Genomic DNA, 57,671 nt, shown 5'->3' with positions numbered 1-57,671 from the left:
TAAGTCAGGAACGATGATGATGCTGGGAATGGTTGAAGACATGGATCCAATTGGAATCCATGCGGGTGATTCAATTGCCTTTAATCCGGCTCAGACACTTCTCGATCGGCAAATTCAAGATATGCGAGATGTTGCGTTTGCAATTACCCGGAAACTCCGGATTGTTGGGATTAACCATATTCAGTTTGCTTTAGACCCCGTTAGTGATCACTTCTATGTCATTAAGAGTAGCCCGTACTTCGACCGGATGGTTTCCTTTGTTGCTCAGTCGACAGGTTACCCGATAGCAATGGTTAGTGCGCAGCTTTATTTAGGTAAGACCTTGCGAGAAATTGATCTTGGCCCTGGTTTTGCTAAACATGCCGCATTGGTCGAACCCGTAATGGATCATATTGCTGCCCGGGTACCAGTTTGGGGATTTAGTCCTGAACAATCACAAAAACAATTATTAGGAACAGAAAAGAAATCCATAGGGACAGTCTTTGGGATTGGGAGGAACCCAGCAGAAGCCCTATTTAAGGCGATTGAATCCCGTTACCATGAACCGACAGATTTCCATCTTAAAACACAGGCAAAACTTTCCGAAGACGAGTTAATTGATCGTTTAGTTCATCCACATGCCGGCCGGCTATTTTCCCTTCTAGAAGCAATGCGTCGGGGATACACTGCTTACGAGTTAGTCGAAATGACCAAGATTGACCCATTTTACTTTGACCAACTCTCAAAGATGAAGGAATTGATTGGAGAATTAATTGAGCATCCTGGAAAAGAACCGGTACTGGTTAAGGCCAAGCATAATGGCCTCAGTAACCAATTAATCGCGAAGCTCTGGGAAACAACACCTAAACAGGTTTATCAAATGATGCAGGATCATAACCTTACCGTAAAGTATAAAGAAGTTGAACCATCTGCTGGCGAGTTTGATCAACACACCCAGACTTTCTATTCAGCGTATGAGGATGAAAATGAGGCTTTGACCTTGCCACAGCCAAGTGCTTTATTTATTGGGACTGGAGGCTTACGGCTTGGCTTAAGTAATGCTGGGGATTTCTTCGTTGCGTCCATGATGATGCAACTTCACCGGCAAAATTACCACACGATTATCATGAATTGTAACCCAAGTTCGGTCACCCTCAATACTCTAATTGCTGATAAGCGGTATATTGAACCTGCTTCGGCAGAAAACGTGCTCTCAGTCGTGGAAATTGACCAACCACAGTTAATTTTTATTCCTGCTAGTTATACAAACCTGTTAGAGACATTGAAGAAGTATGATTTGCAAAGTAAAGTCATTACTTTACCCGATGATCGGTTGGGTAACCTTAAGCCAAAGTCAAACCAGTTATTAGCCCTTGACTATCTTTGGGACGGTAACACTGCTAAGTTCCTTACTTCAACAGCTGCTTTGCAGTCTGCTATTAACCTTGATTACGAGATGGTTAATTTACGGTTGCCAGCTGAAATATCAAATGCTGAATTAACGCAGCTGCAAAATAAGGCCCAGAATGTTATTGAGCAACAAGTTAATCCAGGATTTTACCAAGTTGTCTTTGAACAACAGGGGATGGAATATAAAGCACTCACTATCCAATCTGTTAGTCTTCCAGAAGTTGCTTTCCTGTCAAAGTCGCTTGGAATTAACTTGCCAGCATTGTTGGGTCAAGTTGTCAGTGATGAAACCTTTAATCTTGCTAGTGTGGAAATTCCACAACCACGTGGAACCGCAATCTATCGGGCATCTTTCCCATTTGAATCTCTTCATATGAAGACTGAGGAAACTCCTAGCCCAGATAAAGTAATTGGAGCAGAAATTCAGTTTATGGATTAAAAGATTATATAAAAGGATGAGGCCAAAAACATTTAGATTTTTTTGGCCTCATCCTTTTATATATAAGTAATTATTGTGGTAATGGCGAAAATTTATACCAGTCCTCAGGAAAACCATATAGTTGAATAATTGAGTTGGTACTAATAGTATGAATTTGTTTAGTTAAAATCTGACGCATTCTTTTCCTAATACTATTGTTTAACTCAGCAAATTCAGTTTTGCTTAAGAAACACTGCAAGCTAATAAAAGTAGTATAAATATCTCTTCGCTAGTTATTAGGACGGATATTATATTTAGTATCCAGAGGTGAAAAGAAAACTGAATCTTCACGACATTTAAAATAAATCAACCGTTTATTATGTGTACAAATATTTCGCACCTCATGAATATTTGCAATGAGGGACAACATTGTTTCTGGAGGAAATACACCTTCAAACCCTTGGATGTTATCCTTTATAAATTTTGTCAGAGCTTTAGCAATTTTATTTTGAATTGGCTTCTTTAATACATTTAAAAGTGTTTGCAGTTCACCAAAATCGATAAAATCAACAAGAACCCAAATTGGAACATTTTGATAGCGTTGAAGATAGTGATTAATGGAATTATTTTGATACCGTCTATTTTTCTTAATAATTTGATTCAGTTTATTAACAATATATGCAATGGAAATACTTTTGCTATGATCAACAGAATTGACATCCAAGTAAGCAAATTTTTTATGTGGATATGCTTCGGCAAAACGGTAAGCAAAGACTGATTTTACATGATGTTCGGCTAATAAAATTCCATGAAATAGTAATCGCTTAATTTCTTCATCAAAAAAGTATAGATATTTTATTTCACTAAATTGAGTATTAGGTAAGTACCTTTCTCTTTTCTTTAAAAACGGTTTACTGTAGCCATTAATGATATTGTAATAATTATTAGTAAGCAAATAATCTTGGGCCTTATAGTTATCAGAAATGTTAATACCACGCGTTTTTAGAATTTCTAATTGTTGATATAGCGATTTAAATTCTTTTTCCAAAAAGAAAAATCTCCATTCAACTAGTAGAATGAAGGTTTGTTCTCCGTAATAGGCCCCGTAGGGTATCTATCGCTCTTCCATACCATTATTCTACTAGCTAATTTTTTTTGTCAATGAAGATCCTAATAGTTATTTATCAAGCTTATGTGGTGTCACATATAATGTCTTCTGCCCCGTAAAGGTAACGAAACCAGGCTTGGCACCATTTGGTTTATGAAGTCGTTTTGCAGGAAGATAGTCTACAGGAACGTTATCTGAATCCCGCCCTTTTGAGAAGTAGGCAGCTAGCTGTGCTGCTTCAAGGAGGGTTTGGTCATCTGGATTACTATCTCGAATGATAACGTGAGAGCCAGGAATATCCTTAACGTGTAGCCAGATATCATTTTTGTTCGCAATCTTGAAACTCAGGCGATCATTTTGGAGGTTATTTTTTCCAACAAGGACCGTGGTTCCGTTGCTAGTATGGAATTCTTCGGGCTTACTTACCCGAACTTTCCGCCGTTTTTTACTCTTTTGTCGCTTTTGCTTCAAGTAACCTTGCTGCTGAAGCTCTAAACGAATTTCTTGGATATCAGCGGGTGAAGCAAGATCAATTTGGCTTTCGATATTAGTAAGGTAGTCAATTTCGTCGTTAGTTAACTTTAATTGCTCCTTAACATAACTAACCGAAGTCTTTAACTTGTCATACTTTGTAAAGTACTTCTGGGCATTTCTTGAAGGAGATAGTTCAGGATCAAGATTAATTTTTAGCGGCTTATTATCATCGTAGAAGTTTGGGAGGGTGATTTCAGTCATCCCGTGAGTTAGCTTTCCTAAATAGGTGGTTAAAATTTCACCACGAATCCGGTAATAATCAGCTTTAGCCGCATCTGCTAGTTGTTGGTTTAGTTTCTTAACCTTTCGCCGATCTTTTTTTAGTTCAGTATGAAGAACACGGAGAACTTGTCCTGCTAATTCTCTTGAGCGATCCCGTTCAGCTTTTTGGGCATAAAAAGCATCCAGCATTACTGAAAGGGTATCATAATGGGTAATTTGTTCTTCCTTAATATTGCTTGGTGCAAAGGCGGCAAATTGTTGCTTCCCGTTATTATCGTCATAGATTACGGGATCAGGATTTTCAAAATGCTTAAGGAAGGTATGGTAAGTAGTTGGTAAGTCTGAACTAGCTTGTAGTTCACGTGCTAGTTCTTGGGCAGACTGTTTCCCTAAACCTTGATAGCTGCGTTGTAACTGTTTAGCTAAATCATCTTCACTTAATTTCTCCCGCATTAAGTCTGTATAAATTTGGTTAGGGAGGTATGGATTAATCTTGTCCTGTTTTGGTGGCATAATAAAAGTAGCACCAGGAAGCAAGAGACGAACACGATTTTGGTCAGAGCCAACGTGTTTTATCGTATCGATAATCTTACCCGTTTTCTCATTAACTAGTGAAATATTACTATGACGAGCCATTATTTCTGTGATTAGGACAAGTCGTTGCCGATCACCAAGTTCATCTCGAGTATTAAAGCTCATTTTAATAATCCGGTCATTATCAACTTGTTCAATCGATTCGAGAATTGCTCCTTCTAAATATTTACGCATTGTCATGGCAAAATTACTTGGAACTGCAGGGTTTTGGTAGGCAATTTTAGTAATTTGCATTCTAGGATATGTTGGGTTAGTAGAAAGAAGCAGGGAATAATTATGACGGTGTGCCCGAATGGTCATAATTAATTCTGCAGGGTAGGGTTGATTAACTTTAGCAACTCGTCCAGTTGCAAGAGTTTCATTAAGTTCATGGACGATTGCGTGGGTAAAGAAACCATCAAATGCCATTATCTATTTCCTCCTCATTTTAACGTTTTGCATAGCGATTACTATTATACCGTTTGTTTCGGAAAATAGACAATTCAAAGAATCAGGATTGTTGGTTTCTGTACATTGATGTGGTATTCTATATCTATTACGATGTTGTTAAAATACCTTTACTATGCAATTGTTCTTTAATTATCAAATAACAACATTCTAATGGAGGTAGTATTAATGAAAATAGCTGTTGTGACTGACAGTACCTGCTATCTTACTCAAGAAGAGATCGCAGCCAATAATATTCATGTGGTACCAATTCCGTTTACCCTTAACGGTAAAACTTACCGTGAGGGTGTTAATATCACTACTGAGGAGTTCTATAAGCAGTTAAAGACTGCCAGTACCTTCCCCAGCACATCTCAACCTTCAATTGGTGAAATGATGGAACTTTATCAGAAGCTTGCGGATGAAGGCTATGATGCTGTAATTAGTATCCATCTTGCAAAGACAATTTCAGGATTTCTCAACAATATTACCCAACTTTCTGAACAAATGAAGGATACAATCAAGATTGTGCCATTTGATTCCGGAATTACAGTTAAATTGATGGGATATCTTGCAATTGAAGCTGCTAAGTTGGCTAAGCAGGGTGCGGATATTGATGAAATTGTTAAAAAATTGACGGAATTGCGGAGTACTTTTCGCGACGTCTTTGTCGTTGATGATTTACAAAACCTGGTACGTGGTGGAAGACTTTCTAACGCTTCAGCCTTTGTTGGTTCAATTTTAAGGATCAAGCCACTCCTTTCATTTGATAACCCTAATCATGATATTGAAGCCTTTGAGAAGGTCCGGTCGATGAAGAAGGCTAAGGCGCGTTGTGAACAACTCTTTAATGAATCAATTGAAAAGTTGGACTATCCGGTACGGGCGATCGTTCTGCACGCTAACGATAAAGAAGCAGGGGAAAAATGGATGAATAAACTCCAAGAGGAACATCCTGATATTAAGTTTGAATTATCATACTTTGGTCCTGTAATTGGAGTTCACTTAGGACAAGGAGCTTTAGCACTTGCCTGGTTACAAGATACAGAAAAGAAGCCTTTAGCATGATGAAAAAGATTCGCTTATTTCATATTGTTACATGGTTCGTGATTTTATTAGTGATTTGCCTGTTGTCACCACTTGACTTACGTGGTGTTTTGCCAAGTGGAACAATTATTGCTCCACTCACAGCTTTATTAGCGGTCACTGTCATTCCAATATTTGGGATGCTAAATTCGGCATTACTAGTAATAATTTCGCAGTTGATTTTATTAGCTTTTGGTCAAAGTTATTGGCTCACTGTTGTAGTTACCGCTCTGACAACCCTCTTTAGCGGTTGGGTAGTTAGGTGGCAACAAGCAAGGTCTCAAGAATTACGCCACCAGCAGATGATCACGATTGGTATTGGTAGTGGTTTAATTATTCTTATTTTACTGGAAATCGCCTATCTAATTGTAGGGTGGCGATTCACAGGAAGCAGTAACGGAATGTTTGAAATTGCTCGCTTAGCATTACCAACGTCATTATTAACGGGACTCTGTTATGCCTTACTGGTTCCACCAATTGGTATTTTTATGTTATATATTAATAAAAAGTGGTTACCAAAAGTAAGCAGCCCCGATGATAGTCATAATCCCTCAAATGATTCAGTGATTATCGACATGAATAAGCACCGGAAAAAGGATCATGACGATCAAAAATAAATTACGTATAAAAAGAGTCTGGAAAGTCATTCCCAGACTCTTTTTTGTACATATTTAATAATTAGGCTTCTGCATTCCATTCCTGATGGAACTCATCAAGGAAATCGAGCATTACTTGTTGGCGGTGTTCTGCAATCTCCTTTGCAGTTGGGGTAAAAAGTTTATCTTTCAACCCAAGAAGTTTTTCGTCAAAGTGATTGATGATCGTTTCATCATCTAGGTTTCGGTATTCTTGCTTATTCATTTTCTTCCGGGGTTTAATCTTGGGATCATAAATAACTTCACCATGGGCGCCTCCATAATAGATTGCCCGAGTAATTCCAATTGCACCAATTGCATCTAACCAGTCGGCGTCACGAACGATCTGGGCAGTTACACTAAGGGATATCTGTTGTTTTTCTAGAGTATGAGCAAAAGAAATATTTTTAATTGTTTCCATTACAGTACTAACCTGCTCATCGGTCAATTCAATTTGACGAAGAAATGACTGTACTTCATCTTGAGCCTTTTCTACGCTATTAACAATTTTTTCATCAACTGTGTCATGAAGGTATGCAGCTACTTGGGGTAAAAACGGATCATAGTCTTCACCATTTGCAATTCGGGCAGCATTTTTAACGACCCGGTTTATGTGATCCATTCCGTGACCAGTCCGATCTCTGGCAAGCTTTTTAATTGAAAATTGTTTAACAGCCATTAACTGTTGTTCTTGATTCATCGAATAAAAATTCCTTTCGAATATTTTTTGAAAACTTCTGAAGTGTAAATACTTCAGAAAAAGGTACAATTATAAGATTAGTTGATCTCCGGCAAGAAAACTCTCTTGAAATTTTGTGAGCGGGTGAAAGTAGACTTTCCCAAATTCATCAATGAGGCCATGAAAGTCTTGAGCTTCTTCATTAGTAAAATTCTCCGGCAGTTTCACTCGTTTTGCGAGACTTTGATAGTCGGTAAGCCCGGGAACTCCTAGCTGGGTAAAGAGTATTCGGGCATATTTATCACTAATAAATGTTGGTAACTCAAAAATATAAGTAAGAAGAACATCTGCCGTTTCATCACCAACTCCGTGAAGCTTCAGCAATTCTTTACGCAAACTTGCTCCAAAAGATTGGCAAATTCGTGAATAGTCATAATTATATTTAGATAACCAACTAAAAATAGCTTTAACTGCACGACTCTTATTCTTGTAAAAGCCAGCTGGTCGAACAATTGCTTGAAGCTCTTCAGTAGACAGCTGAAGGATTCGATCGGGATTGAAATTAGTTAGTTGGCGAAAGTTGGCAACTGCTTTGTCAGCGTTCTGCCAATTAGTACTTTGAATCATGACTGCACCAACAATAATTTCTGCCTTTGATTCGGCAGGCCACCAACCAGGACTCCCCATGTTTTGTAACATTTTATCGTATAACTCTCGAATTGTAAGTTTCATCGGCTCCTCCTTACATAATAATATCTTTAATTTAACATGAAAGTGAATTATGCGGTAGGATAACACTAGGAGAAACTTTTAGCTTGCACCTATCATTATCAATATGGTAAATTTATATGGTTGTTAATTAGTTAAAAGTAAATGATCAATTAACGAAAGGGAAGGTAATACGAATGCAATTACGTAAAGCTACCATGGAAGATTTGGATACAGTGATGGATATTCTTCGTGATGGTCGGAACCAATTAGCAGAACGAGGGATCGATCAATGGCAGGGTGATTACCCGAACGAAGAACACATCAAAGAAGATATTCAACATGGCTGGGCATACCTTGTTCAATCAGATGATGACCAAACTGTTGGTGCATTAGCAATTATTGACGCCCCAGACCATTCTTACGATGCTTTAGATGGTAAGTGGTTACTAGACACTGATAAGTACCAAGTTATTCACCGGGTTGCCATTCATTCTAAGCACGCTGGTAACGGTTATGCTTCACAACTTTTTGAAAGTGTAATTGATTACATTAAGAACAACCGGAAGGACATTAAATCACTTCGGATTGATACTCACGAAAATAATAAGATCATGCAACACTTGATTACCAAGAACGGCTTCACTAAGGTTGGTGAGCTTCATGGGGTATACCGTCCTGAAGAAGAATCATATGTTTACGAAATGATTACTCAACCAACAGACGAAGATAAGTAATCAAAATATTTAAAACGACATGGAGCTGTGACATAAGTTATCTACACAGTTAAAAATATTACAGCGCAGTACACAAAGGGGCTCTAGAGTTCGGAAAATCCGAACACTAGAGCCCTCTTTGTGCTTGCGGGGATTCGAAAACGAACTAGCAAGTTAGTTCTGTCTCACTCCCATTTTTGTATGAGATTTAATCTACCTTTTCCCAGGCGTCTTGCCACTCTTCAATTAGTGGTTCAAGGCGCTTTTTATTTTGTTTCAAGTAATTGAGATAAAAGCTTTGAGTTGCTGCTTGATCGTCGATCGGAACGGGAATTCGATCACTAACCATTTTCTTATCCCAATTTGGATTTGCATTAGATAAGTTAGTTGTAAAAAATGGAAAAACGGAATAATTCTTAATTTCGTTAAAATTCTCTTCTCTTGCTTGATAGATAAATTTAGCATCAGGAATATTTTTCTGAATAATTTGCTTCCAAATACCGATATTGGTCAATACCAGAAAGCTTAGCCCCTTTAAATCATTAAAGTGAACACTTGGATAACTAGCCAAATTAGAAAATTCATTTACATTAACCGTTAAATTTTCCATCCCTAAATACGTTGAATCAATTTGTGGATACTGGATTGGACTAGTAGAGACAATGCAGGTATATTGATTTTGCAATAATAAGTCTTTAATCTGTCCTTCTTGAACGAACCGGTCGTCAATTTTTAAATTAACAAAACGATTTCTTGCTAAAACAAAGAGAGGTCCAGGAGCAACCGAGGCTAGACTAATTTCTTGGTTACTTTGGTCAAACTTCTTTACTTCATTAATGAAATTTTGGTTTTCATCTAAAACTTGCTGAGCTTTCTGAGCTGCAAACTTTCCGCTAGCGGTTAGGATAATTTTGTTTGGTTCCCGCTTAAATAGTTTAATTCCGAGATCATTCTCGAGCTTTTTTGTTCCGCGAGTAACCGCTGGTTGAGAGAGACCAAGGTAATCCGCAGCTTTTGCTAGGGTACCGTATTTAGCAAAGGCTACTAATTCCTCAAGTAAGTAATTATCAATCATAGTATGTCACCTTAATGTTAATTGTTTATGATCATTTTACCATACGGTAAGCGTATACTAGCTTGCTTAAGAGTAAATTTTCAAACTACTAATTACTATCTACAATATCAATTAAAGAATTGAAAAAAAGGAGAAATGAAATATGAACGAAAAAGCACCTAAATTTAAGTTAAACGATGGTAATGAAATTCCTTCATTTGGTTTTGGTGTTTTTCAAATTCCAGCGGATGGCTCAACTTATAAAGCAGTCAGTCAAGCATTAAAGGATGGTTATCGTCATATTGATACTGCTGTAGCTTACTTTAACGAACAAGAAGTGGGAAAAGCTGTCCGTGATAGTGGTATTCCTCGAAACCAAATTTGGATCACTTCTAAGATGTGGTTACAAGATTATGCTTACGAAGATGCTAAAAAATCAATTGATCGCACTCTTAAGAAATTGGGATTAGACTACATTGACTTGTACCTAATTCACCAACCATACGGTAAAGTTGATGAAGCGTGGTAGGCAATGATTGAAGCTCAGAAAGCAGGGAAGATTCGTTCTATCGGTGTTTCAAACATGACACCTAAGATCTGGCAAAAGTGGGCAGATAAAGGCATTTTTAATACAAAGATGCCAGCAGTAAACCAAGTCGAATTTAACCCTTACTTCCAACAAAAAGAACTTCGCCAAATTATGGCACAAAATCACGTTACTTTAGAAGCATGGGCGCCTTTGGGAGAAGGGAACCATTCATTATTTGCAGAACCCCTGTTAAATAATTTAGCTAAAAAATATGGTAAAGATGTCGGTCAAATTATTTTACGTTTTGAACATCAAGAAGGTATTATTGTCTTTCCAAAGTCGGTTCATGAAGAGCGAATTAAGTCTAATTTAGATATCTTTGACTTTGAATTGACTAGTGATGAAATGGATGCCATTCGCAACCTTGATCAAGGACATGGTGCCCACAATCCAGATGCCCCAGGTACTGGTGAAATTATTCTTAATGCTTTTGACGTTCATGCTAATGATTAAGAGTGAGAGAACTAGTTCGTAATTTCACCTCCGCAAAGAGGTTGATTCTACGTTCACCTATGAAAAATCGTTATTAGGAAGGATAAGTAACATGAAAATTTTAGTGGCCTATTATTCTTGGTCAGGAACAACTAAATATTTAGCACAAAAGATTCATCGAGAGTTACCAAGTAGCGATTTGTTAGAGATCAAGGTTCCTGCTAATACCTTTTCTTCTGATATGTACGAGACAGCTGATATTTATGAAAAGCAAAAGAAAACGCATCACTTACCATCAGTGATTAATATGCCCCAAAATATTAACGACTACGATTTGATTTTACTTGGTAGTCCTACCTGGGATTGGGGAGTAGCTTCTCCAGTAATGAAGTTTATGGAAAATATTCAAAACTTTAAAGGAAAGGTAGCTCCCTTTTACACTAGTGTCGGTAATTCACAACGATTTATGGAACTTTTCCATAATTGTTGTGGGCAATTACAAATTATTGATGACTTCGATGATGCTCATGATAATTTTGCTAATTGGCTTCAGAAAATCAAAAGTGAAAAACAATAAATTGAACCTAAAGTGAACGAAATTGGAGGAAAACAATGCAATACGTAACATTAAATGATGGAAACAGGATGCCTCAACTGGGTTTTGGTGTTTTCCAAATCTTAGATCAAGAACAAGCAAAACAGGCAGTAAGCGATGCAATTCAAGTTGGTTATCGATTATTTGATACGGCAGCTGTTTATATGAATGAAGCAGCTGTTGGTAAAGTAATTCGTGAAAGTGGTATTGATCGTTCAGAATTTTTTGTAACTTCAAAGTTTTGGGTTGATCATTTTTCTTATGAAAAAGCTAAACAAGGAATTGATGAGTCCTTAAATAAGCTAGGGTTAGATTATATCGACCTGTACTTACTCCACCACAACCATATGGTGACATTGCTGGTACTTGGCGAGCATTCGAAGAAGCCCAACAAGCAGGAAAAATTAAATCAATTGGTGTTTCTAATTTCTATCCTGATCAATTAAAGAATTTAGAATTAATGGCCAAGGTTAAACCAGCCGTTAATCAGATTGAAGTATCGCCATGGTTCCAACAAACCAATGATGTCGCGTTTAGTAAACAGGAAGGGATTATTACAGAAGCCTGGGCACCATTTGCTGAAGGCAAACACGATATTTTTAACAATGAAGTGATTGCCAAGATTGGCCAAAAATATGGTAAAAGTAATGGGCAAGTTATTTTACGTTGGCTTTTGCAACGGGGGATTGTAGCGATTCCTAAGTCAGTGCACCGTGAACGAATTGCAGAAAATTTTGATGTTTTCAATTTTCAATTAGACGATGAAGATATACAAGCCATGAACAGTCTAAATAAGAATGAAAGTCAGTTCTTTGATCACCGCGATCCTGCAGCGATTGAAAGTATTTTTGGCACCAGTCTAAAAGCATTACGAAAGTAGGAGAAACCAGGATGTCTAAGAATGTAGCAATCATTGGCGCTAATGGACAAAATTATCCGATTAGTGGAGAAGAATATTCTGAACGGTGATCCAGAAGTTCACCTAACTCTATTATTAAGAAATGTTCAACGATTAAGTGATCTCACCAATAATCCACAAGTAACTCTTGTAGAGGGAGATGCTAATAATGAAGAGGCACTTAAGGCAGCAATTCATGCTCAGGATATCGTCTACGTTTCTTTTGTGGAACATGGTGCTGGAGCTAAACTAACCCAAAAGATTATTAAGGTAATGAAAGATGAAGGTGTCCACCGATTGATTTCTTCTAATATTCTTGGAATTTATGATGAAGTTCCCGGAGCTTTTGGTGATTTCAACCGTAAAATGTGTTTTGGTGGCCACATTGATGATAATAGTCCAGTAGTTCTTTCTGATCGGTATGTAGAAGAATCTGGATTGGATTACACTGTGCTCCGGATTGCCTGGTTAAATGATCGGAATGATACTAACTATACGATTACCCATAAAGGTGAAGAATATGTGGGGGTATCGGTTTCCCGAAAGAGTGTTGCTGAAGTTGTTACTAAAATTATTGAAAATCCCAACAAGTGGAATAACGAAAGTATTGGCTTTGCCGATCCCACAACCCAAGGATCTTCAAGACCAGTTTATTAAGTTTTGATTGAAGCACGTGTCCTTAACGGGAGCGTGCTTTTGTCATATATATAAGTGCTCTTAAATGATACAATATGAATTGTGAATTTAGTTCTTATTAAGAATAAATAAAACTAATTGGGGAGTAGCTTATGAAAATGATGCAGGGAGAATTTCGGTTCGCATTACAACGATCAATTCCGGTATTATTTGGTTATGTAACATTAGGACTTGGGTATGGCCTTTACATGCATAACCTTGGTTTTTCTTTTTGGTATCCAACACTAATGGCCTTAACAATTTATGGTGGCTCGGTTGAATTCGTGATTGCCAATATGCTAGTTCAACACTTTAATCCGTTGAATGTTCTCTTAATTACTTTAGTGGTTGGCTTTCGTCAATCATTTTATGCTTTATCAATGTTGAAGTAATATCGTCACGCCGGTTGGCGAAAATGGTTATTAATCTTTGGTCTGACGGACGAAACCTTTGTGCTTAACTATTACACCGAGATTCCAGAGGGGATGAGTCAGGTTAAAGTTAATACTTGGATCACTCTTCTTGATTGGGGTTATTGGGTCCTTGGAGCTTTCCTTGGGGGATTTCTTGGAAGCCTCCTTCAAATCCAGATTAAAGGACTTGATTTTGTAATGACTGCCCTCTTTATTGTTTTAGCACTAGATCAATTTCTTAAGGAAGACAGCCATATTAGTTCAATTAGTGGAGTGCTGATTACGATTATTAGTTTGTTATTAGTCGGTAAAACCTGCTTCTTAGTAGTAACACTACTTCTTCTAGTCGTTGAATATTACTACCTAACAAAACGACGGGCAAAGGAGGAAAAATAAGATGTCGGTTGTTCAACAAATTGTTTCAATTGCAATTGCTGCCGTAGCAAACTTCTTTAACCGCTTTACGCCATTCCTCATCTTTGATCACCAACGAAACGGTAAGGAAGACTTGAGTCCGTTTATTGAAGGATTAGGGAAATTCCTTCCACCGGCAATCATGGGGATGCTTGTGGTATATTGTTTCCGCAATGTCCATTTCTTGAGCGGTAATTATGGTTTACCAGAAATTATTGCAAGCGTTATTACAGTCATTGTTCACCTTTGGAAACGTAATATGAGTCTGTCTTTACTATTAGGAACGGTCAGCTATATTCTTCTGGTTAATTTTATTTTTTAAAAAAGCGGTCAACATACTTCAATAATGAAGTTGCTGACCGTTTATTTTATCTTATGATATAGTTTTCTACTTAAAACAAGTGATAGTAGGAGGAGGACTAAACAAAAGGCAAATCCGGATTGAATTCCTAAATGGGATGTTGAACTGTGAACAAGGTGGTTAACAATCCCAACAACTGAAACGATGAGGGCAGTTCCAAACGCAGCCGCAATTTGCCGAAGGGTATTGAAACAAGCTACCGCATCGGGAACAATTTCGTTTGGTAAAAGGGAGAGCGCCTGTGTTTGCAAGGGAATTAACATTGTAACTAGACCAAACTGCCGAACGGTCTGAAAGACGGTAATGATTATTACCGAACTTCGGGCACCAATCATTGCTTGGCCTGTTGTCCCAATAATATCAATCAAAAGCCCAGCACCGACAAGCCATTGAATTGGGTAGCGATCATAGAATCTCCCACTGGTAGTTGACAATAATCCAGTAAGAATGGCACCTGGAAGAATGGCAATCGCTGAAATCACCGTACTTTCACCAAGAACGATTTGTACCAGAAGAGGAATTAGGATCGCATTACCATACATCGTAGCCGTAATTAACATATTAATTACCGTTGCCAAGAGAAATTGCCGATGTTCAAAAACACCAAGGTTAATTAGTGGATGACTACTCTTACGTTGGTTAATATAGAAAAGAATAATAAATGCCAAACCAATAATTGTCATTCCCCCAACATTAAATGATAAGAGGGGAAAGCTCGAAACATTGGAGAGCCCCATCAATAGTGCCCATAAACCAATTGTAATTATTGTAAAACCAAAACTATTAAATTGGGGGAACTCGTTATGAGGAATGTATGGGAGCATCCATAGCGATAAGAGTAAGGTAATGACCGCAAATGGAATGATTAAAATAAACAAGTACCGCCATGAAAGATAATCAAGCATAAAGCCTGACACTGCCGGCCCAAGAATAGGTGCACAGTTAAATGCCAAACCGATAATTCCCATTATCCGTCCTTTTTTACCGGGAAGCGCATATCGAATTGCTAGCACATTAACTAGTGGCATCATCATTCCGGCACCAATTGCCTGAATCATCCGGGCAATTACTAAAAGATTAAAGGAATTTGCTAATCCACCAATAATTGTTCCACAAAGAAAGATTCCCGTAAAAAAGATAAATAACCATTTAAACGAAAACCTTTTGATGAGATAAGAACTAACTGGGATCATCAGTGCATTTACCAGCATATAGCCGTTCGTAACCCACTGAACATGGGCTTCGCTAATATGAAAGACCGCCATGAAGGTTGGTAACGCAATATTCATTAAGGTTGAGCAAAGAATCCCAAAAAAAGTTCCAAAAACCATTATAATTAGGGCATGCCTAATTCGCTGGTCAGTCAAGAACATCGACTCCTTTTTGTAAAATTTATGATAACTAAAGCAGTAGTTTAGCAGGTCTTAATACAGGCTACAATGATTATTTGAATTAATTCTGAAATCGTTTGACGCCCTTGATTGACAGGTGTAGATTTTAAAATGAGGTGAGTTCATGGAAGAGAAAACAGATATTACACCAGCAGAGTGGCAGGTAATGCGAATTATTTGGACACTAGGGAAATCGACCAGTACTCAGGTAATCGCACTGCTCCAGCAAAAGGTTGATTGGAAACCAGCAACAATTAAGACCTTACTCCGGCGGTTAGTTGAAAAGGGGGCCTTGGAAACAACTCGACAAGGCCGTGGCTTTATCTATACACCATTGATTAAGGAACAAATTACCATGAACGAGGCTGCTGACCATCTCTTTAACAGTATTTGTGAAATGCATGTTGGGGCAACCTTAAAACATGTAATAGAAGATGTTAACCTTAGCCAAAATGATATTGACCAGCTTCAAACGTTGTTGGCTAAGAAAAAGGAAACAGCTCCTGAAGTAGTTGAATGTAACTGTGTTCCCGGAATGGAAATGAATTGTAAAAGGGGTTAATTACTAATGGTTGAAGAAACAGTAGCATCTCCTGGTAAACGTCTTCGCCGGATTATGAGGATCATGCGTGAGTACCATTTCCTCAGTAATTTCTATCATCAAAAAAATCCAGAGGAAGTGTGCCAAGCACTAGAAGAACTTGGTCCAACCTTTATTAAGATGGGACAAATTCTTTCTACACGTTCAGATCTAGTTAGCCCTGAGTATATTAAAGCTTTTCGTAAGCTACAAGATGATGTACCAGCTGATGATTTTGCAAGTGTAAAAGCAACATTTGAAACAGAAACCGGAAAGAAAATCAGTGAAGTATTTAAAAGCTTTGATGAGAAGGCATTTGCTTCAGCTTCAATTGGGCAGGTTCACCATGCAGAGTTAAAAGACGGAACACCTGTAGTAGTTAAGATCCAGCACCCTGACGTCACAAAATTAGTAGATACCGATTTGACACTATTGAAGCGCGCTGTCGAATTATTAAAATACGTTCCAACAGGGATTACGGTTGTCGATCCGGTTAAGATTTTTAATGCATTAAGTAGCTCATTAAAAAGTGAAATTGATACAATCCAGGAAGCAAAAAATGGTATTGAATTTTACCGACTTAATAATAGACAGTCAATCATTCGGGTTCCTAAAGTATATTTTGAATATTGTGCACCCAAGATTTTAGTTAACGAATTCATGCCAGGGAAGAGTATCAAGCATTTAGCAAACGAACCTCTGGATAAGGAAGATCCGAAACGGGCAAAAGCACAACAAACGATTCGTCATGAGATCGCTCAAGCTTTAGTAAAGAACTTCCTTAAACAGGTCTTCGTGGATCATTTCTTTCAAGCTGATCCGCATCCAGGAAATATTTTAATTCATAAATTAACGAAATCTGAGTCTCAGGACGATCAGTTTGAAGTAAGTAAAAAGGTTGAAAAACAAGTCGGTAACACTAACTTTAGTTATCAAAAAGAGGTCGCACTTCCCTCATACCGGGTTATTTGGATTGACTTCGGAATGATGGGCCGGATTTCCCCATCAACTGCGGACGGGATCGCTAAAATTGTGTTAGCAATTAATTCACAGGACATTCACGAAATTGGCCAATCAATTATTCCAATGTGCGATCAAGTCGGGCCCCTTGATGAGCAAAAATTTTATCGTGATCTTGGCCGTTTCTTACGTCCGTACTTAAATGCAGGCTTGGCAGACATTAATTTTACCAAGATGCTCTACCAAATTGTTCAACTATGCCAAAATAACAACTTGCAAATTGATTCTCAAGTAACGATGCTAGTTCGGGCTTTTGGTATTTTAGAAACGATCATCGCTAAATTAGATCCATCCCTTTCAATGCTTGAAGTTGCTCGTCCATTTGGTCAGCAATACTTAAAGCAACATTTTAATTTCCGGACTCAGTTAGATAATAGTTTGTGGAGTAGTTATCGCGCCGTCAAAGCGATTACTCAAATGCCCGGAAAGTTAAATACCTTCTTTGACGCTGTCGGTGGTGGGGATGCACGAATTAATTTCCATTATTCTGATCAGGACCAATTATTGAAATGGGTTAGCCGAATTGTTAACCGGATTATTGTTGCAATTATTTTGGCAGCAATAATTGTTGGTTCTTCTTTGTTGGTAGAGGGAAGCTCCGATCATCCCCACATTTATCGTCTTGGTGTTTTAGGTTACTCATTAGCAATTATTATCATAGTAGCAATGGCAATTAGTGAATTGCTTCAACGGTACCGAAAACATCGCCGGCGGAAAAAGGAGTACGGTAAGAAATGATTATCTTTGCATTTGCATTGTTAATTATCCTTTTATGGTGGCCATTACCGAAAAAGAATGAATGGGCTCTCTGCTGGACTGGAATATTATTAATCTTAATTGGTGGTCAGATTTGTTATCCAGAGAAAATAACGGCAATTAGTTTAGGGACAGCTAGTCTCCTGACATGGTTAGAACTAATTAGCATTGTTTTAATTCGGCGCTTTTCCAAAGAAAGTCGGTTAGTTAGGGATAATTACAAGGCCTTTGCTTTAATCCTTCTTAATCTCGTCTTTTGGCTTCCACTATTGTTTAAACCTGCTGAACAATTCTCTTGGTTTGGACAACAAGTTATTTTTTGTGCGCGGGTAGTTAACGGTATTACTACATTGGGCTTATTGATTTTCTGGGGATCTACAATTATCCTTCAAGTGTTTTCAAAGCCAGTTAATGCGGATTATTTTATAGTCCTTGGTGCCGGTTTACGCCACGAAAAAGTTCCCCCAGTCTTAGCGGCACGTTTACAGCAAGCAATTTCCTGTTGGCAATTAAATGATAAATCAACCATTATTGTTACTGGTGGTCTTTTACATGGAGCACAATTATCGGAAGCACAAGCAATGGCAGATTACTTAATAAGTCATGGTATCCCTAAGAATAAAATATTATTAGAGGAACAAGCAAAAAATACGTGGGCTAACCTTCAAAATTGTCAAAAGTTGCTTCAAAGCCGGATTAAACCGAAACAAAAGGTAGTAGTGGTTACTAGTTCTTTTCATGTATTACGGACCAAAAGCTATTTACGGAGACTAGGCTTAAAATGGTCGCTAAGCCCTAGTAGGACACCATGGAAATTTCAATCATTAACTGTGATTCGGGACTATTTAGGGATTCTTCGTGACCATTACCGAAGTTGGCTCGGGTTATTGATTATAGTAATTATTATTGGTGAACTTTGGCGATACTAAAAAGAAGTAGTTTGTTTTTCAATACGAAATTAGCCGCTGAGCTCTCCTAGAAGCATAAAAAGGCCTCCAGTATTCGGTTTCCCTGAATATTGAAGACTTTTTGTGTATTATGTAATTCTCAACTTCTTCTATTTATTTGCGTAAACCGCAACTTCAATTAAATTCTTGTCCGGATCGTGAACATAGATGGAAGTCATTGCTCCCTCAGACCCATGTTTTTCTATCGGCCCTTCAACAACATCAACATAGTAACTATTAAAGTGATGCATAATGTCATCAACCTTATCACCAGCAACAAGGCAAAGATCGGCGGATCCAACAGTTGGACGTTGGGCTACCAAATTAGTTGGTCGATCAGCCTTTTGAAGACGGATTAATTGGTGACCACACCGTAAAGTAATTACACTATCATTACTTTGTTGATCGATTACTGGCATATCAAATACTTCATGGTAGAAACGCATTGATTCTTCAAGGTTACTAACGGTCAAGACAACATGGTCGATTCTTCGCATTTTCATAATTAATTCCTCTTTTCTCGGCTATTATTATACGATGTTGGGATTTAAATTGGCAAACGGTAATCCAAAGCGTAAAATCGATTGGTGTAAATAGGGGGATGAATTAAAATGAAAATTAAAAATCTAATTGCTGTTGCTGGCTTTGCATTTTTTGGTGGGATCTTCCGCTATTTATTCAGCACTAATTTAAATGAATGGGGAATCTTGATTGCTAATCTAATCGGCTGCTTCTTATTGTCATTTCTAACCTACTATGTAATCGAACGGGATCTTTTAGCAGGGTGGTTGAACTTAGGCTTAGGAACAGGATTAATTGGCGCATTCACAACCTTTTCCTCCTTTACGACTAGCGTTATCAACTTAGCAAAGACTAATTTTTTAATTGGTAGTGGTTTTTTCCTTGTTAGTCTTTTGGGCGGTTTTTCTGCAGCATTAATTGGTTACCTCCTAGCTAAATTACTAGTTGAAATGGAGGACGAATAGATGATTTTAGTTGGTCTTGGTGCTTCTTGTGGGGCACTTTTACGCTACCTATTTACTTACCTTTGGAAGAAAGCGCGAATTGATTGGCCATTGGCAACACTATTTATTAACCTTACTGGAGCGTTTTGCTTAGGATTATTAATTCATAATTTTCCAAGTGGTCAATTTACCATGCTCTTTTGGGAAACAGGCTTTCTAGGTGGATATACTACTTTTTCAACATTAAATACTGAATTAATTACTATGTATAATGAACGCCAATGGAAAAGTTTGCTATTTTACGGCTGCCTAACTTATTTTGGTGGACTTTGTCTAGCATGGATCGCATTGCACCTTTAGCTAAGAAAGAAGGTATTTTTTTGGATAAGAGTAAAGCAACAACAATTCCCGCAGAAATTGAAGTGCGGGGTGGCCGCGTCCATAATTTAAAAAATATTAATGTTAATATTCCATTGCACCAATTTGTGGCTATTTCTGGCTTATCAGGGTCTGGGAAAAGTTCACTTGCAATGGGAATCTTATACGAAGAAGGTTCACGCCGCTATCTAGAGGCACTGTCAACCTACACACGGCGACGCATTAAGCTTGGTGCTCAAGCACAGGTTGACAGTGTTAAACATATTCCCTCCGCACTTGTACTTCATCAACGTCCTTCAGTTCCTTCAGAACGGGCAACGGTAGGAACAATGAGTGAGATTTTTAATGTTATTCGTTTGATTTTCTCCCGTCTCGGTTCTCCAGTTTGCCCAAATGGCCACCGGTTAAAACCAAGTCTAAAAATTGCTCAAGCAATGAGTAAATCTGGTGATGAGATGGGATTAGTAACTTGTCCAGAGTGTGGAACTAAGTTTTATGCTTTTAGTGCTGAAGACTTTGCTTTTAATTCTGATGGTGCCTGTCAACGGTGTCAGGGAACCGGACGTGTTCGAGAATTAGATGAAGATAAGTTAATCGGTGATGAAAATCTGACGATCGACCAAGGTGCAGTGGCGTCTTGGCACCTTCCGGGACGGAACTTTATGCCACAAGTTGCCGAGCAGGCTGGAGTCCGAATTAACGTTCCATATAAGGAGCTCTCGGCAAAAGAGAAGGATTTCGTGCTAAATGGTCCCAGCAAAAAATATAAAATGGACTTTGTTTCAGGTACTGGACGCGTTTTTCATGACTTTAACGCCTTGTATGAAAATGCCCATGCTGCGGTTCTTGAATCTGCTAAAACAAGTAAGAGTGCTCGGGCGCAACAACGGATTAATGAATTTTTCCATACATCTACTTGTCCCGTTTGCCATGGCACACGACTTCGCCCTGAATTACTAAGTCAACTAGCCGGTGGCAAAAATATTGCGGAAGTTACGGACCTAACACTTGGTGAGCTTAATCAGTGGAAACAGGATGTTTTAAGTGAACTCCCTGCAAATATGAATAAGATGGCTACCGCAATTTTTAAACAATTTGATGATAACTTTCGACCGTTACTGGAACTAGGTTTAGATTATCTGTCTCTTTCGCGTAACGGGAATACTCTATCCACTGGAGAGTTGCAACGAATTCAATTAGCGCGAACGCTGCGAACGCAAACTACCGGTGTTTTGTATGTCCTTGATGAACCATCGATCGGACTGCATCCCGATAATATTAATGGCCTTCTTCATGTTTTTCATGAACTTGTTGATCAAGGAAATTCACTGGTCGTTGTCGATCATAATATTGATATTATTGACGCGGCAGACTGGGTAATTGAAATTGGCCCTGGTTCTGGGGCCGAAGGAGGAAATGTTATTGAACAAGGAACTCCAGCAGAGCTAAGGAAAAAGCCAAAATCATTAATTGGTCCATTCTTAAACGGTAGTGCAAAGATTAAAGTCCGTAAAACTACAAATACAAATGCATCGTCTAAAACGAGCTTTACTGTCACCAATTACTTTAATTTAAAGAAAGTAACTGCAACAATTCCGACGAATCAAATCACTGCAGTTACCGGCTTCTCGGGTGCAGGAAAAACTAGCTTAATCCTTGATAGCCTTGTTCCAGCGTTAAAAGCTCAGGAGAATAAAGAGCCATTACCAAAACAGGTTACGGAATTAACAACTCCAATTAAAAATGTGGTAAGTGTCGATGCCGTTCCGGTTGGTAAAAGCACCCGGTCGACAGTCGCAACTTATACCAGTATTATGGATAATCTTCGTCGCCTTTTTGCTGCTCAACCCGCAGCTAAGGAGAAGCATTGGACGGCAAGTTACTTCTCTTACAATAATAAGCAGGGAGCTTGTCCTAATTGTGGTGGAACTGGAATAGTAACGTTGGACATTCAATATTTGCCCGATATGCAACAGGTTTGTCCTGTATGTAATGGTGACCGGTACAATAAGGAAATTCAACAAGTTAAGTGGCATGATTATTCAATTGTTGATCTATTAAATTTAGATGTTCGCCATGCAATTCCGATTTTCAAAGATGTTCCTAAAATTCAACGCGAATTAAAACTTCTTGATGAAGTTGGCCTGGGATACCTTCATCTTGGTGAAAGCACACCAAGCCTTTCTGGAGGAGAAGCGCAACGTTTAAAGCTTGTTAAACACCTTAATCGTCAGCAAAAAACAACCCTGTTTGTCTTTGATGAACCCTCTGTCGGTCTTCATCCTCTAGATGTTCAAGTACTCCTTCAAGTAATGCAACGGCTAATTGATCGTGGCGCAACAATTATCATTATTACCCATGACGTTAACCTAATGGTAAATGCAGATTACATGATTGATCTAGGACCGCGTGGTGGCCGAAATGGTGGTCAGATTGTTGCCCAAGGTCGTCCAGAAAAGCTGATCCAGCATCCGTATAGTTTAACAACCCAATACCTCGCAGAATTTGTCAATCGATTTCAGAAATAAATAGCCGAAAAAATAACATCTCCGTTAACCGCTTAGTTAACTTGAGATGTTATTTTACTTTTATTCAGCTTTTAATTGTGTCTTTCGATTTTCATCTACCTTTTTAATAATCAAGTAAATTCCAATCAAGATTACAATACAGATGGCAACACTAATGATTCGTTTAAGATTCCCCTTGAAAATTGCGTCCCCACCAAAGGCATAAAGGAATGACGTCGGTGCCATCCCCACCAAGACCATTGCCATGTATTGACGTCGATTAACATTCAATTGAGCTCCGGCATAATTAACAAGGATACTAGGAATAACTGGGATCATAAACCCAATTGTTAACCCAATTAAGGGGTGTTTTTGTTGCATTAGGGATTTAATCAGTTTATGCTGCTTAATCTTTTTAGAAAGTTTGATTTGCCTGATCAAACTCATCACAACACAGTTACCAAGAACATTACCCAGCCAATTAATGATAAAACCAAAGACTGGTCCATAACAAAGACCCGAAAGAATACAGATAAGTGAATTTGATAAGCCGGGAATGGCGTTTAAAACGGCAATTAAAACAAGCAATAGTAATGAATTAGCAATTCCGTGTGCCCGAATCATGTGAAGAAGTCTTTCCTTTTCATGAGGGACGGGATGAATCAAGAGGTCAATTTCAGGTTTATAGTTCTGATAGATAAAGACAATAATAATAATTGCTAAAAGGACCCCTAAAGCAATTAAGAGTTTCTTATTGAGAGTTTTTTTCTTCATAATGCACTTCGCTTTCTTAGTAATCAAGGCCAGCTTTTTTAAAGAGCTGAACAAGAGAAGATCGTAAAAGTGGGTCATGAGCGTAGATATATGTTCCATAAACGCCACGCTTAAACAGAACATTTAACGAGTTCATGATCATCCGTTCTTCAAGTGCCTTAATTTCTTTAGGATCTGTCAAGTCATCCCGTTTTTTAAATGCTTCGGAATCGGTGTACTTATCAAGGTTAATTTGCAACTTTTGAGTTCCAGGGATTTGGCTAATCGGTGGCCCAATAATTATCCCTGTATAATTTAAATCAAAGCCCTGACAGGTGTATATTGAACCAACCTCGTTAATTGTTTGTGGTAGTTCAGCCCAGGGAGTAACGGTATAGTTGTATTGATCCCAAGGCAAACTAAAACGGCCTTCTTTAATGTAATGCTTACCGCCATCTAAAGTTGAAGGGTAGCCGGAAGTAGAAAGAATTCGCGAAAGGCCGACCTCGTTATTCCGTTTGACAATTGCTTGCCGCATTTCCTCAGCATCATCATAAACCCGAAAATCATAATTTTGCTGACTATCAGTCGGAAAGGGAGTAAGTTCAAATTGATCGGTAAAGTGGTTAAACCAGTCTATTAGGTTATCACTAGCGGTCATCCTAAACTGATGGTGGAGATAATAATCTTGGTGTGGATATTGATGAGTAATCTTTTCCAAGCGTTTTGGGGTCCATAAGCTTTTCATTCTTAGCACTTGGTATTGATCAAAGACCAGGATAACCACTTTAGCTCGTTTAATAATTTCTACTAATTGATTGTCATGATAAAAATTATTGTAATGATCTGCTTTTGATAATAATAAATGAGCTTCGTCAATTACAGCAATATCAATCTTTTCTTGGCGCTTATCTAATTGGTTAATTAATGATGTTGGCCGTGTAAAATCTTTCTTATAGAGTTCTTTAATTGGACCAGCAATTTCACGGTAAACCTTTAGGATTTCGGGATGATTGACTAAAAAGTAGTTTTTAGTTTTAAAAAAAGGTGAGTGAGAATCTTGGCGAGCTGCTTTTTGAATTCTTTCAAAGAGGTTCGATAAGACAACACTTTTCCCCGTTCCCGCATCGCCGTAGATCGTATAGATTGCTGGAAAATCTTCTTTTATGTGTTTGGCAGCAAACTTAATTATAGAATTAACTAGGCGTTCTTGCTCTGAAGTTAAATCCTTAAATGGTGATAATTTTTCAGTGGCTTCATTAGTAAGCTGATTCAACGTTCTCATCCCTCTGTATATAATCATGTTTAATTTTAAATGAGGAAGCAACATTCGTCAATTTAGGGAGCGACGAATTTCTGCAGGAGTCCTAAAACGTGTTAAAATAAAATAAGTGTTTTAAATTATCTTTAAAAATAGTGTGAATAGATCATCGATCGGAAAGGGTGGCTCAGATGAATCGACATCCAGATTATCTTTTGAACCGGGTTAATAACCCAGCTGATATTAAATCAATGTCTCTTGAGCAATTAAAGCAACTTGCGACAGAAATGCGACAACTAGTTCTTGAAAGAGATGCGGCAATTGGTGGACACGTGGGACCAAACCTCGGCATTATGGAAACTGCAATCGCATACCATTATGTTTTTGATTCTCCTCATGACAAAGTAGTGTGGGACGTATCGCATCAATGTTACCCACATAAAATGTTAACTGGCCGCAAGCTTGGTTTCCTCGATCCGGATCACTATGGGGATATTTCCGGTTATACTTCACCAGAGGAAAGCGTACATGACTTTTTTGAGATTGGTCATACTTCCACTTCCGTTTCACTTGCCGTTGGTTTGGCTCAAGCTCGCGACTTAATGCATCCCGAATCAAATGATAATATTGTTGCTGTGATTGGTGATGGTTCACTAAGTGGTGGCTTAGCGTTTGAAGGGTTAAATAATGCCGCTAAACTTCACTCTAACCTCATTATTGTCGTTAATGATAATCAAATGGCAATCGATAAGGATCAGGGGGGCCTTTACAAGGGACTTAAAGAATTACGTGACTCTAATGGTAAGGCAGAAAACAATATTTTCAAGTTCATGGGGCTTGATTACAAGTACATTGCGTACGGAAATGACCTTCAAACAATGATTAATGCATTTAAGGACGTAAAGGATATTGATCATCCAATTGTTCTTCATGTAAATACCCTGAAAGGGAAAGGGTACCAGCCTGCAGTTGACGACAAAATGGACTGGCATTGGCAACCACCATTCGACATTAAGACCGGTAAGGTTAAGGAAACAACAAACGCTGAGAATTATAGCGATGCAATCTTAACTGAATTAGGAAAACAAATTGATGGTGGGGTACCAGTTGTTGCTTTAAATGCCGCAATCCCTGGAGTCTTCAACCTTAAACAATTCCAAGCTAAATACCCTGATCACTATTATGATGTAGGAATTGCTGAACAAGATTCAATAACGACGGCCGTAGCAATGGCAACTGCCGGTGCCCGTCCAGTTGTCTTTCAAAATAGCACGTTCCTCCAGCGAGCATACGATCAATTAATCCATGATATGGCGCTTAACGATGCACCAGTAGTAATGATTGTTCGTGGTGGGACGATTGCTTCTGATTCTGCTACTCATCAAGGAACGTTTGATATCTCAATGATTTCCAACCTTCCAAATATTGAATACCTTGCCCCAACAAATGTTGAAGAGTTGATTTCAATGTTAAAGTGGGCACTTAAACAAACTGAACAACCCGTTATTATTCGTGAACCAGAAAAGAAACTTCTTCATGGAAAAGCTAGTCAAGATGACTACAGTCTTATTCACTATGACGTTGCACGCGATGGTAGTGAAGTTGCTATTATGGCTGTTGGTGATTTTTGGCAATTAGGGATTGATGTCTGTGAAGAACTTCAAAAGAAGCTAAATATTAATGCTACATTAATTAATCCAAAATCATTAACAGGAATCGACCAAAACTATTTGCATCACCTTTCTGAAAATCATGATGTTGTTGTAACCCTTGAAGACGGCAACGTAAGTGGTGGATTTGGTGAAACGATTGCTCGCTACTATGGTCCAAAAGCTATGAAAGTTTTGAACTTCGGTGCTCCACGTGAGTTTGCGGACAATGTTCCCCTTGATGTACTTTACGAATGGTATCACTTAACTCCAGATCAAATTGTGGATGATATTGAAAAAGTTATTCACGCTCTTTAAAAATTAATTCAAACTTTTTTCGTGCAAAATTAAATTCCTTCCGTATTGGTATTATGTAAGCCAATTCGGGAGGAATTTTTATGTATAATAAGAAATCAATTATTAAGCAATGTGTAGGAATTACTTCAGCAACCGTTCTAATGACGATGGCTGTTACCGCAGGAACAAGTCATGCTGCTAAAAGCGATCCAAGTAGCATTACAAGTGGTCAACAATTTAATAACCAAGATGAAATTCGTCAGATAACAAGGACTATCAAAATTGATGATCCATATAAGGGGATGCAAACTGTTAAGCAAACAGTAATCTTCAAGAAAGTTGCTAACCAATGGCAAGCACTAACACCAAACTTTTGGTCATCATTTTTTGCTCCTAACTACGATGATTTTGAACCGAGTATTGTTCAAGTACGGGCCCAACCTGTAACAGCTGATGATCAAGAAGAAACTATTACCGTTACATACCACCAATATAAAATTCCTGAGCGACAACGATTAGTTGAATTCCGCCATACATTTTATGGCTATGATGATAATTTTAAATTTAATTCAATAACATGGAATAGCAAGCTTGTAAAGGTTGGTCAATGGTATGATTTCCCACCTGCTCCAAAGGGATTCGAATATTGCCAGCCAGAAGTCTTACCAAAACGTCTTAAACTGTATCAAACCGATCAAGAACCATTTCGTTTACTAATTCAACCAATTCAAAAGATCAACGAACAAGTTGGTGATAAACACGAGGAACAGTTGGAAGACAAAGAGCAACCAAGTAAAAATATTGATAAGGATAAAACATCTACTGACACCCAAACAAATTTGATTACCCATAATGATAACGAAACGCAAACAGAGAAAAATAAAGATCAAAATCAACAAACCGATTCTCCAGAAAGCAGGGATGGCGAGGTACAAACGGAGAAAACTGGCAAGGATAGTGGTAATCAGACAATGGCTCCGGAAACAAGTACCCACGACAGCCAAACTGAAGAAATAAAGACTAAGGATCAGAGAAATCAAACGCTCAAGCCAGAAGAGAAAGAAGGTAGCACTCAAACAGACTCAAATACTAAGGATCAAATTACGCAAACAGAGTTAACTAGTCATAATAACGAGGAAACACAAACCGAGGGGAGTACGGATCAAGGACAACAAACTGTCTCCCCTGAAAGTAAGAATGGAGAAGTACAAACAGAACAGATAGGGAAGGATGGTAATAGCCAGACATCTGATGCTGAAATAAAGTCCGAGGAGAGCCAGACCGAGGAGCCTCCATCTAAAGATCAAGAAAGCCAAACATCCAAGCCAGAAGACAAAGAAGATGGTACTCAGACAGCCTCAAATAGTAAAGAGCAAGATATTCAAACAGTAGATCCTGTAACTAAAGAAGACGGGGCACAAACTAATTCAGAGGGCGTAGATCAAACTATTCAAACCGAACTAATTTCCCATAATGATGATCAAACCCAGACTGAAGGAAGTATGGATCAAGGACAACAAACTGACTCCCCTGAAAGTAAGAGTGGAGAAGTACAAACAGAACAGATAGGGAAGGATAACACTAGTCAAACAATTGAAGCAAAAGCAATTTCAGATAGTGCCCAAACTGAAAATACTATAACTGGTAATCATACTACCCAAACAATAATGCTTGTAACAAAAGAAGATTACTCACAAACAGAATCGAATGATGTAGATCAAAGAACTCAAACCAGATTAAGTCTTAATGATCACTCAACACAAACTGATAATTTAGGAGGTATCGATTCGTCAACCCCAACTGATGAGGTAATTAACCATCAAGAACAGATAAAATCTACAAAAAATGAAAACGATGATTTACCAAAATCAGAAGATTCACAAATCGAGGAGCGTATCCAGGATAGTGAATCACCAAATACTACCTGTTTTAATCATGAAAGTTTAGGAATGAATGATACAAGCATCCAACAACTCCTTGATCGAGATTCAACATCATTAAAAGAACTAAGTAATAAGAAAAATGGCATTACTAAAAACATGGGAAGAGGAAAAAGACTTCCTCAAACTGGTAATCAAACTGATAATAAGACAACGCTCATTGGAATTATGATTACTGGATTAGTAAGCTTTTTGACAATGTTATCTTGGAAACATCGAGAGAAAACAGGAAAAAAGGCAAAAAAAGACTTGCATTTTTAATTTTCTAATAGTATTCTAATGATATTGAAGAAATGAATTGGAGGAATTATTATGTTAAGTCAATATTCAATCATACAAAGTCTAACCTCCACCTCAACCACAACAACAACTACCGTGGTTGAGTACCTTTAATATCTAATTAATTCTGTAAGTTAACAGCTACCCAGAAGTTACTCAACCGACCATTAAATGTTTTGGACCTGGTTGAGAGGGCTTTTTGGGTAGCTTTTTTAGTTAAAGGAAATGGGGAGTTAGACATGAGTGAGAATAAAGCAAAATTAAATCGGACGATGACGCCTGGACAAATGGAAATGATTGCCATCGGTGGAACAATCGGTAGTGGTCTTTTCATGGGGGCAACATCCACCATTAAGTGGACTGGGCCTTCTGTCTTGTTAGCATATGCCTTTGTTGGGTTAGTCCTATACGGGGTTATGCGTGCTTTAGGTGAACTGATTTATATTAGTCCAGGAACTGGTTCGTTTGCTGATTATGGATCAAAATACATTCATCCGGTTGCCGGGTATTTAACAAAATGGAGTAACGTCTTCCAATTCATCATTGTGGGAATCTCAGATATCATTGCAATGAGTCAGTATTTAAACTATTGGTGGCCTGAACTTCCTGATTGGATCTCCGGTCTAATAATGATTATCATCCTCACATTAGCAAATCTTGTTTCAGCGAAAGCCTATGGTCGTCTGGAATTCTGGTTTGCGATGATTAAAGTCGTTACGATTATCGCAATGATTATCCTTGGTTTACTGGTAATTATCCTTGGACTTGGTAATCATTGGCAACCGGTTGGGATTTCTAACTTATGGTCTCACGGTGGCTTCTTTACGGGTGGTTTTATGGGATTCATGTTCTCACTATCCGTGATTGCCGGTTCTTACCAAGGAATTGAATTATTAGGAATTACTGCAGGAGAAGCTGAATCTCCCCGTCACGCAATCGTAAAGTCTGTTAAGTCTGTTATTTGGCGGATCTTAATCTTCTACATTGGTGCTATTTTTGTAATTGTTTCCATTTATCCATGGGACGAACTAAAAGCTGTTGGTTCACCATTCGTTGAAACCTTTACAAAGGTCGGAATTACTGGAGCAGCCGGAATTATTAACTTTGTTGTTTTGACTGCGGCACTTTCAGGTGCTAATTCCGGAATCTATAGTGCTAGTCGAATGCTTTTCAAACTTTCTGTTGATGGTGAAGTGCCAAAATTCTTTAGTAGACTATCCAAGCGCATCGTTCCTAACGTTGCAATTTTAACGATTTCGTTCTGGATTTTCCTCGGCTTTATCGTTAACGAATTAATGTCAATTTTTAGTTCAGCAGCCCAGAACATCTTCGTGATTGTTTATAGTTCTAGTGTTCTTCCCGGGATGGTTCCATGGTTTATTATCCTCTTATCAGAACTTCACTTCCGTAAACAACATCCAGAACAATTAAAGGGTCACCCATTCAAGATGCCACTCTATCCCGCATATAACTATTTTAGTTTAATTGCGCTAACGGTTATCTTACTCTTCATGTTCTTTAACCCAGATACACGAGTTTCAGTATCAGTTGGGGTTATCTTCCTGGTTATTATGACCATTATTTACCGGATTCGTGTTCATGCAGGAAAAGAAAAATAAAATACTTTAAAACTAAAGCAGCTTTGTAAATCCTTAATGGAAATTACAAAGCTGCTTTTATGTTAACTATTGGTTAATCGCTGTAACAGCACCCGTAGCATAATTAATTGAGATATTATTTTGTACATTAGGGACAAAAACATTAAATTCTAACGAACCATCACTAGATTTTGCCTCAATATGAGCACCAGCAGGAACAATATTTTTGCCATCGTAAATATCTGTAACACGATAACGAACTTGTTTGTTCTGGTCTAGGGCCTTTCTGACAAGACTCTCGTAATAATTTTGTCCGGTCGAGTTTTTACTCCGTGCTTCATTTGCCCAAGCTGTTTGAGTTGCAATATTGGCTGGATTGGCTTCAGAAGCATTAAAGCCCCGAATTCCCCCAACAAGGGCGTATCCCAAAAGGTGTCCGCGATCATAAGCATGGCCATAGCCACTTTTAAGGTTATGTGCCTGAAGAAAGCCAGCTGGGCGCCAGTCAGTTGCACCGTTCCCGGTAGCTGCACGTTTTTTATACTGACGTGTTGTTTTGTTTAACCATGCATCTCCTTGACATGCTCGCCCTTGCTTATCTAAGTGATTGACTGCATAGGGTGCACTAGCAATCCGAGCATTAAGGTTTGTCCGGTTATTATTAATAATAAACGCACCAGCATTATTCCAAGCAATATTTGAGCCAAGTTGTTGTCGAACGCCAGGAGTTAAGATTGAACTGGCTTGCCTCTGGCTCGGTGGAAGTGCTTGTTGGTGATGATAGTTTGTCTTCTTTTGCTGGGTAAGTTGGCTTATTCGGTTTAAAGACGCACTTGTTAATTGGGGATTTTGAATAACACCAGTAACTACTAGTAGACCAAGCAGAACAAAAACAAGGTGGTAAAGTCGCTTTTTGAATCTCATAGGTTCACTCCATTCTTTACTATTCGCGTTCTATTTTACTCGTTTGAACATACGTTTGGAATGATTTATTAAAATTAATCGGTAATTTTAGGTTAAATGAGCAGAAAATGCTACCTTTAGCTGATAGCACCGTCCATTATCCTAGAATTACTTGCAAAAAGCGGTTAAATAGTCGAAAATAAAACTAATATATTTATCGATAGAAAAGGATTATGGTCATGACAGAAACTTCTGATATAAGAAAAATTCACATTGCTTTTGACGGTCAGGATACACCACCATTAAAGATTCACCAGTTATTTGATCCGAAGAAGTATGATCAATTGATTGGGATTACCGGGGAAATTACAGCTGATTTTATTAATAAGTATCTTAGTAAGTTTATTAGCGTTAATATTGCGTTAAGTTCTGAATCAACTAATAGACTAAGTGCTGATGAAATGATCACTAAAGTTGCGCTAACCAATGCACTTCTCAGTTCTGCAAATAAAGAAGCTGCAAAGATCTTTTCTGCGTTAACTAGCGACAATCAGACTAACGTTCTTAATAGTCTTTTTCGAATTTCAATTGCGCCAACGCAGGTAATTCATTCTAAATTTTACCTATTGAGTAACTCAATAACACATGATACCCGAGTTATTCTTGGCAGCGTTGATTTAACTGATGCCTCTTTTGATGCTCAACGAAACCAATTTGAAGAAGTACTAGTTTTTGATAACAATATTCGTTTATACCAAAATCTTGCTGATCACTTTAAAAAAGATTTAAAGCCGGTATTACGTCCTTTCTTTACCACTAACTTAGTAAAGGCTGCTCAAAAGCAGATTGAAGAAAGTAAAAAGGACCAAGCCAATAATAAACAAGAGAGTACTGGCCCTGTTATTCTTGATAATGAAACAACAGACAAGATTGCTGAGACGGATATGGTTGATCTCATTAAGCATGATGTTCAACACGATATTGATCATGAACTGATTCCCGACATGATTACTAAGTCAATGCGTAATGTTACCATGGACCGGTCTCAAACTAAGGAAAAAATTGCTAAGCAAGTAAAACAGCACGATACAATTTATACTCTGCAAAAAGAGGCCGTTTCACCACGAGCTGCTAAGCCTAAATTAAAGACTCGGGAAAAGATTACTAAGCAGGTTCAAGATGCCTTAATTAGTGGAATGTCACCACAACAACGGGATGCTGAAAAGAAATATACGACCTTCTTATACGATCGACCAATGGAACGGAACATTGCAAATAATAATAGTGGTCTCTATGTTCCAAATGATACTGGGACACACCCAATCCCGTTTGGGAAAATTGCAACGATTTCTGAGATTCGGGACGGACTAAAAAGTATTGATGCCGTAATGAAAGGGTACCAGCAGTTTGTTGTGGACTATGATGCCAATTACGGAAAACGATTCTTTGAAGCAATTCTTTATAGTTTCACTGCGCCATTTCTCTGGGAAATTCGGGCAAAATCTAGTTTAAACCCTGAAGATGGCAATGATGTTCCTAATTTCCTTGTGTTAGGAGCTACCGCTGGTTCTGGGAAATCAACTCTTCTTCGAATTATCAACCAATTAACATGGAATTCAGATCGGTCATTGATTGATTTTGGAACAATTTACCCATCACAAACACCACAAAAAAAGACCAAGACAGTTGAAGTCATGGAACATTACATGAAGTTAGGTAGTTCATACCCAGTTCTAATGGATGAGATTGAACCCTACTTCTTCCAACAAGATCAATATAGTCGGCACTTAGTGGTTGATATTATGAATGAATTAGTTAACCATCCCCAACCAATTGCTCCACTAATTGGAACAACGAACTATGATTCTGGCTTTACAATGCTTCGGGAAACTGCCCGCCGTACCTACTATCTCCAGATTGATAAAGTAATTGATGAATCACAAAAGGGTGCTGCAAATCAGTATATCTATAATGTACGAAAGACCCTTAATAATACCTTATTTAAGGATTTTGTAATGCGGATGGCTAACCTTCTCGAAGATGATGAGACACCATGGCGCGACTTTAATTCAACGACTGGTCGTCTTGATTTCCTTGCGATGACTCGGCAATTGTTTAAGAACTATTACGAAATGGCTAATATGCCATTACCAGACTACTTCTCCGAAACGATTTGCGATGACTTTAAGGAAAGTTCACGAAATCGGTGGGCTAAACTATACTTAACTCAACAAGATGATTTCCAATATCGGCAGGGGGATAAAAGCCTCTTATTTGATATTTCCAAGCTCAATACTTTCAATGGATTCACAGCTGATAGTATTGAAAAATACCGTAACGCTTTACCAATTGAACTTTGTGTTGATGGAATAAATGGTAAGCGGGGGAAATTTGTTGAAATTAAAGCTCCTGAATTCTTCAGATGGATTGGTGAACATAATCCTTATGAAGAAACCGAAACAGACTCTACCGAAAATGAACAAGAGAACAATGTTATTGAAGAAAAGCCAAAGAAGAAGGGCTTCTGGGCTCGTTTATTTGGCTAAAATTGAACCGAGATGATTAGTGGATGCGACGGTTATTTAAAAGTTCTGCCGCAATTATCGGTATTTTACTGATCTTAGTACTGGTTATTCAGTTTGTAGTTCTATTACCACTACCTAATTCATCATTAAAGTCAGGCAATTACCGTTCAAATACTTATTACAGTAAAACGCCAACGATAATGATCCCGGGATGGGGCGGCAACACAACTACTTACCATCAAATGACGAACTACTTTGAAAAGAATGACTATGCACAAAAGGTAATAACTGTGTGGGTATCACCGACTGGAACAGTTAAAACAAGCGGAAACTACACCGATCAACGGAATGCCCTTATTCAAGTACTGTACAATTGGAACTATAATGCTACTTATCATCCTCAAGTACATCAGCTCACTCATGTCCTCCAGGTTCTTCATAATCGATACCATATTAATAGAATGAACGTTATTGCTCATTCCTATGGGGGAACTGAATTTATTCATGCTTATATGGGTTCAAAGCAATTACAACGGCAAATTCAGCTTCGTAACATTGTTTTCCTTGGTGTTCCAGTTGAAGAAAGCTTTGGAGTTAAAGTAAAATTTGTCCCTAACCTAAATCGGAAGTCTAAGGACAGAAATTTCCACCAATTGGAACGGCAAATGAAAAGCTGGAACCCTAATTCAACTGTTAAGATTTTAAATATTATGGGTGGAACTGATGATGAAGTTCCCCGGATTCAATCCGAAATGCTTCAGACACTCGTTAAAGTTCACCCAGATATTCAGTACCGCCAGGTTATTGTCCCTAAGACTAACCATTTTCAACTCCATGATCGTACGGTTATTCTGCAACGGGTTGCTAAAATGTTATGGGTGAAAAGGTGAATAAAAGGAGGAATGATATAATGCAAAAAGAACATGGCCAGGTTACCGGAATTATCTGGCGTGGTCCAGATGACCTTGCACTTTATCAATTAGTTAAGCAATATGCTGAAAAACAGTCCCTGACAGTTTCTGCTGCTGTGAAAGAATTAGTTAAAATCGGTCTTAAGGAAGCAATGAGAAAATAAAAACAGGTCCTCGCTATAACTTCTCCAATGTTTACGAGAAGATAGTTGAGGACCTGCTTTTACTTATTTTTAAGGTAAAATGCCAGGCAAATTAGCAACAAGAGAACGATGATTGCCAAGCGCGGATTTAATTTGAATAACTCATGCATTGCATGAACTTGGCCAATACCAACGGGCAAGGAAAACAAAAAGACCAACTCCTTATGAATATAGGTGTTGGTCTTATTATCATTGATTTAATAAAAAGTTGCAATGAATTACTAGTTGATGTCCTTCGTATTCTTAGCACGGTCTTGAAGTCTGAAGGAGAGGATTAATGCAATAACAACTAAAACAATTGTAAAGTAAATTCCATAGTGGAATCCATTAGTGAAACGAACCGCACCATTTCCACTAATGTTGGCTCGACCAAGTTCTAAGAAACTAGTTGCGAGCGCAGTTGCTAGTGCACCAACAATTTGTTGAAGGGTATTAAGAATTGTACTTCCATCAGCTGATTCTAAACCGGTTAATGAGTTTAATGCACTTGTTTGTGAAGAGGACATTGCTAACGGACAACCAATCATCAAGATTACGTGAGCTGCAATAATAAATGCGATTGATGAATGATCTGAAGCGCAAGCAAACATGATCGCACCGATTAAGGCAATGATAAAACCAATGATTGCGGGTTTCCGTGCACCAATATTATCATAAAGTCGTCCTGCCAATGCTGATGTAATAGCATTAATAATTCCACCTGGAAGCATGATAATCCCGGTTAATGCAACTGGTACCATCAAGCCATTCTGTAAGTAGTTTGCCAATAAGTACATTGCAGATAAGATAATTCCAAAGTCAAGCATCACAAGCAATGCTCCAGTAGTAAATGCTGATGTCTTGAACAATCTTAAATTCAAAATTGGTTCTTCAAGGTGAAGTTGACGATGAACATAAACTCCTAAAACAACAACACCGATTACCAACGCAGAAAGAACTGGAACAGAGAGCCAACCGTCACGACTTGATAAACTAGCACCGATAACTAAACCAGAGAAACCAACTGCTGATTCAATAATGGAAAGCCAGTCAACATGTGGCTTTGTAATATTGTTAACGTTATCCAATGAAGTAATTGCAAATATCAATGCAATTGCTAGGAATGGAATAAAGAACCAGAAAATCCACCGCCAGGAAAGCTTAGCAAGGATCAATCCAGTAAGGGTTGGTCCAATTGCTGGGGCAAACATAATAACTAGTGCACAGATTCCTAATACTGCACCAAGTTTTTGAGGTGGGAAAATTTGCATTGCAACAGCAAACATCAATGGCAAGATTAAACCTGTCCCAATCCCCTGGATCATTCGTCCAGCGAGACCAATTGGGAAACTACCTGCGCAGGCTGAAATAATCGCACCGATAATAAAAACGCTTAAACCAAACACAACAATTTGCCGGGTAGTGAACCACTTAGAAATTAAACTAGATAATGGCAAAATGATCCCAATTACAAGCATGTACCCTGTAACTAACCACTGAATTGTTGCCATATTAACGTGTAACGACAAGATTAACTTAGGAAGGGCAATGTTAAGTGAAGTTTCACTTAGCATTCCAACAAAAGCCCCCAAAAGCATGGCAACCATTGCTAGTTTGGGGTGATTAATCTACTTTCGTGCAGCATTCTTTTGAGTATTATTCATTATTTTCTCTTCACTCCTTTTATTCAACGATTGATTAGTCTACCAGATTTTAATTTTTTCGTAAGCTTTTTTTTCGAATTATATGGTAGAATTGCTTTTAGCTGTTTAAATAGAGGAGGAAATTTCGTGGATCAAAAGACAAAGACAGTTTATTTTTGTGCTGGATGGTTTACGGATAAGCAGAATAAAGCTTACCAAAACGCAATGAATGCTATTAAAGAAAATCCTACTGTTGATGTAGAGAATTCTTACATTCCCTTAGATCACCAATACAAAGGCTTACGAGTAGATGAGCATCCTGAATTACTAGAAGATCGTGAATGGGCAACCGCCACCTATAATGGTGATCGTGTTGGGGTTTCAACAAGTGATCTATTATTAGCTATCTACATTCCGAACGAAGAAGATGTTGGAATGGGTGTTGAGCTTGGAATGGCTTCAGCACTTGGTAAGCACATCCTTGTTGTTATTCCTGATGAAGATTGGGGAAAGCCAATTAATCTTATGAGTTGGGGAATTGGCGACCAATTTATTAAAATGTCTGAATTAGCAACCTTTGATTTTAATAAACCAACATTTAATTTCTATGATGGGGCAGTTTACTAGTTCAATCTAATTATAATAAAAACTAGGATCCTTTGAATAATTCAGGGGATCCTAGTTTTTTACATCCTTAGTTTACATAATATTGTTTCAGGTATTAACTTAAAAATTGTTTCTCAATTTCATAAAGTAAACCATCATGATTATTATCCTTGCTAGTAATTTGATCCGCGACTTGTTTTAGATCAGTCGTCGCATTCTTCATTGCAAAACCAATCCCACTTTCTTGAATCATCTCAAGATCATTACTTGTATCACCAAACGCCACTACATCCTTAAGAGTCTTATTAGGAAAATGGTGAATTAGTTCTTTTAATCCCACAGCCTTATTTACACCATATGGTAAGATATCAATTCCATACGCACCACTATAGGTTGCCTGGAGTTGCATGGGAAAAGTTTGGTTAATCTCTTTAATTACTTGATGAATCAACTCTAATTCAGGTCGACGCTTAAACCAATTCAAGTTAACGTTATATACTGGTTCAGTAATCTGATCTAAGGATATAAAGTATCGATGGTGAGGATAGAAAGGTACAGGAACATCTTTAAATTGATTATCAATAAAGGTATTGGATGCTCCAGAAAGTGAAAAAAGATCTGGTTGGTAATTCTTTCTAGATAAAAAAGTCATCAGTTTCTGTAGGGTAGAGTGTGAATGAACATGACTAATTACATCTTTACCATTAATTACAATTCGTCCACCATTTTCAGCAACAAAGGTATTTACTGGACAATCCTTAAAAATGGTTTGCACCGCATCGTAGCTATTACCGGTTGCTACAATTAAGAGGATCCTTCTATTAAATAGTGCTTGATAGTCTTGATTAAATCGTTGAATATCAAAATGATCATGATCATCATATAGTGTCCCATCAATATCAATCGCAATAAATTTTTGTGGTATCATACTATTCTCCTTCGATTAAGTAGGATTTTATCTAATATTTTATAATCACTACTTACTATTTTACTAGAAAAGGATTAAAATAGTTTACGTAAGGCGCCCTTAGTGTAATGGATAGCACATGAGATTTCGGTCCTCATGATCCGAGTTCGACTCTCGGGGGGCGCATTTTTGGTAATTTTAACTAATTATAAAAAGATAGAGTGTTTTATTAGTTATCGTTAAAAGAGTCCTTCTTGTTAATCAAGAGAGGCTTTTTATTTTTAGCATAATCTTATTACTAAACATTCTTATTATTGTAGTAACTACAAAAGCATTTTTCTCGACATTCTTCTATATAATATGGTTACCTATAATATATAGAAGGAATTGTTAATCGAGGAGGGGAATCATAATGGATCAAGAAAAGAAACAAGCTGCTTTAGCAAAGCTTACACCAACACAGTATGCGGTAACTCAAGAAGCAGCGACTGAACGCCCTTTTACAGGTAAATATGATCACTTTGATCAACCGGGAATTTATGTTGATGTGGTCAGTGGTGAGCCACTGTTCTCATCTTTAGATAAGTACGATGCAGGGTGCGGTTGGCCATCATTTACTAAGCCGATTAAAAAACGAGCAGTTAAAGAAAAACGTGACCAATCTTTTGGAATGGAGCGAACTGAGGTCAGAAGTAAAGATGGTGATTCGCATCTTGGACACGTCTTTACTGATGGTCCAATAGAACGTGGGGGACTACGGTATTGTATTAACTCTGCAGCATTAAAGTTTATTCCTGCTGAACAATTAACAGCGCAAGGGTATGGAGAATACCAATCACTTTTTCAATAAAATCGTTTATAATTAAATTAACGATAATATAAGGAGTGATCGGGATGAAACTAACTGGGATTAAAGAAGTTGCAAATATCGGCGCTGGAACAATGGGTCATGCAATTGCACTTCAATTTGCAATGAACGGTTATCAAGTCAACGTTTATGATCGAGAAGAAGAAGGGCTACAACGAGGTCAAAAGTTAATTCAACATGATCTTCAAACTTTTGTTAAGGCCGGGGTGATTGATGAAAATCCAGAGCAAGTTCTGTCTCGACTTACTTATACAACTGATCTTAAAACTGCTTGTCAAAACGCAAACTTTGTAATTGAATCAATCGTTGAAAATGAGAAGATTAAAAAGTCTGTCTGGTCGGAGATTGAAAAGATTGTTAGTGAATCAGCTATCTTAGCAACTAATACCTCCGGCTTAAGTCCAACAGCTCTTCAAAGTGTTCTTCAATATCCCGAACGATTTGTTGTTGCTCACTTTTGGAACCCTGCTCAATTAATGCCATTAGTTGAGGTTGTTCCTGGCGAGAAAACGAACCAAGAAACGGTTGATACTACAGTGGAACTAATGAACAAGATCGGGAAGCATGCTGTTCCGCTTAAAAAGGAAGCTCTTGGGTTTGTAGGAAACCGAATCCAATTAGCAGTTCTTCGTGAGGCATTCCATATCATTAATCAAGGAATCGCAAGTCCCGAAGCAGTCGATGATATTATTAAATACAGTTTAGGTCGTCGATGGAATTTAGTTGGACCTGTTGCAAGTGCTGACCTTGGTGGCTTGGACGTCTTTAAGAATATTAGTTCATACTTATACGCAGATTTAGCTAACGAAACAGGTACCGATCCGGCACTTGCCAAAAAAGTTTCTCAAAATAAATTAGGATTAAAAACTGGTAAGGGATTTTATGATTGGCAGGGAGATACTGGCAAAGAGATCGTAAAAAAACGTGATCAAAAACTTCTCGAACAACTTAAAACTGATCAAAAATAACTCTCAATAAATAATTAGCTCTCAGGCAAAATTAAATGGACAACTACATGTCTAACTGATTTTCATTTCGTCTGAGAGCTAATTTTGATTTTAAACCATTATTTGAACCCATAAACTGATTTTAGAGGGTAATTTACAACATTAGAAGCGTTATTTGTATATTATAACACTTCGTAAACGTTGATTTATCAGCATCCAATTTTTAACAATTTCTTGGATATGTTATAATAGTGTATTATCTATAAATAACATTTATCTAAAATAACCGAAATCAGGTGTAATTTTGAAGCAATTAGTACTACCAATCAAAGATTCAAACATATTATCTGAAGTTCAGGATACATTACTAAATAATTTTAAAGCTGGGAGAAGAAACTACACAATTTTTCAAGTTGGCAAAGCAACCTTATTACGGGTCAGTGATGTTTTACGTTTGAAACAATCAGATGTTTTTGATGATTATGGTGCAATCCGCGAGCACGCCTTTATTAAGGATAAGAAAACTGGGAAGCCAAATACGCTATACCTAAAACCTGTTGTCAGTGATCTTGCAATGTATCAACAATGGTTAAAGCGTAAACGGTATGAAGGAACAACTGAATGGCTTTTTCCGTCTATTACGCGACCACAAAAACACATCGATGAACGTCAATTCTACAATGTAATGCACCGTGTTGGTGAATTACTTGATATTAATTATCTTGGGACACATACGATGAGAAAAACGGGTGCGTATCGTGTTTACGTTCAAAGCAACTATAATATCGGTTTGGTAATGAGACTGCTGAATCATTCAAGCGAAGCAATGACGTTAGCGTATTTAGGACTGGATCAAATCAGTCGTGAGCAAATGCTTGATCAGATTGATTTTGGATAATTTCGTTTCATATTAATTATGTGATGTTTGTATTTAATATAGTGATATTAAGAAATCGATTCATCGTTAAATTAAATATAGTAACTAAATTTAAGAAAAGCAGTTATTCAATTGTTAATTTTGAATAGCTGCTTTTTATTGATCAAATACGTTATATAGGTAATTTAGGGGACTTTTTCATTTTTTGTGTCATTAAAACTATAATTTTAATGACAGGTTGAGAAAAGAAAAGAGAAGCCCTCTTTTCCTTTCTCAAGATCTAGTCTTGTTGTTCTTTTGCAGCTAACTTTGTTTTATTTAATTGCATTAATAAAATCTTTCCAGTCTCATGATTCCGGTAATGATATTGATTTTTTAAGGATGGATTTTGCCAAAGACTCTTAAGGATTTTTTCAATATTTATATTTTCAGCAATCGTATTTAACAGAAGTGCTAAATCCTTGACTTGCCGGCGATCTTTCCTTGATCTTTGTAACTGCCTTGCAAATTGAACGGTATCTAGTTGTTCGACATCGGTTACTTCAACCGTATGTAAATAATCCTGTAAAATACCATTATCATATGCTTTTAGCGCCTGGTTAACCTTAACTTGCTGCGATAATGCCATTGTTAAATACTTAAATGCTTCATAGACTTTTTGAGCATTATATTGTTCTAGATCAATTTCTGGGATTATTGTTTGGTCATTAGTATTATCAATTATCGGAATGTTATTATCTGCCTTAAAATGAATTGTTAATTGTTCGGTTAATTGAGTAAGGAGCATTAATATTAGTGCACTATTTACAGAATCTGGATTTCCTTCAATTGGGACAAGTCCCTTTTTAAATTCTTCATTTGGCCAAACTGCTTTACCGGTTTTCAGGTTAATTACATAATTACTTAAGGGATTCCATCCTGGATATTTATTCCAAATTTTCTTGTTTAAACGAATAGAATTAGCAGTCGTACTTGCTTTGTCTAGCTCTTTCCACCGCCGAATATTCTCATCGGTTAAATCTTTAATAAATTTGCTCTTAGATGTGCTAAAGAAGAAACGCCCCTCTTTTGTATCAATGGCAATTGCATAGTACTTACCATTGCTTAGCTTAATTGGGCAACTATAATCACTATCTTTTATCTGAGAATTACTAGCTGTAGAAGATATTTCAACACTTGAATAGTTATCCTTTTCTACATCATAGGCATAGAAACGTTCGGTATTTTTACTAGTAAATAAATTCGGATAGTCACTTACTATTTTAGGCAAAGTAGCCGTTAATTCAGTAATATTTCCCCATTGGTAATGCTTTTCTTTCTTACGTGTAAAATGAAATTCTGTCGTCCAATAATTATTATTGCCTTTAATAGATTTATATACTAATTCAACACTCACTTCTCCATCACCCTTTCTAGAACATCTGTTCGCAATATGATTTTATCAAATATTGCGTTAGGTGAGTAGTAGTATTCAAAAAAATTCCCCCTCCCCCTCACCTTTTTTAAAAAAAGTCTTTACTAACTAGTAAAGTGTTTGATATAATACTTTGTGTTGTGCGATACAACCCGTCAACGGGAAATAGCTCAGCTTGGTAGAGCACCTGGTTTGGGACCAGGGGGTCGCAGGTTCGAATCCTGTTTTCCCGATAATTATTAAAAGTCACCTCGATTGGGGTGGCTTTTTTCTTTATAATAAAATAGCAGAATAAAAATCTGGAGTGGATATGATGGAATCAGATAAATACTTAAAACTAATTCAAGAGGAACTACAGCGTCTTCCTAAATACGTTAATGATTATTATTTAGGTACCAACCATGCTGTTACAACGACTTATCAATATTTAACAGAGATTCGTCGCTTCTTTGAATGGCTCCGACAAAGTGGTCTCAGTGAAGCTAAAACTAATTTAGCTATTTCAACCACAGAACTATCAAAGCTCCGCCGCAGCGATATTATGTTGTATATTGATCACCTTCGCCACACAACTAATTCTCAAGGGCACCTAAACTCACCAACATCAATTAATCGGTCAATCAACGCCCTTCGTTCTCTTTTTAAGTATTTAACTGTAACAGCAGATGTTAATGATGGTGAACCATACTTTTACCGGAATGTTATGCTTAAGATTGACTCATTAAATGATACGAAAACACTAAATTACCGTGCTCATACTCTTGCATCGCATATGTATCGTGGACAAATGAAGTTTGATTTTATTGAATTTATCGAAAATAAGTATCCTAAGATGTGTGATAAACGTGCTCTTCCAGCATATAAGGAAAATGCTGAACGGGATATCGCTATTATCACATTGATTCTTGGGACAGGTGTTCGGGTTTCAGAAGCTGCCAATATTGATCTAGGCGATCTTAACCTAAAGCAAAGTCTCCTCGATGTTGTTCGAAAAGGTGGGCAAAAAGATTCAGTACCAATTGCACCATGGGCAATTCAATATATCAAAAATTACCTAGAAATCCGAGCAAAACGTTATCACGCCTTAAAAAAAGATACTGCCCTTTTCTTAACTGTGTATCACGGTGAAACCCGACGAATGACAGCAAATGCAATCGAAAAAATGGTCAAAAAGTATTCAACTGCCTTTGGTCACCCATTAACACCACATAAACTGCGCCACACCCTTGCTTCTGAAATGTACAACGTTACAAAGGATCAAGTTTTAGTTGCCCAACAACTTGGTCAAAAAGGGACCTCTGCAACCGACCTTTATACCCACGTTGACCAAAAGAAACAACGAGAAGCGCTTGATGAAATTAGTAATCATCCAGAAAAGTAAGGAAGATGTTGGCGGCCTATGAAAAGACTGCTAAAATAGAGTTTGAATATAATAAACTAAAGGCTTAGGTGAGATTTAAAAGATGAATGGATTAATGAGTTCATATTGGTTTCAACTGATTGTTATCATTTTGATTTTATTGCTAGCGGCCCTTTTTACGCTGCTTGAATACTCTGTTGTTAAGGTTCGACCGAGCGAACTAAAAGAACTCCGTCAAACGAAAAAGGTTAAGCGCGCCGAACACATGGTTAATAACCTAAACGAATACCTCTCTACGGCTCAAGTTGGGGTTACAATGACGTCACTGGTATTAGGGTGGATTGGTGATGAATTTATTACCAACCTCCTATTGAAAATCACGGTCATTCCGGATGATGTTCGTGAAGTAATTGCCCCTATTTGTGGTGTCTTAATCTTTACATTCTTCCATGCTGTATTTACCGATTTAGTTCCAAAGAATATGGCAATTGACCGTCCAGTTCCGATTCTAATGGCAATTGTTCACCCAATTCAATTTTTCCACACAATCTTCTACCCATTCGTATGGTTATTTGCGGTTGTAGCCGCCCAAATTACTAAGTTACTTGGGTATAACGTTCAACCAGAAGAAGATACTTATTCTCAAAATGAAATTATGACCCTTTCCCAGCAGTCAGAAAAAGCCGGTGAAATGGACAAAGAAGATGTTATCTTCATGCAACGGGCTTTTGAGATGAATGATAAAGTTGCTGAGGACATCATGATTGACCGAACTCAATTAGCTGTTATTGACATTACTGCATCGATTGCGGATGCTGCACAATTATACTTTGAAAAGAAATTTACCCGGTTCCCAGTCGTTGCAAACAACGATAAGGATCACATCCTTGGATATATCTTTGCTTATGACATTATGCGGCAAAACCAAATCAATCCTCAGCAATCAATTCGGACAATTATGCGGAAGATTCCAATTGTTTACGAAAATGAACAAATTACCAAGGTCCTCCAAGAAATGATTAAAAAGCAGGTTCCAATTGTTGTTGTTCAGGATGAATATGGTGGTACCTCAGGAATCATTACTGACAAGGATATTTACGAAGAGCTCTTTGGAACTGTTGGTGAAGAAATTGACCATGCAACTTCTGATATGATTGAAAAGAAGGATCCTGATAGTAAAGGGAACCCAACATATGAAGTTTCAGGTAAAATGCCTCTCGATGACTTTGAACGGTATTTCCATACCAAGATCGACCAATTTGAAAACTCAGAAGTAACAACCCTTACTGGTTTCTTCCTTGAGCGTCAGTATGACCTAAAAGTTGGTCAACCAATTAGAGTCGACAACTTCTCCTTCATTCCACTAGATTTACAAAACGCTTACGTAAATAAATTTAAGGTAATTTACATTAAACCAAAGAAAAATAAAGACCAATCTAAACAAGATGACAAATAATTAATTATAGGAAATAAAGTTGCAGTTAATAGTAAGAGGCTAGAAAAATCAATTGATTTTTCTAGCCTCTTTATTAATTTTATTTACTTTTTCGTTGCCATAAAAACTTAATCAATGCTTGATCAACTTGCTTGTTATCATGAAGCTTTGAATGTTGAGCATTTTTACCAGTTACTTTTAATTCAGTATAAGACTTAGCACGAGATGCGACTAAGTACTGAAGTGACCGTGATGAAGCATTAGTAACTCGACCATCTGTATGGTTCCCAATATCACCATAGATATTAAGAACAGCAACTTGTCCCTTTGGATAATCTTTTCGAGCAGCTGTCATCTGCTTATATGTTGCATTCATATGGTTAGGCTTCCCAGCAAAATTCAACTTCATTCCCGCAGGTTGCGCAATGTCTTCAGGAATACCATCAAACGTTAATCCACCAAAATGGCCGGCGATATCAACTTGCTTTTCAAGCTTTGGCATATCCTTGTTTTGCCCATTGCGAAGCATGTAGTAAATAATCGAAATATTACCTAGTGAATGACCAACCATGTTTATCTTATTGATTCCATAACGTTCCTTAAGCATCTTAACGACATTAGTTGCATATTCTCCATGTTTGTTAAAGTCTAGTTGTCGATTATTTTCATAGTTAACTTCAACGATTGGGTTAATAGCGCCACGATGCATATTACCATGAAGAGTAACTTTACCATTATTAGTAACATCTGCCCGAATAATCGTATTTGTTACTCCAGCACGTTTAACTGCATTAACCATTCCCGTTTCAGCCCGATAACTACTTCCACCGCCATGGAAAAAGAGCGTTGCAGTAGTTGAATGAACAAAGCGATTGTTTTTCTGAGTATGATAAACTGCCCCACCAATAATTGCTGCTAAGACAACAAGAACTACAAGAGCCGTTCCAACTGAACTTTTCTTCATTACTCTATATTACCTCTCTTCATAAATGCGGAGCTTAGAAGTTTTGCCTGAACAGTTTCAAGTTGATCGGCATTATCATTAATATGCTTGTTAACGAGCCGTTCATTTGCTTGTATATCCAATACCAAAAAATCATGGATCGTTGAAACTTTCACTCCTGCATGACGAAGGTGCTGAATTGTCATCGTAATTGCTAATTCTTCAACCTTTGCAGCTGATAAAGACGCTGGAGCAACTTCAACAACTCCTTGATAATAGCCAGTCATAAATACTTTATTCATCAGTCAACACCTCCCTATTATTTCTAACTTTAATTATATGCTTCATTTTCAGGAGCAACAAGAAAAGTATACCGTCGTGTTTACACTGAAGCAAAATTATGTAAACTAGGTTTGGCATTCATGATATTTTAAGATTCTAAATAGCTCATTTACTAATCTGATATGCGAGAATACTATTCTCCGTTAACCCAAGGCGCTCCCCTTTGTTGCTAACTGACCGTCTGTAGTAGAAACAGGTGCAACATCAGCTTTTCCCTGGTCCATAATCTTATATAGTAAGTTAACGTCATAATACTTTAACGACTTCCAATGATATTTACCATATGACTTATCCATTGCTGGCATTGTATCAGCCCGCTTTTCAAATTCACCTTGGGAGGCAAAACGTAATTTATGGGCTTGCTTTTGCAAATCACTAAGGTTATTAACATAGTACTTCTTAGCAACCTTAGTCGGCATCCCCACACCTTGTCGGTTATCGCCTGGAGCATAATTAAAAGTTGTTAACCCATCCTTTTTAATACCATTCCGGGCAATCTTAGCCATTTGTGCTGCGGATTTTCCTTGACCATTTTTCTTCAAATAGCTTTGACAATCGTCCCTGTATATTCAGGATAAACATCAACTTGCCCCTTTTGCGCGGCCTTAAAAATAACTTATTGGAAATATTGGGCTTTCTGGTGACTTTATAGCCATCGTGTTCGAGTGCTAGAGCCCCGTTTTACTTTCTGAAACGTTTTTTGAACCAACAATAATCGGCTTACTATTAGCCCTTACAACTAACGGAATCATCATTCCTGCAACCAATATTGCAACTCCTGTAAGCGAAGAGATGACCAATTGCTTAAACTTCACTTTTATCCTTCTATATATTATTTTAAAGAACTACAACATGCTTACCGCTAAACGTTCCTGACTCTAAATTTGCCTGGGCTTGACCGACTTCATTCAATCCGTGATAAACCTTAGCAATCGGTACGGTTAGCTTCTTTGCCTCAATTAATTGCAGAATTACGTAACAGTCAAGATTTTTCAGGATTTAAAATGAAAAAGAGGCTGGCTAGTTCACCAACCTCCAATCATTTAATTAGATTAATTCCTCATACAAAGGAGTTAATCCATTAATTGCTTCTAAAATAAAATCTTCCATATTGTTAACTTGATCCCGATTACGAAAAGTAAACTTGCCAAGAAGGAAACTCGTTTCTTGTGCTTCGGCATTAAATGATGCCTGTTGTTGACTATTAGTTAGGTAGTCCTTTAATGGCATATGATCGTCAAATTCCATCTCATCTTTATTCCATAAGTACCAATTGTTCAGATCTATTGTCTTTGCCCAAGTTGGTACTTTCTTTAATAAGCGATTATATTCTTCTGGTGTTCCTTGACGCTGCTCACTCTTGTAGTGTTGAAACATCAGATAAACTTGCAGTTGCTTTTTATCAAGCATCACACCAATACAGGGATTATAATCTACCAACTCGTTTAACCGATACGATGCCCAATAATGGTCCCGAAGATTCCAACCATTGGTCCAACTTTCAACATGAACTTTTGCAAATTTGCCAACTAGTAATTGACTAGCAACGTTCTGATTAACCTGCTTCCACTTTTGCCAAACTTTCTTAAATTCAGCTTTTAATTGTTCAACTTCTGCTGATGCATAATTCTCTTTAATTTTCTTAAATGAAAATTCTGGTTGGTCAAAGATTGCAAACATTTCCTCGGTTAATGCTGTCATCTTCACTCAGTCCTTTTTATTCAAGGATAACATATGCTGGTTATTATAATTTGCCAGCATATACGGGGAAAGCATCGGCATCCCCATAATCCAATGGCTTTACTCGCCGTAAGAGGTCCATATCTTCTTCAGAGATTTCAAAATCAATCTCCATATTCTCTTTCATATGTTGTGGATTAGTAGTTTTCGGGAAGACAATCATTCCTAGTTGCCAGTTATAGCGAATACATAACTGTGGTACAGAAACATGGTACTTTTTAGCCATCTTTTCAATTAATAGTACTGCTGTTCTTAATGATGTTTTTTAAGTCAGATTGATTAAAGTTAGAAACGCCAATTGTCCGAATCTTTCCTTCACTTACTGCATCTTCCATTGACCGCCAAGCAGCTAAATTCCCCTCTAAATAACGATTATCAGATTGGTTAACTTCTTTCCATGGTTGTGGGCTATGAATGATCATCATGTCAATATAATCAAGGCTCATCTTTTTAAGAGTTTCATCAATTGATTCTTTTGTTGTCGCGTAATCTTTATGCTCAGCGGCCACTTTAGAAGTAACGAAAACCTGTTTGCGAGTAACGCTGGCAGTCCGTACACCTTCACCAACACCACGCTCATTACCATAAGCTTGTGCTGTATCAATATGTCGGTAACCGAGTTTAATTGCTGCTCGAACCGCGTCAGCAGCTTCATTATCATCAATCATCCAAGTTCCTAGGGCAAACCGAGGAATTTTTACACCACTGTTTAAGGTAATGGTTTCATCTAAAATCATTTTAACCTGTCCTTTCCTTTGATAATCCGCTTGTTGTAAATTATTGTCGTTTCTTTCTAAAGGAATGTAAAACATAATGCCTTATAAAAGGAAATTTAAATTCTGACAATCCCCTACTTTTTCCAAAGGAAATTAATCAAGAGAAGGTTTACTTGCGAGTTATTATGTAAACTACTATGTTGGGCTTTTTTACCATGAATTTCAACTTCATGATATGACTTTGCTCGTCCAGCAACTAAATACTTTAACGATTTGGCTGAATTAACAGGAACGTCTTCATCTGAATGACTACCATCACCATAAATATTAAGGACTGCAGTATTACTTGGTACCCCAATTATTATCTCTTCACAGTCAAAGTATCAGGATACTTTACGTGCCTGGTTGGAAGTAAAATTAATCAAGACAAATCACTAGGTCTGCTTTGTCATTCACTTTTTGCATTAATATCTACTTAATATTGGTATTTCATCTTTTCTTCATCTGGCCTTATAGTAATGATAAGAAAGGAATTTATCTTAGAAAGGATGATTTTTAATGGTTAAAAAACAAACTGCTGGTCGCGATCAGCTGGGTGACTTTGCACCAAAATTTGCTGAATTAAATGATGATGTCCTCTTCGGGCAAGTTTGGTCCCGAGAGAAAGAATTAAGTCCCCGTGACCGGAGTCTAATCACCGTAACTGCCTTAATTGCTAAAGGATCCTTCGAACAGCTCCCTTATCATATGCAAACTGCTAAAAATAATGGTATTACAAAAGACGAAATCGCCGAAGTGATTACCCATCTTGCCTTTTATTTAGGCTGGCCGAATGCCTGGTCAGCATTCAACGTTGCGAAAAAAGTCTGGGATGACTAGAAAAAGCTAGAAAATGACCACCTATCCTGTGGTTATTTTCTAGCTTTTTCTTTATTAAATTTACGGATTAGATGGTTTTCTTTAACTAAGACTGTTAAAATCATTGTGGAAAGCGCTTTACAGAAGTGAAAATGCGTTTCTTAATTTCGAGCAAAAAAGGACAGTGACAGCTATGGCAGAACCATTATTTTTAAAACCTGTTTTTCATGAAAAGATTTGGGGTGGTCGACGGTTAGCAGAAGACTTTAATTACGATATTCCAGACGGAACAATTGGTGAGTGTTGGGCGATTTCTGGACATCCCCATGGTCCAAATATGATCGAAAATGGTGAATTTAAGGGACAATTACTCCCTAATGTTTATGCCCAGCATCCAGAACTATTTGGAAATCCAAAGTCAAAAGTTTTCCCACTATTAACCAAAATCCTCGACGCCGAAGCTAGTCTGTCAGTTCAAGTTCATCCAGATAATGCTTACGCTGAAGAACACGAGCACGAGCTTGGTAAGACTGAATGCTGGTACATTATTCATGCTGATCAGGGTGCCTACCTTACTTATGGTCATACTGCAAAGACACGGGATGAACTTAAAGAAATGATCGAACACCACGAGTGGGAGAAGCTTTTTGATAAAAAGCCGGTTAAAACTGGCGACTTTGTTTACGTTCCTTCTGGGACAATTCATGCCTTGAATAAGGGAATTGTTGCTCTTGAAACCCAACAAAGTTCTGACACTACTTACCGGATTTACGACTATGATCGAGTCGATAAGAAAACTGGAAAGAAACGTGCCCTTCATTTAAAGCAATCAATCGATGTCACAACTGTCCCGTTTAAAGAGCCCGAATTACATATTCAGTCGGAAATAATTGATAATTCTAAAGTTACCACCCTTATTACCCAACCTGATTCTCCATTCTTTAGCGTTTATAAGTGGGAGGTAAATAGAGAATTAATCAGGAAACATGAGCATGGCCCATATACCCTAATGTCAGTCATTAATGGTGAAGGAACCTTAACTGCAGATGGAAAAACTTACCAATTAAAGAAGGGAATCCACCTTCTCATGCCAGCAACTATTAATGAATGGAAATTGGATGGTAAAATGCTGATTATCGCTTCAGAATCAGTAGAATAAACAAAAGGAAAAAACGAGTTAACAAAGGTAGGAATAACAAATTCACTATTTTGCTAACTCGTTTTTTAGTTATTTCTGATTATCTAACTAAACTAATCGCTTAACTTATCGTAGTAATTGTCATCAACTGGTTCTAACCACTCACTAGTCCCTTTAGTAATTGCAATGTGAGAAAACCAACTATCCTTAGTAGCCCCATGCCAATGCTTCACACCTTCATGAATAGCTACTATATCTCCGGGCTTTAATAATTGAGCTGGCTTTCCTTCTTCCTGGTACCAGCCTTCACCAGCAGTACACATAATAATTTGAAAACCGTCATGATGGATATGCCAATTATTCCGACATCCTGGTTCAAAATTAACGTTTGCCACGTTGATATCAATATTATCATCAGGCGATACTAACCCGTTCAAGTAGCTTGTTCCAATAAAGTACTTAGCAAAAGCAACATTTTTATCTCCAAAGCCAAACATATCATTTTTAACCGCTTCTTCATTCTTTGCCATAGTTTAAACTCCTCCTTGATGTAAGTATTTTGATTAACTATAGCTTACAAGAAAAGTAACAGTATGTATAATGCTTATTATAACTAAGGAATCATTCACTAATTGAATTACAATTTTCGTAACCATGAAGCCAGAGAAGCTGGACTATACTGTGGAGTGCCATGGGTCAACACATGATAACCATGAGCAACATTTAATTTACCAGCATGCGCAATAAAATCCTTCTGGTATTTTCTAGAATCACTCCAGCCAGTACTAAATGGCACTACTTTACCTTGGTAATGAGACATCATTTGTAAAAGTTTCAAAATCGGGGATGACACTTTACCATCCCAAACTGGTCCACCAATTAAAATTGTATCGTAATAGTGAAGATCCGGGATTTTAGTCGTAATTGGAGGTAATTTACCAGCCTTATTATCACGTTTAAAAACTTGATCCGTTTCTTCCATATCTTCAGGAAAATAGTTTTGCGGGACTTGTAAACGAAGAATGTCCGCTCCTGTTTGTCGATGAATTGAACTAGCAAGCTTCGCGGTATCACCAAATTGAGAATAATATAAGATTAATACTTTTCGCGACATTAATGTTCTTCCTTTCTATAGATCAAGCTTTCTTAATTTACGTTATTATAATTTTAGCTTAAAATAGTTTTGTCTATCTATTAACTAAATTGAGAGATAAATATGGATACTAGAGTAATCAAGTACTTCTTAACTGTAGCACAAACAAACAATATTACCCGTGCTGCTCAACAACTTCATATTACACAGCCGACCCTTTCCCGCCAAATAATCGAACTTGAAAAGGAACTCGGTGTGACACTTTTTGATCGTCAACAACGACGGATGACCCTTACTAATGAGGGAGCCCTTTTTCAACAACGTGCTTCGACAATCCTCTCATTAGTTAACCAAACTAAACAAGAATTACAAAATACCGAAGAAGAACTAACTGGAGTAATCAACATTGGGTGCGTTGTTTCAAAGGTATCTAAACTCATAATGAAAATTATAAGTAACTTTCAGAAAAAGTATCCAAATGTTAAATTTAATCTTTATGATGGTAATGGTGATCTCTTACGTCAACGCCTAGATTCGGGATTAGAGGATTTTGCTGCCCTGATTGAGCCTGTAGAGGCAGCAAAGTATAATTTTATTGTTTTGCCAGTTCGCGAACGTTGGGGATTAATTGTTAAAAGTTCTGATCCATTAGCTAAGAAAAAATCAATCACCAAAGATGACCTTTATAAATTACCACTAATTGTCCCTACCCGTAACATTGTCCGCGATGAAATTAGCGATGTCCTTAAACTCGACCAAACAAAATTAAATATCATGGCAACCAATAATCTACCAAGTAATGCTTACGAGCTTCTTAAAACTAGCAACTACTGCTTGTTGGGAATTGAAGGAATTGTTGATTCATTTCATGATCCAAAATTAACCTTTATTCCTTTTTCCCCGCATAAAGAAACAGGCCATGTCCTTGCCTGGCGAAAAAATACTGTAATCACCCCAGTAATGGAAAAATTTCTTCAAGAGTTTGCTACTCTAGCGAAAAACCAATAAAAGATTGAATTTTTAACCATTATCGACTTACAATAACCTAGTAATAATATTAAGGAGTGAAAGTAATGCTATATAATGCAGCGTTAGTCCTTGAAAGTGGCGCATTTCGCGGTCAATATACTGCGGGAGTATGCGACATGCTTCTTGCTAACCACATCGAATTTAGCAGCGTAATTGGTATTTCAGCTGGTTCACTTAATGGTGTTAATTTTGTCGCTAAACAATATGACCGAGCAGCAAACATTAACCACTGTCATGATCATGATTATATTTCAATGGCGCGATTATTCCAAAAAAGGTAATTAATATGAATTACCTTTTTGAAGATCACGGCCTTTCTTGGCGAAATTTTGATGAGCGAGCTTACATTAGATTTGCCTCCCACTTCACCGCTGTTGCTACTAGACTTCAGGATGGGAAAAAGGCCTTGTTTTGCAGATTATACTGGTGAAAAGCTAACTCAAGCGCTAATTGCTTCTTGTTCAATGCCATTTATGATGGATCCAGCACCAACACCAGATGGTCTTTGTTTAGATGGAGGAATTGCTGATTCAATTCCATTTGATGTTGCTCAGGAGCAAGGCTACGATAAAATCGTGGTTGTCCGTACTCGCGACGTTAGTTACCGGAAAAAGCCTTCTAGCCGTCCTGTCTGACAACTATACCGTCGCTATTTCAAGGATTATCCCCAATTCGCTGAAGCTGGAATTCGTCGTCCAGAAGTCTATAATCAACAAATTGCCCAAATTGAACGCCTTGAACAAACTGGTCAGATCTTTAATATTGCCCCTCAACACCCAGTTAAAGTAAGCCGGGTTGAAGGGAACGTTAAAAAGATTCGTCAATTATACGAAACAGGTCAACGGGAAGCCAAGCAAATATTGCCAAAATTAATTGACTACCTTAATGCTTAAAAGCGCTTTCTGTGTTATTATAAAATTATGTTAATAAGCAGCATTAGGGGTGTCTGTTTGCCAGACTGAGATGTATTTAGATATACGGACCCTTGAACCTGTTAAGCTAGTACTTGCGAAGGAAATGCTAACTCAATATATAAAAAATAATGGAGCTGTTAGTTAACAATTAACTAGTAGCTCCATTTTTTAGGACGTGAGATTTTGACTAAATTACAGCTAAAACTATTAGATCAAGTTCGTCAGCAAAACCCGGTTGTGCTGACAATCCCTAATATGGTAACTCCAGATAAAGTTGCTGATGGGTTGAGTGCGATTGGTGCTTCACCAATCATGTCTTTAGCACCCCAAGAAGCAGCAGAAATGGTGAAATTAGCCAATGCGATTACGATTAACCTAGGAACCATTCACGAAGAGCAAGCTAACGAGATTACAACTATCCTCAAAAATAATCAAGATCAAAAACCAGTGGTGCTTGATCCGGTTGCAATCGGTGCGAGTCATTACCGATTAGCTTTTGCAAAACAACTATTACAAGATCATCACTTTACTGTTATTCGGGGAAATGCTGGTGAAATTGCTGCATTAGCGAATGTTAACTGGCATTCACGTGGAATTGACAGTGGCAGTGGACAAGCGGATCTTCTCGAGATTGCTAAAACGGTTGCTAATAAATATCACTGTATTGTCGTCCTTACTGGTAAAACAGATATTATTACAGACGGCGATAATACTTTTATTAATCAGCTTTCTACTGGTTATTTTGTAACTAATGTGGGGAGCGGTGATATTCTTTCTAGTGTTATTGCTGCTTATCTCGGTGTAAGCAAGGATTATTATACAGCTGCCTGCACTGCAACTACAGTTTTTGCTGCCACGGGAGTCAAAGCTGCTAGAGAGTCAAACGGTTTTGGCCAATGGCAAGTCAAATTCCGGGATGAGCTAGCATCAATTAAATCCAGCGAAGTTCTCTCAGTATTATAAAAAATAAAGGAGTTACTAATAATGACAAATGATTTCCCTCAAGCTTTAACAATTGCTGGTACTGATTCTGGAGGCGGTGCCGGAATTTCTGCTGATTTCAAAGCCATGCAAATGCGCGGTGTCTTTGCCACAATGGTTGTTGTCGCGGTAACAGCGCAAAATACCCTTGGCGTTCAGGATGCCCTAGCAATGCCACCAAAATTAATTGATGAACAGTTTTCCTCTCTAGCTGCTGATTTTAATATCCGCGCCTGCAAAACAGGAATGCTGGCGGATTCCCTTCGTGTTAAAACCGTTGTCAACAACCTCAAGCAATATGATTTCGGTCCACTAACGGTAGATCCCGTGATGATTGCTAAAGGTGGTGCTAAACTTTTAAGCGAGGATGCGATTAGTGTGGTTCGTGAACAATTATTGCCACTTGCCGATTTGATTACCCCTAACCTTCCAGAAGCTGAAGAATTAGCTCAAATGAAGATCACAACAGAAGCTGAAATGGAAGCTGCTGGACATCGTCTTCAATCAATGGGAGCAAAGAACGTCCTGGTTAAGGGAGGTCATTTTTCAAATGATGATGAAGCAAATGACTTTGTATTATTAGAGAATGGTCACTCGTTTTGGATGACTGCCAAACGAAAGCAAACTCAGAATACTCATGGTACCGGTGATACTATTTCTTCCTGTATCACTGCTGAACTCGCTAAGGGCAAATCAATGGAAGACGCCCTCAAAATTGGAAAGGCCTATGTTGAAGCTACGATTAAGCAAGGCATTAATGTTGGTCACGGTCATGGCCCGCTAAACCATTGGGCAAAAATAAGGAGCGATAATAATGAACTTTAATCCAAAAATGTTACAAATATACCTTGTCGGCGGAACTCAAGATACCCACCACGATTCCTACGAATTCCTCGCTAAAGTAGAAGAAGCGATGCAAGCTGGAATTACTGCATTTCAATATCGAGAAAAAGACAGTTCAACCATGACTGCCGATGCACGACTAGTCATGGCAAGACGCCTAGTCGAAATGGGAAACCGCTACTCAATCCCTGTTTTGATTGATGATGATGTTCAAATGGCATTGCGTGTTGGTGCTGATGGTGTTCATGTTGGCCAGGATGATGAGAAGATTGAACAGGTAATTAAAGAAGCAGCTGGCAAGTTAATTATCGGCTACTCATGTAATACGGCTGCTGAAGTTGAAAAAGCAAATCAATTATCTGCCATTGACTACCTCGGTTGTGGTCCGGTCTTTGAAACCACGTCAAAGGTCGATGCGGATCCTGTCTTGGGCCTCACTAAACTTAAAGAACTAAATAAATTGAGTACCCATCCCCTAGTTGCAATTGGCGGCCTTTCTTTAGAGAACATTCCAGAAGTTTTAAAAACTGGTGTAGCTGGTTTATCAATGATCTCCCTCGTTTTGAATAGTAAAAACATTACGGAAACCATCGAAAAAATTAAGACATTGGTAAAGTAATTAGTATTTGATCGTAAAATTAACGACTATTAATTAAGACTAGTAGCGCCTATAATGAAAGCGTAACCATTTAAAAGAAGGTGTTTGCAATGTTTTTTATCGATACCAGCAGAAACGGCAAACCAGTTCATGATGCTCTGGTAAACCAATCATTAGACAACTATCTAATTAATGATCTGAGGCTAAAAGGTCATGGCTTAATTTGTTATATTAACCAGCCATCCGTCATTATTGGCGTTAACCAAAACGCTTATGCCGAAATTGACTTACCCTATCTCAAAGAGCACCAAATCGAATTAGTTCGTCGGTCAAGTGGTGGCGGTGCCGTTTACCATGATTTTGGCAATTTAGTATTCGAAAATATTGTTGTTGGCGATACTAGTAAATTCGGTGACTTTCACGCAATTGGCGATCCGATTGTTGACGCTTTGCATGATCTCGGTATTAGTTCAGCTGAAGTCAGTGGTCGGAATGATATGACAATTGATGGCAAAAAATTTTCAGGAATGGCGATCGTTAAGGGCGACAATTCGTATGCTGCTGGTGGGACCGTAATGTTTGACCTTAATATGCAGAATGCTAATGAAGTACTTACCCCAGAACAAGATAAATTAGCTTCTAAGGGCGTTAAATCAGTGAATGCTCGAGTTACTAACATCAAGCCCTACCTGCCTGAGAAGTACCAGCATTGGACAACCGAAGACTTTAAGGAATACTTGCTTTGTCACATGTTTGGGGTCGATTCGATGGATCAGGTAGAAACCTACCACCTTACTGATCACGATTGGTCAATTATTGACTCTCGACTAGATAAGCAATACCGAACTGACTCATGGAATTACGGTCATAATCCTGGATTTGATAACTATGTTTCTAAACATTTCCCAATTGGGACAGTTTCTTTTAATTTTAATGAAAGCAATGGTGTTATTACTGCCATTAAAATTTATGGCGATTTCTTTACGACCGGAGACCCGGCTATTATTGAACATAATTTAAACGGAACTAAGTTAGATTCTTCGTCCTTAATTTCATCGCTAAAACAATCCAACCTTGAAGCTAACCTTGGTCAAATTTCACCCGAGGAACTAGCAGACTTAATTCTGAGTAGGAAGTGAGTTAAAATGTTACAACAATTTTTTGCCTGGATAAAGTCCTTGTTTAGCAAATCATCACCTATTCACCATGAAGATAATGGCTTATGGTGGCAACAAACTGGTACCATTGTTAAAGTTGGCTTAAGTACAGAGATAATCAAGGAGCTTGCTACCATTACCTTTTTAGATACGCCGCGAATTGGCGAAAAAGTTACTACTGACTCACAGCTGATTGACATCGAAGGCGGTAAAGCAGTCGAAACGTTCAAATCGCCAGTTAACGGGATCATTAGCCGAATTGCAAGTAATTATCAAAGCGATCCTGCTAGTCTTACTGGAAAAGCAAACCCCACCCTATTAGAAATTAAAATCAAATAATAACTCGTAGCTCAAAAAGGGTGTAATAGAAGCAGAAATTTCATTCTGCCTTTATTACGGCTCTACAATATCTGGTGTTGATATAGAAATTTCACTTTCTATACCAATACCAGATTTTTACGTTTAAACTAAAAA

At 37.8% G+C, this 57,671-nt stretch carries 51 protein-coding genes, 2 tRNA genes, 8 pseudogenes and 1 riboswitch (1 of these 62 running past the window's edge); of the genes and pseudogenes, 39 read left to right on the top strand and 22 right to left on the bottom strand.

The features are described from left to right. On the top strand, nt 1-1,828 hold the 3' portion of the coding sequence (locus tag H9564_RS03015) for an ATP-binding protein (RefSeq protein WP_191684063.1). It extends 662 nt beyond the left edge of the window; only the last 1,828 of its 2,490 coding nucleotides appear in the window; its start codon lies off the left edge, out of view; the stop codon is at nt 1,826-1,828. 268 nt (nt 1,829-2,096) lie between these two features. On the opposite strand, the gene H9564_RS03010 is transcribed toward H9564_RS03015, so the two are convergent. Together H9564_RS03010 and H9564_RS03005 are read right to left on the bottom strand one after the other, a co-directional pair. Beyond that, entirely contained in the window at nt 2,097-2,855 is a 759-nt protein-coding gene (locus tag H9564_RS03010) for an Abi family protein (protein WP_191684062.1), read from the bottom strand. Nucleotides 2,856-2,984: 129 nt separating this feature from the next. Next, complete coding sequence (locus H9564_RS03005) at nt 2,985-4,673, bottom strand: NFACT RNA binding domain-containing protein (protein ID WP_191684061.1); 1,689 nt, start codon at nt 4,671-4,673, stop codon at nt 2,985-2,987. A 207-nt stretch (nt 4,674-4,880) separates the two neighbouring features. Between H9564_RS03005 and H9564_RS03000 the strand changes: the two genes are divergently transcribed. Continuing rightward, complete coding sequence (locus H9564_RS03000; RefSeq protein ID WP_191684060.1) at nt 4,881-5,759, top strand: DegV family protein; 879 nt, start codon at nt 4,881-4,883, stop codon at nt 5,757-5,759. After that, nucleotides 5,756-6,394 (top strand): hypothetical protein, encoded by a 639-nt coding sequence (locus H9564_RS02995; protein WP_191684059.1) that lies wholly within the window; start codon nt 5,756-5,758, stop codon nt 6,392-6,394. Before H9564_RS03000 ends, H9564_RS02995 begins: the two co-directional genes overlap by 4 nt. 61 nt (nt 6,395-6,455) lie before the next feature. Here the strand turns inward: H9564_RS02995 and H9564_RS02990 are convergent, their stop codons facing one another. Both H9564_RS02990 and H9564_RS02985 read right to left on the bottom strand, forming a co-directional pair. After that, nucleotides 6,456-7,112, bottom strand: a complete 657-nt coding sequence (locus H9564_RS02990; RefSeq protein WP_191684058.1) for an HD domain-containing protein — start codon at nt 7,110-7,112, stop codon at nt 6,456-6,458. 69 nt (nt 7,113-7,181) lie between these two features. Further along, the gene (locus tag H9564_RS02985; RefSeq protein ID WP_191684057.1) at nt 7,182-7,823 is read right to left on the bottom strand and encodes an endonuclease III domain-containing protein; all 642 of its coding nucleotides are present in this window, start codon (nt 7,821-7,823) and stop codon (nt 7,182-7,184) included. Between the two features lie 173 nt (nt 7,824-7,996). On the opposite strand from H9564_RS02985, the gene H9564_RS02980 reads away from it, so the two are divergent. Beyond that, on the top strand, nt 7,997-8,536 hold the full coding sequence (locus tag H9564_RS02980) for a GNAT family N-acetyltransferase (RefSeq protein ID WP_191684056.1): 540 nt from the start codon (nt 7,997-7,999) through the stop codon (nt 8,534-8,536). A 187-nt stretch (nt 8,537-8,723) separates the two neighbouring features. Here H9564_RS02980 and H9564_RS02975 read toward each other — a convergent pair whose 3' ends face one another. Beyond that, a complete protein-coding gene (locus H9564_RS02975; protein ID WP_191684055.1) occupies nt 8,724-9,590 on the bottom strand; it encodes a LysR family transcriptional regulator in 867 nt (288 codons plus the stop codon). A gap of 142 nt (nt 9,591-9,732) precedes the next feature. Between H9564_RS02975 and H9564_RS02970 the strand changes: the two are divergent. The 6 genes and pseudogenes from H9564_RS02970 (at nt 9,733) to H9564_RS02945 (ending at nt 13,907) form a co-directional block, all read left to right on the top strand. Continuing rightward, nucleotides 9,733-10,611, top strand: a pseudogene (locus tag H9564_RS02970) (aldo/keto reductase). Nucleotides 10,612-10,702: 91 nt separating this feature from the next. Beyond that, a complete protein-coding gene (locus H9564_RS02965) occupies nt 10,703-11,167 on the top strand; it encodes a flavodoxin family protein (protein WP_191684054.1) in 465 nt (154 codons plus the stop codon). 35 nt (nt 11,168-11,202) lie between these two features. Continuing rightward, nucleotides 11,203-12,065: pseudogene (locus H9564_RS02960) on the top strand (aldo/keto reductase). Nucleotides 12,066-12,076: 11 nt separating this feature from the next. Then, nucleotides 12,077-12,740, top strand: a pseudogene (locus H9564_RS02955) (NAD(P)H-binding protein). A gap of 131 nt (nt 12,741-12,871) precedes the next feature. Then, a pseudogene (locus H9564_RS02950) lies at nt 12,872-13,567 on the top strand (AzlC family ABC transporter permease). Nucleotide 13,568: 1 nt separating this feature from the next. Then, nucleotides 13,569-13,907: a branched-chain amino acid transporter permease gene (locus H9564_RS02945; RefSeq protein WP_191684052.1), complete on the top strand. Its 339-nt coding sequence runs from the start codon at nt 13,569-13,571 to the stop codon at nt 13,905-13,907. Between the two features lie 41 nt (nt 13,908-13,948). Here H9564_RS02945 and H9564_RS02940 read toward each other — a convergent pair whose 3' ends face one another. Further along, nucleotides 13,949-15,313, bottom strand: coding sequence for a DHA2 family efflux MFS transporter permease subunit (locus tag H9564_RS02940; protein ID WP_191684051.1), 1,365 nt, complete (start codon nt 15,311-15,313; stop codon nt 13,949-13,951). Between the two features lie 148 nt (nt 15,314-15,461). On the opposite strand from H9564_RS02940, the gene H9564_RS02935 reads away from it, so the two are divergent. Genes H9564_RS02935 through H9564_RS02925 form a run of 3 tightly spaced genes read left to right on the top strand, consistent with a single transcriptional unit; the run spans nt 15,462 to nt 18,622 of the window. Next, nucleotides 15,462-15,899: a CopY/TcrY family copper transport repressor gene (locus H9564_RS02935; RefSeq protein WP_191684050.1), complete on the top strand. Its 438-nt coding sequence runs from the start codon at nt 15,462-15,464 to the stop codon at nt 15,897-15,899. Between the two features lie 6 nt (nt 15,900-15,905). Then, a complete protein-coding gene (locus H9564_RS02930; protein ID WP_191684049.1) occupies nt 15,906-17,675 on the top strand; it encodes an ABC1 kinase family protein in 1,770 nt (589 codons plus the stop codon). Then, a complete protein-coding gene (locus tag H9564_RS02925) occupies nt 17,672-18,622 on the top strand; it encodes a YdcF family protein (protein WP_191684048.1) in 951 nt (316 codons plus the stop codon). Before H9564_RS02930 ends, H9564_RS02925 begins: the two co-directional genes overlap by 4 nt. Nucleotides 18,623-18,750: 128 nt before the next feature. On the opposite strand, the gene H9564_RS02920 is transcribed toward H9564_RS02925, so the two are convergent. Beyond that, complete coding sequence (locus H9564_RS02920) at nt 18,751-19,143, bottom strand: VOC family protein (RefSeq protein WP_191684047.1); 393 nt, start codon at nt 19,141-19,143, stop codon at nt 18,751-18,753. 108 nt (nt 19,144-19,251) lie between these two features. Between H9564_RS02920 and H9564_RS02915 the strand changes: the two genes are divergently transcribed. From H9564_RS02915 to H9564_RS02905, 3 genes are read left to right on the top strand one after another with little or no spacing between them, the layout of a single operon-like run. Beyond that, complete coding sequence (locus H9564_RS02915; protein ID WP_191684046.1) at nt 19,252-19,626, top strand: fluoride efflux transporter FluC; 375 nt, start codon at nt 19,252-19,254, stop codon at nt 19,624-19,626. After that, the gene (locus H9564_RS02910) at nt 19,627-19,965 is read left to right on the top strand and encodes a FluC/FEX family fluoride channel (protein ID WP_191684045.1); all 339 of its coding nucleotides are present in this window, start codon (nt 19,627-19,629) and stop codon (nt 19,963-19,965) included. Between the two features lie 20 nt (nt 19,966-19,985). Further along, nucleotides 19,986-22,511 carry an excinuclease ABC subunit UvrA gene (locus H9564_RS02905; protein WP_191684044.1) on the top strand — a complete coding sequence of 842 codons (2,526 nt, stop codon included), beginning with the start codon at nt 19,986-19,988 and terminating at the stop codon, nt 22,509-22,511. Between the two features lie 60 nt (nt 22,512-22,571). On the opposite strand, the gene H9564_RS02900 is transcribed toward H9564_RS02905, so the two are convergent. Both H9564_RS02900 and H9564_RS02895 read right to left on the bottom strand, forming a co-directional pair. After that, the gene (locus H9564_RS02900) at nt 22,572-23,264 is read right to left on the bottom strand and encodes a TVP38/TMEM64 family protein (RefSeq protein ID WP_191684043.1); all 693 of its coding nucleotides are present in this window, start codon (nt 23,262-23,264) and stop codon (nt 22,572-22,574) included. A 16-nt stretch (nt 23,265-23,280) separates the two neighbouring features. Beyond that, on the bottom strand, nt 23,281-24,528 hold the full coding sequence (locus tag H9564_RS02895; RefSeq protein WP_404804671.1) for a DUF2075 domain-containing protein: 1,248 nt from the start codon (nt 24,526-24,528) through the stop codon (nt 23,281-23,283). A gap of 167 nt (nt 24,529-24,695) precedes the next feature. Between H9564_RS02895 and H9564_RS02890 the strand changes: the two genes are divergently transcribed. The 3 genes from H9564_RS02890 to H9564_RS02880 all read left to right on the top strand — a co-directional run bounded on the left by H9564_RS02890 (nt 24,696) and on the right by H9564_RS02880 (nt 30,288). Then, on the top strand, nt 24,696-26,471 hold the full coding sequence (locus H9564_RS02890; protein ID WP_191684041.1) for a 1-deoxy-D-xylulose-5-phosphate synthase: 1,776 nt from the start codon (nt 24,696-24,698) through the stop codon (nt 26,469-26,471). Nucleotides 26,472-26,551: 80 nt separating this feature from the next. Then, nucleotides 26,552-28,651: an LPXTG cell wall anchor domain-containing protein gene (locus H9564_RS02885; protein WP_191684040.1), complete on the top strand. Its 2,100-nt coding sequence runs from the start codon at nt 26,552-26,554 to the stop codon at nt 28,649-28,651. 257 nt (nt 28,652-28,908) lie between these two features. Then, a complete protein-coding gene (locus H9564_RS02880; protein ID WP_191684039.1) occupies nt 28,909-30,288 on the top strand; it encodes an amino acid permease in 1,380 nt (459 codons plus the stop codon). A gap of 66 nt (nt 30,289-30,354) precedes the next feature. On the opposite strand, the gene H9564_RS02875 is transcribed toward H9564_RS02880, so the two are convergent. Then, nucleotides 30,355-31,191, bottom strand: a complete 837-nt coding sequence (locus tag H9564_RS02875) for a DNA/RNA non-specific endonuclease (protein ID WP_191684038.1) — start codon at nt 31,189-31,191, stop codon at nt 30,355-30,357. Between the two features lie 212 nt (nt 31,192-31,403). On the opposite strand from H9564_RS02875, the gene H9564_RS02870 reads away from it, so the two are divergent. From H9564_RS02870 to H9564_RS02860, 3 genes are read left to right on the top strand one after another with little or no spacing between them, the layout of a single operon-like run. Further along, complete coding sequence (locus H9564_RS02870; RefSeq protein ID WP_404804670.1) at nt 31,404-33,716, top strand: ATP-binding protein; 2,313 nt, start codon at nt 31,404-31,406, stop codon at nt 33,714-33,716. Between the two features lie 23 nt (nt 33,717-33,739). Beyond that, entirely contained in the window at nt 33,740-34,585 is an 846-nt protein-coding gene (locus tag H9564_RS02865; RefSeq protein ID WP_191684036.1) for an alpha/beta hydrolase, read from the top strand. 20 nt (nt 34,586-34,605) lie between these two features. After that, the gene (locus H9564_RS02860) at nt 34,606-34,770 is read left to right on the top strand and encodes a hypothetical protein (RefSeq protein ID WP_191684035.1); all 165 of its coding nucleotides are present in this window, start codon (nt 34,606-34,608) and stop codon (nt 34,768-34,770) included. 260 nt (nt 34,771-35,030) lie between these two features. Here H9564_RS02860 and H9564_RS02855 read toward each other — a convergent pair whose 3' ends face one another. Continuing rightward, nucleotides 35,031-36,395, bottom strand: coding sequence for a DHA2 family efflux MFS transporter permease subunit (locus H9564_RS02855; protein ID WP_191684034.1), 1,365 nt, complete (start codon nt 36,393-36,395; stop codon nt 35,031-35,033). Between the two features lie 183 nt (nt 36,396-36,578). Here H9564_RS02855 and H9564_RS02850 point away from each other — a divergent pair, with 183 nt between their 5' ends. After that, complete coding sequence (locus tag H9564_RS02850) at nt 36,579-37,058, top strand: nucleoside 2-deoxyribosyltransferase (RefSeq protein ID WP_191684033.1); 480 nt, start codon at nt 36,579-36,581, stop codon at nt 37,056-37,058. A 94-nt stretch (nt 37,059-37,152) separates the two neighbouring features. Here the strand turns inward: H9564_RS02850 and H9564_RS02845 are convergent, their stop codons facing one another. Then, a complete protein-coding gene (locus H9564_RS02845) occupies nt 37,153-37,965 on the bottom strand; it encodes an HAD-IIB family hydrolase (protein WP_191684032.1) in 813 nt (270 codons plus the stop codon). Nucleotides 37,966-38,058: 93 nt separating this feature from the next. Here H9564_RS02845 and H9564_RS02840 point away from each other — a divergent pair. The 4 genes from H9564_RS02840 to H9564_RS02825 all read left to right on the top strand — a co-directional run bounded on the left by H9564_RS02840 (nt 38,059) and on the right by H9564_RS02825 (nt 40,657). Continuing rightward, nucleotides 38,059-38,130 (top strand) — tRNA-Arg (locus H9564_RS02840). 226 nt (nt 38,131-38,356) lie between these two features. Beyond that, nucleotides 38,357-38,794, top strand: coding sequence for a peptide-methionine (R)-S-oxide reductase MsrB (gene msrB / locus H9564_RS02835; protein WP_191684031.1), 438 nt, complete (start codon nt 38,357-38,359; stop codon nt 38,792-38,794). 44 nt (nt 38,795-38,838) lie between these two features. Then, nucleotides 38,839-39,780 (top strand): 3-hydroxyacyl-CoA dehydrogenase family protein, encoded by a 942-nt coding sequence (locus H9564_RS02830; RefSeq protein WP_191684030.1) that lies wholly within the window; start codon nt 38,839-38,841, stop codon nt 39,778-39,780. Nucleotides 39,781-40,063: 283 nt separating this feature from the next. Next, nucleotides 40,064-40,657 carry a site-specific integrase gene (locus H9564_RS02825; protein ID WP_191684029.1) on the top strand — a complete coding sequence of 198 codons (594 nt, stop codon included), beginning with the start codon at nt 40,064-40,066 and terminating at the stop codon, nt 40,655-40,657. Nucleotides 40,658-40,916: 259 nt separating this feature from the next. Here H9564_RS02825 and H9564_RS02820 read toward each other — a convergent pair whose 3' ends face one another. Next, nucleotides 40,917-42,032: a hypothetical protein gene (locus tag H9564_RS02820; protein WP_191684028.1), complete on the bottom strand. Its 1,116-nt coding sequence runs from the start codon at nt 42,030-42,032 to the stop codon at nt 40,917-40,919. A 177-nt stretch (nt 42,033-42,209) separates the two neighbouring features. Here H9564_RS02820 and H9564_RS02815 point away from each other — a divergent pair. From H9564_RS02815 to H9564_RS02805, 3 genes are all read left to right on the top strand, one after another. Next, a tRNA-Pro gene (locus H9564_RS02815) sits at nt 42,210-42,283 on the top strand. Between the two features lie 80 nt (nt 42,284-42,363). After that, nucleotides 42,364-43,431: a tyrosine recombinase XerS gene (xerS, locus tag H9564_RS02810; RefSeq protein WP_191684027.1), complete on the top strand. Its 1,068-nt coding sequence runs from the start codon at nt 42,364-42,366 to the stop codon at nt 43,429-43,431. Between the two features lie 82 nt (nt 43,432-43,513). Continuing rightward, nucleotides 43,514-44,866 carry a hemolysin family protein gene (locus H9564_RS02805; protein WP_191684026.1) on the top strand — a complete coding sequence of 451 codons (1,353 nt, stop codon included), beginning with the start codon at nt 43,514-43,516 and terminating at the stop codon, nt 44,864-44,866. Nucleotides 44,867-44,945: 79 nt separating this feature from the next. Here H9564_RS02805 and H9564_RS02800 read toward each other — a convergent pair whose 3' ends face one another. From H9564_RS02800 to H9564_RS02770, 7 genes and pseudogenes are all read right to left on the bottom strand, one after another. Beyond that, nucleotides 44,946-45,809, bottom strand: coding sequence for an alpha/beta hydrolase (locus H9564_RS02800; protein ID WP_191684025.1), 864 nt, complete (start codon nt 45,807-45,809; stop codon nt 44,946-44,948). After that, nucleotides 45,809-46,090 carry a hypothetical protein gene (locus tag H9564_RS02795; RefSeq protein WP_191684024.1) on the bottom strand — a complete coding sequence of 94 codons (282 nt, stop codon included), beginning with the start codon at nt 46,088-46,090 and terminating at the stop codon, nt 45,809-45,811. Before H9564_RS02795 ends, H9564_RS02800 begins: the two co-directional genes overlap by 1 nt. Nucleotides 46,091-46,294: 204 nt before the next feature. Beyond that, nucleotides 46,295-46,945, bottom strand: a pseudogene (locus H9564_RS02790) (glycine betaine ABC transporter substrate-binding protein); the annotation flags it as partial. A gap of 22 nt (nt 46,946-46,967) precedes the next feature. Next, complete coding sequence (locus H9564_RS02785) at nt 46,968-47,090, bottom strand: hypothetical protein (RefSeq protein WP_318241065.1); 123 nt, start codon at nt 47,088-47,090, stop codon at nt 46,968-46,970. 87 nt (nt 47,091-47,177) lie between these two features. Continuing rightward, a complete protein-coding gene (locus H9564_RS02780) occupies nt 47,178-47,831 on the bottom strand; it encodes a glucose-6-phosphate 1-dehydrogenase family protein (protein WP_191684023.1) in 654 nt (217 codons plus the stop codon). Between the two features lie 43 nt (nt 47,832-47,874). Then, a pseudogene (locus H9564_RS02775) lies at nt 47,875-48,607 on the bottom strand (aldo/keto reductase). A gap of 113 nt (nt 48,608-48,720) precedes the next feature. Further along, nucleotides 48,721-48,936 (bottom strand): annotated as a pseudogene (locus H9564_RS02770) (alpha/beta hydrolase); the annotation flags it as partial. A 208-nt stretch (nt 48,937-49,144) separates the two neighbouring features. Between H9564_RS02770 and H9564_RS02765 the strand changes: the two are divergent. Both H9564_RS02765 and manA read left to right on the top strand, forming a co-directional pair. Beyond that, the gene (locus H9564_RS02765; protein ID WP_191684022.1) at nt 49,145-49,465 is read left to right on the top strand and encodes a carboxymuconolactone decarboxylase family protein; all 321 of its coding nucleotides are present in this window, start codon (nt 49,145-49,147) and stop codon (nt 49,463-49,465) included. A 172-nt stretch (nt 49,466-49,637) separates the two neighbouring features. Beyond that, complete coding sequence (manA, locus tag H9564_RS02760; RefSeq protein ID WP_191684021.1) at nt 49,638-50,603, top strand: mannose-6-phosphate isomerase, class I; 966 nt, start codon at nt 49,638-49,640, stop codon at nt 50,601-50,603. Between the two features lie 92 nt (nt 50,604-50,695). Here the strand turns inward: manA and H9564_RS02755 are convergent, their stop codons facing one another. After that, on the bottom strand, nt 50,696-51,112 hold the full coding sequence (locus H9564_RS02755; protein ID WP_191684020.1) for a cupin domain-containing protein: 417 nt from the start codon (nt 51,110-51,112) through the stop codon (nt 50,696-50,698). Between the two features lie 107 nt (nt 51,113-51,219). Continuing rightward, nucleotides 51,220-51,696: a flavodoxin family protein gene (locus tag H9564_RS02750; RefSeq protein ID WP_191684019.1), complete on the bottom strand. Its 477-nt coding sequence runs from the start codon at nt 51,694-51,696 to the stop codon at nt 51,220-51,222. A gap of 102 nt (nt 51,697-51,798) precedes the next feature. Between H9564_RS02750 and H9564_RS02745 the strand changes: the two genes are divergently transcribed. The 7 genes and pseudogenes from H9564_RS02745 (at nt 51,799) to H9564_RS02715 (ending at nt 57,536) form a co-directional block, all read left to right on the top strand. Then, complete coding sequence (locus H9564_RS02745) at nt 51,799-52,683, top strand: LysR family transcriptional regulator (protein WP_191684018.1); 885 nt, start codon at nt 51,799-51,801, stop codon at nt 52,681-52,683. A gap of 65 nt (nt 52,684-52,748) precedes the next feature. After that, nucleotides 52,749-53,597: pseudogene (locus tag H9564_RS02740) on the top strand (patatin-like phospholipase family protein). A gap of 35 nt (nt 53,598-53,632) precedes the next feature. Continuing rightward, nucleotides 53,633-53,737: riboswitch (TPP riboswitch) on the top strand. Between the two features lie 64 nt (nt 53,738-53,801). Next, complete coding sequence (gene thiM / locus H9564_RS02735) at nt 53,802-54,581, top strand: hydroxyethylthiazole kinase (protein WP_225209522.1); 780 nt, start codon at nt 53,802-53,804, stop codon at nt 54,579-54,581. Between the two features lie 21 nt (nt 54,582-54,602). Then, on the top strand, nt 54,603-55,424 hold the full coding sequence (thiD, locus tag H9564_RS02730; protein WP_191684017.1) for a bifunctional hydroxymethylpyrimidine kinase/phosphomethylpyrimidine kinase: 822 nt from the start codon (nt 54,603-54,605) through the stop codon (nt 55,422-55,424). Next, entirely contained in the window at nt 55,414-56,061 is a 648-nt protein-coding gene (thiE, locus tag H9564_RS02725; protein WP_098044849.1) for a thiamine phosphate synthase, read from the top strand. Before thiD ends, thiE begins: the two co-directional genes overlap by 11 nt. Before the next feature lie 89 nt (nt 56,062-56,150). After that, nucleotides 56,151-57,179, top strand: a complete 1,029-nt coding sequence (locus tag H9564_RS02720) for a lipoate--protein ligase (RefSeq protein ID WP_191684016.1) — start codon at nt 56,151-56,153, stop codon at nt 57,177-57,179. Nucleotides 57,180-57,185: 6 nt separating this feature from the next. Next, complete coding sequence (locus H9564_RS02715; RefSeq protein ID WP_191684015.1) at nt 57,186-57,536, top strand: hypothetical protein; 351 nt, start codon at nt 57,186-57,188, stop codon at nt 57,534-57,536. Nucleotides 57,537-57,671 lie beyond the last annotated feature (135 nt).

The organism is Limosilactobacillus avistercoris, assembly GCF_014836425.1.
Classification (GTDB): domain Bacteria; phylum Bacillota; class Bacilli; order Lactobacillales; family Lactobacillaceae; genus Limosilactobacillus; species Limosilactobacillus agrestimuris.
This window is presented reverse-complemented; position numbering and strand designations above follow the sequence as displayed.

Excerpts from the sequence above, each read along its gene's own strand:
- H9564_RS03005 (WP_191684061.1), bottom strand. The coding sequence starts at position 4,673 with ATGGCATTTGATGGTTTCTTTACCCACGCAATCGTCCATGAACTTAAT.
- H9564_RS03000 (WP_191684060.1), top strand. The coding sequence starts at position 4,881 with ATGAAAATAGCTGTTGTGACTGACAGTACCTGCTATCTTACTCAAGAA.
- H9564_RS02995 (WP_191684059.1), top strand. The coding sequence starts at position 5,756 with ATGATGAAAAAGATTCGCTTATTTCATATTGTTACATGGTTCGTGATT.
- H9564_RS02990 (WP_191684058.1), bottom strand. The coding sequence starts at position 7,112 with ATGAATCAAGAACAACAGTTAATGGCTGTTAAACAATTTTCAATTAAA.
- H9564_RS02985 (WP_191684057.1), bottom strand. The coding sequence starts at position 7,823 with ATGAAACTTACAATTCGAGAGTTATACGATAAAATGTTACAAAACATG.
- H9564_RS02980 (WP_191684056.1), top strand. The coding sequence starts at position 7,997 with ATGCAATTACGTAAAGCTACCATGGAAGATTTGGATACAGTGATGGAT.
- H9564_RS02975 (WP_191684055.1), bottom strand. The coding sequence starts at position 9,590 with ATGATTGATAATTACTTACTTGAGGAATTAGTAGCCTTTGCTAAATAC.
- H9564_RS02965 (WP_191684054.1), top strand. The coding sequence starts at position 10,703 with ATGAAAATTTTAGTGGCCTATTATTCTTGGTCAGGAACAACTAAATAT.
- H9564_RS02945 (WP_191684052.1), top strand. The coding sequence starts at position 13,569 with ATGTCGGTTGTTCAACAAATTGTTTCAATTGCAATTGCTGCCGTAGCA.
- H9564_RS02935 (WP_191684050.1), top strand. The coding sequence starts at position 15,462 with ATGGAAGAGAAAACAGATATTACACCAGCAGAGTGGCAGGTAATGCGA.
- H9564_RS02930 (WP_191684049.1), top strand. The coding sequence starts at position 15,906 with ATGGTTGAAGAAACAGTAGCATCTCCTGGTAAACGTCTTCGCCGGATT.
- H9564_RS02925 (WP_191684048.1), top strand. The coding sequence starts at position 17,672 with ATGATTATCTTTGCATTTGCATTGTTAATTATCCTTTTATGGTGGCCA.
- H9564_RS02920 (WP_191684047.1), bottom strand. The coding sequence starts at position 19,143 with ATGAAAATGCGAAGAATCGACCATGTTGTCTTGACCGTTAGTAACCTT.
- H9564_RS02915 (WP_191684046.1), top strand. The coding sequence starts at position 19,252 with ATGAAAATTAAAAATCTAATTGCTGTTGCTGGCTTTGCATTTTTTGGT.
- H9564_RS02910 (WP_191684045.1), top strand. The coding sequence starts at position 19,627 with ATGATTTTAGTTGGTCTTGGTGCTTCTTGTGGGGCACTTTTACGCTAC.
- H9564_RS02900 (WP_191684043.1), bottom strand. The coding sequence starts at position 23,264 with ATGAAGAAAAAAACTCTCAATAAGAAACTCTTAATTGCTTTAGGGGTC.
- H9564_RS02895 (WP_404804671.1), bottom strand. The coding sequence starts at position 24,528 with ATGAGAACGTTGAATCAGCTTACTAATGAAGCCACTGAAAAATTATCA.
- H9564_RS02890 (WP_191684041.1), top strand. The coding sequence starts at position 24,696 with ATGAATCGACATCCAGATTATCTTTTGAACCGGGTTAATAACCCAGCT.
- H9564_RS02885 (WP_191684040.1), top strand. The coding sequence starts at position 26,552 with ATGTATAATAAGAAATCAATTATTAAGCAATGTGTAGGAATTACTTCA.
- H9564_RS02880 (WP_191684039.1), top strand. The coding sequence starts at position 28,909 with ATGAGTGAGAATAAAGCAAAATTAAATCGGACGATGACGCCTGGACAA.
- H9564_RS02875 (WP_191684038.1), bottom strand. The coding sequence starts at position 31,191 with ATGAGATTCAAAAAGCGACTTTACCACCTTGTTTTTGTTCTGCTTGGT.
- H9564_RS02870 (WP_404804670.1), top strand. The coding sequence starts at position 31,404 with ATGGTCATGACAGAAACTTCTGATATAAGAAAAATTCACATTGCTTTT.
- H9564_RS02865 (WP_191684036.1), top strand. The coding sequence starts at position 33,740 with ATGCGACGGTTATTTAAAAGTTCTGCCGCAATTATCGGTATTTTACTG.
- H9564_RS02860 (WP_191684035.1), top strand. The coding sequence starts at position 34,606 with ATGCAAAAAGAACATGGCCAGGTTACCGGAATTATCTGGCGTGGTCCA.
- H9564_RS02855 (WP_191684034.1), bottom strand. The coding sequence starts at position 36,395 with ATGGTTGCCATGCTTTTGGGGGCTTTTGTTGGAATGCTAAGTGAAACT.
- H9564_RS02845 (WP_191684032.1), bottom strand. The coding sequence starts at position 37,965 with ATGATACCACAAAAATTTATTGCGATTGATATTGATGGGACACTATAT.
- msrB (WP_191684031.1), top strand. The coding sequence starts at position 38,357 with ATGGATCAAGAAAAGAAACAAGCTGCTTTAGCAAAGCTTACACCAACA.
- H9564_RS02830 (WP_191684030.1), top strand. The coding sequence starts at position 38,839 with ATGAAACTAACTGGGATTAAAGAAGTTGCAAATATCGGCGCTGGAACA.
- xerS (WP_191684027.1), top strand. The coding sequence starts at position 42,364 with ATGGAATCAGATAAATACTTAAAACTAATTCAAGAGGAACTACAGCGT.
- H9564_RS02805 (WP_191684026.1), top strand. The coding sequence starts at position 43,514 with ATGAATGGATTAATGAGTTCATATTGGTTTCAACTGATTGTTATCATT.
- H9564_RS02800 (WP_191684025.1), bottom strand. The coding sequence starts at position 45,809 with ATGAAGAAAAGTTCAGTTGGAACGGCTCTTGTAGTTCTTGTTGTCTTA.
- H9564_RS02795 (WP_191684024.1), bottom strand. The coding sequence starts at position 46,090 with ATGAATAAAGTATTTATGACTGGCTATTATCAAGGAGTTGTTGAAGTT.
- H9564_RS02780 (WP_191684023.1), bottom strand. The coding sequence starts at position 47,831 with ATGACAGCATTAACCGAGGAAATGTTTGCAATCTTTGACCAACCAGAA.
- H9564_RS02765 (WP_191684022.1), top strand. The coding sequence starts at position 49,145 with ATGGTTAAAAAACAAACTGCTGGTCGCGATCAGCTGGGTGACTTTGCA.
- manA (WP_191684021.1), top strand. The coding sequence starts at position 49,638 with ATGGCAGAACCATTATTTTTAAAACCTGTTTTTCATGAAAAGATTTGG.
- H9564_RS02755 (WP_191684020.1), bottom strand. The coding sequence starts at position 51,112 with ATGGCAAAGAATGAAGAAGCGGTTAAAAATGATATGTTTGGCTTTGGA.
- H9564_RS02750 (WP_191684019.1), bottom strand. The coding sequence starts at position 51,696 with ATGTCGCGAAAAGTATTAATCTTATATTATTCTCAATTTGGTGATACC.
- H9564_RS02745 (WP_191684018.1), top strand. The coding sequence starts at position 51,799 with ATGGATACTAGAGTAATCAAGTACTTCTTAACTGTAGCACAAACAAAC.
- thiD (WP_191684017.1), top strand. The coding sequence starts at position 54,603 with ATGACAAATGATTTCCCTCAAGCTTTAACAATTGCTGGTACTGATTCT.
- thiE (WP_098044849.1), top strand. The coding sequence starts at position 55,414 with ATGAACTTTAATCCAAAAATGTTACAAATATACCTTGTCGGCGGAACT.
- H9564_RS02720 (WP_191684016.1), top strand. The coding sequence starts at position 56,151 with ATGTTTTTTATCGATACCAGCAGAAACGGCAAACCAGTTCATGATGCT.
- H9564_RS02715 (WP_191684015.1), top strand. The coding sequence starts at position 57,186 with ATGTTACAACAATTTTTTGCCTGGATAAAGTCCTTGTTTAGCAAATCA.